At 51.4% G+C, this 57,671-nt stretch carries 47 protein-coding genes and 1 other annotated feature (1 of these 48 only partly in view); of the genes, 32 read left to right on the top strand and 15 right to left on the bottom strand.

Translation table 11 applies throughout. From position 1 onward, the window contains the following. Positions 1 to 313, top strand: partial view of a hypothetical protein gene (locus CFI03_RS09195; RefSeq protein ID WP_248757152.1) — the 3' portion only. It extends 920 nt beyond the left edge of the window; only the last 313 of its 1,233 coding nucleotides appear in the window; its start codon lies beyond the left edge, outside the window; the stop codon is at positions 311 to 313. A 2-nt stretch (positions 314 to 315) separates the two neighbouring features. Next, positions 316 to 1,032, top strand: a complete 717-nt coding sequence (locus CFI03_RS09190; RefSeq protein WP_248757151.1) for an ATP-binding cassette domain-containing protein — start codon at positions 316 to 318, stop codon at positions 1,030 to 1,032. A gap of 37 nt (positions 1,033 to 1,069) precedes the next feature. Here the strand turns inward: CFI03_RS09190 and CFI03_RS09185 are convergent, their stop codons facing one another. Next, complete coding sequence (locus tag CFI03_RS09185) at positions 1,070 to 1,501, bottom strand: Lrp/AsnC family transcriptional regulator (RefSeq protein ID WP_248757150.1); 432 nt, start codon at positions 1,499 to 1,501, stop codon at positions 1,070 to 1,072. Positions 1,502 to 1,623: 122 nt separating this feature from the next. On the opposite strand from CFI03_RS09185, the gene CFI03_RS09180 reads away from it, so the two are divergent. Then, positions 1,624 to 2,382, top strand: coding sequence for an MBL fold metallo-hydrolase (locus CFI03_RS09180; RefSeq protein WP_248757149.1), 759 nt, complete (start codon positions 1,624 to 1,626; stop codon positions 2,380 to 2,382). On the opposite strand, the gene CFI03_RS09175 is transcribed toward CFI03_RS09180, so the two are convergent. Continuing rightward, a complete protein-coding gene (locus CFI03_RS09175; protein ID WP_248757148.1) occupies positions 2,334 to 3,161 on the bottom strand; it encodes an alpha/beta fold hydrolase in 828 nt (275 codons plus the stop codon). The two genes, CFI03_RS09180 and CFI03_RS09175, sit on opposite strands and share 49 nt — an antisense overlap. Positions 3,162 to 3,264: 103 nt before the next feature. Here CFI03_RS09175 and CFI03_RS09170 point away from each other — a divergent pair, with 103 nt between their 5' ends. Continuing rightward, the gene (locus CFI03_RS09170) at positions 3,265 to 4,002 is read left to right on the top strand and encodes an MBL fold metallo-hydrolase (RefSeq protein ID WP_248757147.1); all 738 of its coding nucleotides are present in this window, start codon (positions 3,265 to 3,267) and stop codon (positions 4,000 to 4,002) included. Between the two features lie 119 nt (positions 4,003 to 4,121). Here CFI03_RS09170 and CFI03_RS09165 read toward each other — a convergent pair whose 3' ends face one another. Further along, positions 4,122 to 7,388, bottom strand: a complete 3,267-nt coding sequence (locus CFI03_RS09165; protein ID WP_248757146.1) for a DEAD/DEAH box helicase — start codon at positions 7,386 to 7,388, stop codon at positions 4,122 to 4,124. Between the two features lie 19 nt (positions 7,389 to 7,407). After that, on the bottom strand, positions 7,408 to 7,851 hold the full coding sequence (locus tag CFI03_RS09160; RefSeq protein WP_248757145.1) for a MarR family winged helix-turn-helix transcriptional regulator: 444 nt from the start codon (positions 7,849 to 7,851) through the stop codon (positions 7,408 to 7,410). 139 nt (positions 7,852 to 7,990) lie between these two features. On the opposite strand from CFI03_RS09160, the gene CFI03_RS09155 reads away from it, so the two are divergent. Both CFI03_RS09155 and CFI03_RS09150 read left to right on the top strand, forming a co-directional pair. Continuing rightward, positions 7,991 to 8,917 (top strand): NADP-dependent oxidoreductase, encoded by a 927-nt coding sequence (locus tag CFI03_RS09155; RefSeq protein ID WP_248757144.1) that lies wholly within the window; start codon positions 7,991 to 7,993, stop codon positions 8,915 to 8,917. Positions 8,918 to 9,101: 184 nt separating this feature from the next. Continuing rightward, entirely contained in the window at positions 9,102 to 10,076 is a 975-nt protein-coding gene (locus CFI03_RS09150; protein ID WP_174806608.1) for a glycoside hydrolase family 43 protein, read from the top strand. A 40-nt stretch (positions 10,077 to 10,116) separates the two neighbouring features. Here CFI03_RS09150 and CFI03_RS09145 read toward each other — a convergent pair whose 3' ends face one another. After that, positions 10,117 to 12,858 carry an exosporium glycoprotein BclB-related protein gene (locus CFI03_RS09145; protein ID WP_283094468.1) on the bottom strand — a complete coding sequence of 914 codons (2,742 nt, stop codon included), beginning with the start codon at positions 12,856 to 12,858 and terminating at the stop codon, positions 10,117 to 10,119. 228 nt (positions 12,859 to 13,086) lie between these two features. On the opposite strand from CFI03_RS09145, the gene CFI03_RS09135 reads away from it, so the two are divergent. Beyond that, positions 13,087 to 14,208: a tetratricopeptide repeat-containing glycosyltransferase family 2 protein gene (locus CFI03_RS09135; protein ID WP_248757143.1), complete on the top strand. Its 1,122-nt coding sequence runs from the start codon at positions 13,087 to 13,089 to the stop codon at positions 14,206 to 14,208. Here the strand turns inward: CFI03_RS09135 and CFI03_RS09130 are convergent. After that, positions 14,182 to 14,967 carry an AraC family transcriptional regulator gene (locus tag CFI03_RS09130; protein ID WP_248757142.1) on the bottom strand — a complete coding sequence of 262 codons (786 nt, stop codon included), beginning with the start codon at positions 14,965 to 14,967 and terminating at the stop codon, positions 14,182 to 14,184. The genes CFI03_RS09135 and CFI03_RS09130 overlap by 27 nt on opposite strands. 150 nt (positions 14,968 to 15,117) lie before the next feature. Here CFI03_RS09130 and CFI03_RS09125 point away from each other — a divergent pair, with 150 nt between their 5' ends. From CFI03_RS09125 to CFI03_RS09110, 4 genes are all read left to right on the top strand, one after another. Next, complete coding sequence (locus tag CFI03_RS09125) at positions 15,118 to 15,861, top strand: phytanoyl-CoA dioxygenase family protein (RefSeq protein WP_248757141.1); 744 nt, start codon at positions 15,118 to 15,120, stop codon at positions 15,859 to 15,861. Positions 15,862 to 15,958: 97 nt separating this feature from the next. Further along, positions 15,959 to 16,384, top strand: a complete 426-nt coding sequence (locus CFI03_RS09120; protein WP_248757140.1) for a MarR family winged helix-turn-helix transcriptional regulator — start codon at positions 15,959 to 15,961, stop codon at positions 16,382 to 16,384. Positions 16,385 to 16,412: 28 nt separating this feature from the next. Further along, positions 16,413 to 18,236, top strand: coding sequence for an ABC transporter ATP-binding protein (locus CFI03_RS09115; protein ID WP_248757139.1), 1,824 nt, complete (start codon positions 16,413 to 16,415; stop codon positions 18,234 to 18,236). Between the two features lie 3 nt (positions 18,237 to 18,239). Next, on the top strand, positions 18,240 to 18,815 hold the full coding sequence (locus CFI03_RS09110) for a DUF1697 domain-containing protein (protein ID WP_248757138.1): 576 nt from the start codon (positions 18,240 to 18,242) through the stop codon (positions 18,813 to 18,815). Here the strand turns inward: CFI03_RS09110 and CFI03_RS09105 are convergent. Next, positions 18,799 to 19,698: an SDR family oxidoreductase gene (locus CFI03_RS09105; RefSeq protein WP_248757137.1), complete on the bottom strand. Its 900-nt coding sequence runs from the start codon at positions 19,696 to 19,698 to the stop codon at positions 18,799 to 18,801. The genes CFI03_RS09110 and CFI03_RS09105 overlap by 17 nt on opposite strands. 696 nt (positions 19,699 to 20,394) lie before the next feature. Between CFI03_RS09105 and CFI03_RS09100 the strand changes: the two genes are divergently transcribed. Further along, positions 20,395 to 22,842, top strand: a complete 2,448-nt coding sequence (locus tag CFI03_RS09100) for an S-layer homology domain-containing protein (protein ID WP_248757136.1) — start codon at positions 20,395 to 20,397, stop codon at positions 22,840 to 22,842. Positions 22,843 to 22,896: 54 nt separating this feature from the next. Here CFI03_RS09100 and cidR read toward each other — a convergent pair whose 3' ends face one another. After that, positions 22,897 to 23,787, bottom strand: a complete 891-nt coding sequence (gene cidR, locus CFI03_RS09095) for a cidABC operon transcriptional activator CidR (RefSeq protein WP_248757135.1) — start codon at positions 23,785 to 23,787, stop codon at positions 22,897 to 22,899. 109 nt (positions 23,788 to 23,896) lie between these two features. Here cidR and CFI03_RS09090 point away from each other — a divergent pair, with 109 nt between their 5' ends. Genes CFI03_RS09090 through CFI03_RS09080 form a run of 3 tightly spaced genes read left to right on the top strand, consistent with a single transcriptional unit; the run spans position 23,897 to position 25,862 of the window. After that, positions 23,897 to 24,268: a CidA/LrgA family protein gene (locus CFI03_RS09090; RefSeq protein WP_248757134.1), complete on the top strand. Its 372-nt coding sequence runs from the start codon at positions 23,897 to 23,899 to the stop codon at positions 24,266 to 24,268. Continuing rightward, a complete protein-coding gene (locus CFI03_RS09085; RefSeq protein ID WP_248757133.1) occupies positions 24,265 to 24,939 on the top strand; it encodes an LrgB family protein in 675 nt (224 codons plus the stop codon). The genes CFI03_RS09090 and CFI03_RS09085 overlap by 4 nt, the downstream gene beginning before the upstream one ends. A gap of 26 nt (positions 24,940 to 24,965) precedes the next feature. After that, positions 24,966 to 25,862 carry a DMT family transporter gene (locus CFI03_RS09080; RefSeq protein ID WP_248757132.1) on the top strand — a complete coding sequence of 299 codons (897 nt, stop codon included), beginning with the start codon at positions 24,966 to 24,968 and terminating at the stop codon, positions 25,860 to 25,862. 31 nt (positions 25,863 to 25,893) lie between these two features. Here CFI03_RS09080 and CFI03_RS09075 read toward each other — a convergent pair whose 3' ends face one another. Continuing rightward, positions 25,894 to 26,586: a helix-turn-helix domain-containing protein gene (locus tag CFI03_RS09075; RefSeq protein ID WP_127498266.1), complete on the bottom strand. Its 693-nt coding sequence runs from the start codon at positions 26,584 to 26,586 to the stop codon at positions 25,894 to 25,896. 123 nt (positions 26,587 to 26,709) lie between these two features. On the opposite strand from CFI03_RS09075, the gene CFI03_RS09070 reads away from it, so the two are divergent. The 3 genes from CFI03_RS09070 to CFI03_RS09060 all read left to right on the top strand — a co-directional run bounded on the left by CFI03_RS09070 (position 26,710) and on the right by CFI03_RS09060 (position 29,862). Further along, the gene (locus CFI03_RS09070) at positions 26,710 to 27,606 is read left to right on the top strand and encodes an alpha/beta fold hydrolase (protein WP_248757131.1); all 897 of its coding nucleotides are present in this window, start codon (positions 26,710 to 26,712) and stop codon (positions 27,604 to 27,606) included. Between the two features lie 63 nt (positions 27,607 to 27,669). Next, positions 27,670 to 28,503 carry a nucleotidyltransferase domain-containing protein gene (locus tag CFI03_RS09065; RefSeq protein ID WP_248757130.1) on the top strand — a complete coding sequence of 278 codons (834 nt, stop codon included), beginning with the start codon at positions 27,670 to 27,672 and terminating at the stop codon, positions 28,501 to 28,503. Between the two features lie 55 nt (positions 28,504 to 28,558). Beyond that, positions 28,559 to 28,816, top strand: a binding site (T-box leader). 50 nt (positions 28,817 to 28,866) lie between these two features. After that, entirely contained in the window at positions 28,867 to 29,862 is a 996-nt protein-coding gene (locus CFI03_RS09060) for a tryptophan--tRNA ligase (RefSeq protein ID WP_248757128.1), read from the top strand. A gap of 55 nt (positions 29,863 to 29,917) precedes the next feature. Here the strand turns inward: CFI03_RS09060 and CFI03_RS09055 are convergent, their stop codons facing one another. The 3 genes from CFI03_RS09055 to CFI03_RS09045 form a co-directional block, all read right to left on the bottom strand. Then, positions 29,918 to 30,511, bottom strand: a complete 594-nt coding sequence (locus CFI03_RS09055; RefSeq protein ID WP_248757126.1) for a YdeI/OmpD-associated family protein — start codon at positions 30,509 to 30,511, stop codon at positions 29,918 to 29,920. Positions 30,512 to 30,531: 20 nt separating this feature from the next. Beyond that, positions 30,532 to 31,164: a pyridoxamine 5'-phosphate oxidase family protein gene (locus tag CFI03_RS09050; protein ID WP_248757294.1), complete on the bottom strand. Its 633-nt coding sequence runs from the start codon at positions 31,162 to 31,164 to the stop codon at positions 30,532 to 30,534. A 415-nt stretch (positions 31,165 to 31,579) separates the two neighbouring features. Beyond that, positions 31,580 to 32,464, bottom strand: a complete 885-nt coding sequence (locus CFI03_RS09045) for a helix-turn-helix transcriptional regulator (protein ID WP_248757125.1) — start codon at positions 32,462 to 32,464, stop codon at positions 31,580 to 31,582. Positions 32,465 to 32,789: 325 nt separating this feature from the next. On the opposite strand from CFI03_RS09045, the gene yicI reads away from it, so the two are divergent. Beyond that, positions 32,790 to 35,105, top strand: a complete 2,316-nt coding sequence (gene yicI, locus CFI03_RS09040) for an alpha-xylosidase (protein ID WP_248757123.1) — start codon at positions 32,790 to 32,792, stop codon at positions 35,103 to 35,105. Positions 35,106 to 35,246: 141 nt separating this feature from the next. Here the strand turns inward: yicI and CFI03_RS09035 are convergent, their stop codons facing one another. Further along, on the bottom strand, positions 35,247 to 38,069 hold the full coding sequence (locus CFI03_RS09035) for a glycoside hydrolase family 3 protein (RefSeq protein ID WP_248757122.1): 2,823 nt from the start codon (positions 38,067 to 38,069) through the stop codon (positions 35,247 to 35,249). A gap of 168 nt (positions 38,070 to 38,237) precedes the next feature. Here CFI03_RS09035 and CFI03_RS09030 point away from each other — a divergent pair, with 168 nt between their 5' ends. The 13 genes from CFI03_RS09030 to CFI03_RS08970 all read left to right on the top strand — a co-directional run bounded on the left by CFI03_RS09030 (position 38,238) and on the right by CFI03_RS08970 (position 56,666). After that, positions 38,238 to 40,025, top strand: coding sequence for a sensor histidine kinase (locus CFI03_RS09030; protein WP_248757120.1), 1,788 nt, complete (start codon positions 38,238 to 38,240; stop codon positions 40,023 to 40,025). Then, positions 40,018 to 41,541: a response regulator transcription factor gene (locus CFI03_RS09025; RefSeq protein WP_248757118.1), complete on the top strand. Its 1,524-nt coding sequence runs from the start codon at positions 40,018 to 40,020 to the stop codon at positions 41,539 to 41,541. Before CFI03_RS09030 ends, CFI03_RS09025 begins: the two co-directional genes overlap by 8 nt. Before the next feature lie 160 nt (positions 41,542 to 41,701). Further along, positions 41,702 to 42,658 (top strand): ABC transporter permease, encoded by a 957-nt coding sequence (locus CFI03_RS09020; RefSeq protein ID WP_201004529.1) that lies wholly within the window; start codon positions 41,702 to 41,704, stop codon positions 42,656 to 42,658. 15 nt (positions 42,659 to 42,673) lie between these two features. Further along, complete coding sequence (locus tag CFI03_RS09015) at positions 42,674 to 43,582, top strand: carbohydrate ABC transporter permease (RefSeq protein WP_248757117.1); 909 nt, start codon at positions 42,674 to 42,676, stop codon at positions 43,580 to 43,582. Between the two features lie 79 nt (positions 43,583 to 43,661). Continuing rightward, positions 43,662 to 45,386 (top strand): ABC transporter substrate-binding protein, encoded by a 1,725-nt coding sequence (locus CFI03_RS09010; protein WP_248757116.1) that lies wholly within the window; start codon positions 43,662 to 43,664, stop codon positions 45,384 to 45,386. A gap of 70 nt (positions 45,387 to 45,456) precedes the next feature. Beyond that, complete coding sequence (locus CFI03_RS09005) at positions 45,457 to 47,808, top strand: glycoside hydrolase family 95 protein (protein WP_248757115.1); 2,352 nt, start codon at positions 45,457 to 45,459, stop codon at positions 47,806 to 47,808. A gap of 94 nt (positions 47,809 to 47,902) precedes the next feature. Then, complete coding sequence (locus CFI03_RS09000; protein ID WP_248757114.1) at positions 47,903 to 48,454, top strand: hypothetical protein; 552 nt, start codon at positions 47,903 to 47,905, stop codon at positions 48,452 to 48,454. A 122-nt stretch (positions 48,455 to 48,576) separates the two neighbouring features. Next, positions 48,577 to 50,388 (top strand): cache domain-containing sensor histidine kinase, encoded by a 1,812-nt coding sequence (locus tag CFI03_RS08995; protein ID WP_248757113.1) that lies wholly within the window; start codon positions 48,577 to 48,579, stop codon positions 50,386 to 50,388. Next, the gene (locus CFI03_RS08990) at positions 50,366 to 51,133 is read left to right on the top strand and encodes a response regulator transcription factor (protein ID WP_248757112.1); all 768 of its coding nucleotides are present in this window, start codon (positions 50,366 to 50,368) and stop codon (positions 51,131 to 51,133) included. The genes CFI03_RS08995 and CFI03_RS08990 overlap by 23 nt, the downstream gene beginning before the upstream one ends. Positions 51,134 to 51,227: 94 nt before the next feature. After that, the gene (locus CFI03_RS08985; protein ID WP_248757111.1) at positions 51,228 to 52,559 is read left to right on the top strand and encodes an ABC transporter substrate-binding protein; all 1,332 of its coding nucleotides are present in this window, start codon (positions 51,228 to 51,230) and stop codon (positions 52,557 to 52,559) included. A gap of 109 nt (positions 52,560 to 52,668) precedes the next feature. Continuing rightward, positions 52,669 to 53,553 (top strand): carbohydrate ABC transporter permease, encoded by an 885-nt coding sequence (locus CFI03_RS08980; protein ID WP_127498227.1) that lies wholly within the window; start codon positions 52,669 to 52,671, stop codon positions 53,551 to 53,553. A gap of 16 nt (positions 53,554 to 53,569) precedes the next feature. Further along, positions 53,570 to 54,397 (top strand): carbohydrate ABC transporter permease, encoded by an 828-nt coding sequence (locus CFI03_RS08975; RefSeq protein WP_015843545.1) that lies wholly within the window; start codon positions 53,570 to 53,572, stop codon positions 54,395 to 54,397. A 1-nt stretch (position 54,398) separates the two neighbouring features. Then, positions 54,399 to 56,666 (top strand): FAD-dependent oxidoreductase, encoded by a 2,268-nt coding sequence (locus tag CFI03_RS08970; protein ID WP_349292463.1) that lies wholly within the window; start codon positions 54,399 to 54,401, stop codon positions 56,664 to 56,666. 97 nt (positions 56,667 to 56,763) lie between these two features. On the opposite strand, the gene CFI03_RS08965 is transcribed toward CFI03_RS08970, so the two are convergent. Continuing rightward, positions 56,764 to 57,219, bottom strand: coding sequence for a hypothetical protein (locus tag CFI03_RS08965; RefSeq protein ID WP_248757107.1), 456 nt, complete (start codon positions 57,217 to 57,219; stop codon positions 56,764 to 56,766). Positions 57,220 to 57,244: 25 nt separating this feature from the next. After that, positions 57,245 to 57,595, bottom strand: a complete 351-nt coding sequence (locus CFI03_RS08960; protein WP_248757105.1) for a VOC family protein — start codon at positions 57,593 to 57,595, stop codon at positions 57,245 to 57,247. Positions 57,596 to 57,671: the final 76 nt, after the last annotated feature.

Here is a 57,671-nt window from a genome sequence, read left to right as displayed (position 1 = left end):
GGACTATGCAAGCACCTGGAAGGATTATTATCGCAGCCGAATGAACATGCAATACCTGGACGGAAGGCTGTATTTGGTTTATACGTTTACGGAAGCTAGACCAAAGGATCGGTTTGAAGGGTACCTGCCTATTCATTTAATGATAAGAGCGTATAAGGCGAATCAGCTTCTTTACGAAGGCGAGCTGGTATCGGATTTGAACGATGACCTGGTTAATACCTTTAACTGGCCGGAAGGAGAGTCTTATGATCTCCAACTCTACGACTATCGTTTATTCGACCATCTGAAGCTTGAGCGGGGAAAGGGGGAATAGTTATGCTTGAATTAAAGTACGTGGAGAAAACGTTCGGCGATGCCAGACCTATCCTGCATATTCGGGATTTGACCATTCCAAGCGGCGAAATTGTTGGCGTATTGGGCGAGAACGGAAGCGGGAAAACGACGCTGCTCAAAGCGATTATGGGGCTGGGCGAGGTCCAGCATCGGGATATTTTGCTGAACGGCCGTCCTGTAGAAGAGCAGTATGAGCAGCTTGCGTATATAACCGAAGAGGGAAGCTACATTCCGAAGCTGACACCGGTTCAATATGCGGAATTTCTCTCCGCCTTTTACCCGCAATTTGATCTTGCGTATTATCATAAGCTGCTGAAATTTTACGAGCTGGAGCCCCATAAGCGCATTCGCACCTTCTCGAGAGGCCAGAAATCCAAGCTGGAGATCAGTGCGGGGATGGCGAAAGGCGCCAAATACTTTCTGATGGATGAGCCTTTCCTCGGCAAAGATATGTTTACGCGGCGGGACTTCCTGAAGCTGATGATCGGCAATCTGAAGGGGGATGAGACGATTCTGATCGTTACCCATCATCTTGACGAGATCGAGACGGTTATCGACCGTGCGCTCATTATGTCCAGAGGCCGTATTGAAGCGGATCTGTACATGGATGACCTGCGGGAGCAAGGCAAGGAGCTTGCCGCTATCATGGCGGAAAAAGCAGGCTATCGGCCGGACCGTTACAAAAGCGTACTGGAATAAAGATAAGGAGCCGCGTAACGATACGCGGCTCCTTTGTTTACTTCATCTGCCCAATAGACAAGCTTACCTTATAATTGCCGTAGCCAAGCAGCTCGTCGAGAAAGCTCGTCAGCTCCAGCTGCGAGCCGACGCGCACGCGCATCCAATAGCAGCCTTCGCCGCTGACGCGGTGAATTTCGACAACCTGACTGCTTCTGCCCGCGAATTGCTGGAACGCCTGATGCGCCGTATTGGATGCCAAAAAGACGGTGACAAAGGCATGGACGGTCAAGCCGATTTTCTCGGGATTCCAATTGACCGTTGTGCCTTCAATAATGCCGAGGTCCTGAAGCTTGCGGACGCGGGCGCCTACGGCCTGCCCGGTCATATGCACCTGCTCTCCAATGGACTTGTGGGACTGGCTGGCATCCGCAATCAGGCAGCTTAATATTTGTCTGTCGATATCGTCAATTCCGTATGAGCTTAGCATGTCGGAAGAAATCCTTTCATTATGAAAATAAAAGCGTCTATATCGTTTCACGAGGTTATTCGTGCTCGATGCAGCTTATTTTATAATTGTATCAGACACGATTAGAAATGAGGGATAGAAATATGAACATTCAGCTTATCAGGCATGCCACGTTGTGGCTCAACTATGCGGGAGTACAGTTTCTCGTTGATCCGATGTTTAGCGATGCCGGCGTAAATCCGCCGATTATGAATGCAACGAACGACCGGCGGAATCCGCTTGTTCCGCTGCCTTTTCCCATGGAAAAACTGCTGCAGCCCGATGTTATTCTCGTCAGCCACCTCCATCCCGACCATTGGGATGCCGCCGCAATAGAGGCGTTGCCGAAGTCGACTCCGTTGTTCTGCCAACCGGGGGACTTCGCGGCGATCACGGGACAGCATTTTTCTAACGTAACGGAAATCGGCCAGTCCGCCATCTATAAGGGCATTACGATCTCAAGAACAAGCGGCCGGCATGGGACGGGAGAGATCGGCCAAAAAATGGGGCAGGTGTCCGGTTTTGTTCTTCAAGCGGAAGGCGAGCCGACTCTTTATATCGCGGGCGATACGATCTGGTGTGACGAAGTGAAGCATGCATTGGATGCTTTCAATCCGGATGTCGCGGTCGTGAACGCGGGCGGGGCGCAATTTGCCGTTGGCGATCCCATTACGATGAATGCGCAGGATGTCATCCTTGTATGCCGTTACGCATCGTCTGCGAAGGTGGTTGCCGTTCATATGGATACGATCAATCATTGTCTGGTGACAAGAGAAATTCTCGCGGAAGCGTTAAGCGCGGAAGTATTGCTTGGTCAGGTTCTGATTCCTGCCGACGGGCAGCGGTTAACGTTAGACAAATAATGCCGGACGATCCGGTTAAAAGCTTCCGGCTCATCCGCATTGGCGCAATGACCCGCAGCCGGAAGGGTCACAAGCTGTGATTGCGGCTCCAACCGATGAAGTTCCTCCGCGGCATCGTGGGCCAGCTTCCGGTCATGCTCTCCGATTATGAGCAGCATCGGATAAGTCATGGGTTCGGTTTTCTCCGTGTAAAAGGAGCCCATGCCGCTCATCGCCTGAAAGGATTGGCGCCGGAAGTGCCGGATCCCCTGGTCAAACAAGATGCGCCCTTGCTCGGTAGCGCAAGAGGCGTTCAAGACATGCTGCTTGAATTTGGGCATGGAGAATAGCAGATATCTAATCCATCTGAGTCCTTCGGCCTGCTGTTCTTTGCGGACGCGCTTATTCGCTTTATGAATGGAGTAACCTCCAACGATGATGACGGACCGTGCCTGCCCGGGATATCTCTCCGCAAAAGCCTGCGCGACCAGCGAGCCAAGCGAGACGCCAAGCAGATGGCAGGAAGCGATCCGGTTGTCCGCGAGAATGCGGCTGATGATGTCCGGCATGTCTGGCATGGTAAGCTTGGATTTCGTTCCAGCGCTAATACCGTGTCCAGGCATGTCGAGAGTGATCAGCCGGTAATGCCCGATCAGTTCAGGGATTTGCTCCTGGAACAAGGTGTGGTCAGCAAAAGCGGCATGCAGCATGACAATCGTTCCCTTGTTCTCGTTGCCGCTTATGTAATAGTTAAACTCCTGATCTCTTAGCCTGCCAACCTTTTGGTCTAAAGAAATCATTGAAATTTCCCCCTTTAGTCGGAATTGACAATAAAATCCAGATCCTATTATGATATTGGCGGAACCTTCGGGTACCCATTAAAAAATAAAGGATGATGCGTTTATGTTTCTTCAAAAGCTGCCATGGGCGGGTATTCGCGTATTAAGCGGCGAAACATCGATTGCCATTGACCCGATGTATCATTTTCCCGCCAAGTTTGGTTCATCCCATGAAGAACTGTTTCCATTGGACGAATTCGGCCACGCGGATGCCGTTTTCGTTACGCATCATCATGAGGATCACTTTGATCCAAGAGCTATCGCCGCTTACTACGGCGCATCTATTCCGGTCTACGTTCCGCTGGAATCCGTACGGCATATGACCGATACGCCATTGACCAATATTCAAGGCGTAAGCTTAGGGCAGCAGATAGAAGTTGGCGAATTAACGATTACGGCTGGCTTTTCCGTAGACGGTTTTGGCGATCCGCAAGTTTCCTGGATTGTGGAGGGTGGAGGGAAGAAGCTGATTCATAGCGGCGACACGTTATGGCATGGCTACTGGTGGAAGCTCAGCAAAGCGTATGGACCGTTCGATGCTGCTTGCCTGCCGGTAAATGGAGCCGTTGTGGAATTTCCGGGTATGATCCCAAGCGGCCAGCCTATTACGCTAACTCCGGAGCAGGCGGTAGCTGCGGCTGTTGTTCTGCAGGCTCATGTTCTTGTGCCGATTCATTTCCGCGCGGTTCATCATCCTCCGGTCTACCGGGAGACGCCAGATATTGCGGAACGGCTGCAGCAAAGCGCACAGAACCGGATCAAGCTGGCGATTCTTCAATCAAAAGAAATTTTGCCGTTATAACGGCTTTTTAAACTTACGCGGCATTTAAGGTAGTCATGTCGGAATATAAAAAACGGCTGTGCTTAGGCTGGGTCTGACCCCATTTGCACAGTCGCTTTTTTTGTCTATTGCATTTCCTCTTACAAATCCCGCTCATCGGCGCCAATCGCCAATATCTCGCGGATATCCGCATCGGTAAGCGAAGACAGCTGCTCTTCGCCGGGCCGGATAATGTCGTCGATCATATTTTTCTTCCGTTCCTGCAGCGCGTACATCTTATCTTCAACCGTGCCGTGGGCGGCCAGCCGGATAACCTGAACCACCTTGGTCTGGCCAATCCGGTGCGCCCGGTCGGCTGCTTGCTGCTCTACGGCAGGGTTCCACCACAAATCATACAAAATTACGGTATCGGCACCGGTCAAGTTAAGTCCTGTTCCGCCCGCTTTAAGCGATGCGAGGAAGATGTCCTTCTCCCCGTCGTTGAACCGGTTGCACAGCTCTACCCGTTCCGCGGCTTTGGTACTGCCGTCGAGGTAGAAATAAGAGATGCCCTGGCGGACCAGTTCTTTGCTGATGAGACCCAGCATCTCGGTGAACTGCGAGAAGATCAGCATCCGTTTGCCGGTGCTGCGGCATTCCTCCACGATTTCGAACAGCTGCTCGAACTTGGCGGAGCTTCCTTCGTAATCGGTAATAAATAGCGCCGGATGGCAGCAGATTTGACGCAGCCGGGTCAGGCCGGCCAGAATTTTGATCCGGTTCTGCTGAAAGCTCCGGTCATTATCCAGATGCTTGACGGTTTCCGTACGCAGCTTGGCCAAATACGAGACGTACAGCTTCTTCTGCTCCGGCAGCAGACTGGTGGCCTGTAGGGTCTCGATTTTGTCCGGCAGCTCCTTCAGCACGTCGGATTTCAAGCGGCGAAGCAGGAAAGGGCGCGCGCGGCGCGCGATGTTTTCCCTCGGCAGGTCGGAGAAAACCTTGCGGGCAGGGAACAGCTGGGGGAACACGGCGCCAAAAATGGACCATAGCTCCTCGACTCTGTTCTCAAGCGGAGTACCGGTTAACCCGAACCGGTTCTTGGCTTGCAAGGCTTTTACGGCCTGCGCGGTTTGAGTCGCATGATTTTTGAATGCCTGCGCTTCGTCCAAGATAACCGTATGATAGAAGCGTTGTACGTACAGCTCGACATCCCTGCGGAGCAGCGGGTACGACGTGATAACGACGTCGATTTCTTTCAGAGACCTGAGCTTGGCCGCTCTTTCCGGTCTTGTTCCGTCCGCGATGACGACTCGGATCTCCGGAGCAAACTTCTTCAGCTCGCTTAGCCAGTTGTACATGAGGGATGCCGGCGTAACGATAATGGCAGGCTGCTCCATTTCCCGGATCTCCGGAAGACAGGAGAGAAGGAACGCGATGCTTTGAATCGTTTTGCCAAGTCCCATATCGTCCGCCAGAATTCCTCCGAACCGGTAATGGGCCAGCGTCTTCATCCATTGGAAGCCGTAGGACTGATAATCCCTCAGCACATGCCGCAGGGTAGCCGGTACTTCAAATTCCAGGTGATCCGGGTTGCGGATATGAGCGAGAAGCTTGCGCAGCGATTTGCCGAGCTGAATCGTTCTTCCTTCATTCTCGAAATCCCCGAGATGGAGTCCGCGCGCCACGGGGATACGGAAGACGGATTGATTCAGGTCCGTACGGAGGAAGCCCGTCTCGTTAATAATTCTCGTAATGGCTTCGTATTCCTTGCCTTCGAGCGGCAGCAGCGCGCCTTCCTGGAGCCGGTGGTATCGGCGCTTCTCCACGATAGAGCGAAGCACGCTTCGGATCTCGTCGTCGGAAATGCCGGTCAGCTCGAACTTGAATTCCAGCCAGTTGGTCCTCTCGTCCACTTCAACCTTCAGCAATGGCGGAGTATTGGGGACAACGATCCGCGTCTTAACGGCCGAGGTAGCATGAACCTGCAGCAGTTTTTCCAGCTTCGGAATGGTATGCCTTAGAAACTCGTATTCGCTTTCCTCATCCTGCATGTAGTAGCCAAGCTCCGTTGTAATAAAGCCGCTCTGCTCCATCATATCGAGGATCTGATTTTCCTTGTCTCCATCCCGGAGAAGAATCCGGTCCTCGGTCTTATAGTCCGTATGGGCCGCCAGCGGGTTAATCTTGATATCCCCGTATTGAAACTCCAGCTCGGCGAGCAGCCGTTCCCGAATCCGGTCCAGATAGAGTCTTGCCTGCAGGGGAGTTTGCACGATTTTTTCCGAGACGCTTCGGGTTACCTGAACCTTTCCAAGCTTCATCAGCTCGGGGACAACCTTCTCCATAAAAGGCTCGATCTGTTCCGGCGAGATGACGACATGCTGCCGGTGCGAGGCGTCCAGCATATTTTTGAAATCGGCCAGCTGTTTGCACGAAGCCTCGGGAAGCTGCTTCATCCGGCCTTCGCTTAATACCATGTTGTAGGCGGTTAAAACGGTAATCTTGTCCAAGCCTTCAACACTTAGCTGAAAGCCGCTCTCGTCCTGTTCGCCGAATTCGAATCGGACGGGGGAGGCCTCCTCGTCTATTTGCAGGCCGGCGGTAACGGTACCCTCCTGATCAATCAGCACGGAAGGACAGGAAGTAAGCAAAGGCAGCACGGTTGGCCAATCCGCAGGAGGGATCATCAGCATCCGGTTGTTTTGCTTTCCGCGCGCCTTCCCGCCAGAAGGCGCGGCCTCTTCCTGATACAGCGCTTCGTTTCTGCTGATGCGGGCCAATTCGCCCAGCAAAGCGTAATCCTCGTTACGGAAACGGTGTTCAGCGGGATGAAACGTAAACTGCTTGGAGAAGGTGCGAGTGACGTTCAAAGCGATTCCTTCGATAAATGCGCGGATATCCGGCACCACGTACAGTCTTCCAAGTCCCGTGCGCAGCTCGATTCCGATCCGGTAGTTCCGGTAACCGCTCGAGAAGATCACGCAGGTGAACTGAACTTCAACGGGGATGCGGGTGTCTCTTACATAACGCGTACTGCCAAGAAGCGTTGACTGTCCCCGTTCGCGGCTGCCGAATAAGTCCAATATGCTGGACGACAGCAGCTGGTCGCTTGCCGAGATGCGGGCCAGGTTGAGGGCTTCTTCGGGCAGCTCCAACAGACGCAGCAGCATGGCTGCGACATGTTCGCAATATTTATCTTCGGGATCAAAGTCCGGGCAGGTGCAGGTTGCCACGATCTCGCCGCGGATGCGGGTAGCCGTCACGATCAGATCGCGGTTCGTCCGGACATTGGCTTCGCAGTACGGCTTGTCCGGGTCATACCGCAATATCGTCACTCCGCCCGCCTGCCAGATGGATTCCCCTTCCTCGAAGGCGAACCGGCCGCATAATACCCGGACATCATCATCGGTATATTGAAAGCTCATAAGCTGTAATCCTTTCCGGTTATTCGCTCAGTTGCCGCAGCAAACGCAGCAGCTCGCCGCGGTCCTCCGGCGATATCGAAGCGAGAACCATGTCTGCCGACTCGCTCATCGCAAGCCGCGCTTGTTGGATAAGGGGAGGCGCTATTTCGGACAATTGGATAAAAGTAGCCCGGCGATCTTCCGGATCAGGCAGTCGGACGATCAGCCTCTCCTGCTCAAGCGCATCCACGAATTGCGTAACGGTGCGCGGCTTGATGCCAAGCTTTGCGGCGATATCGCTCATCCGGATTTGTCCGGCTTCGGCGACGGAGACGAGGAAGCGCAGCCTTGGTCCGGACAAATATTCCGGAACCTCGAAGGCTGATAACTGGGCTTCGAACCGGAGATGCAGACGGTGGGTTGTCCGGAGCAGCGTTTCCAGCAGGTGGCCGGCTGATGGTATTGTTGTTTCGGATGCTGCCATAGTTCCTCCTTGACTTTTGACGCATGAATTCCTATAGTCTACTTATCGAATAATTAGTGAGTATACTCAATATGTGTTCATTCCGTATTTTGATTTTACACGATTCCGCATGACATTCCAATAAGGAGGGCTTATTCCCATGGCTCAAACGATGCAAGCCATCCGTTATTATCGATTCGGGGGACCCGAGGTGCTGCTGCTGGAGGAAGCTCCAAAGCCGGTTCCGCAGGAAGGGGAGGTGCTGATCCGCATTGCGGCTGCCGGAGTGCTTCCCGTGGATTGGAAAATCCGCAAAGGGTTGTTCCCGATGCCTGTTAAATTCCCGCTCATACCGGGGACGGCTTTTGCCGGCGTAATCGAAAGCGCGGGTCCGGGAGTGACCGGACTTATAGCCGGGCAGGAGGTATTCGGAAGGAGCACAAACGGGACCTACGCGGAATATACCACCGTCGCGGCGGATTCGGTTGCGCTTAAGCCTTCTTCCATCGGCTTTGCCGAAGCGGCAACCATCTCCGGAGGAGCAACAACCGCCTGGCGCGCGATCAACAACGCGGGCATTAAGGCCGGGGACCGCGTATTTATCCATGGCGCGGGCGGCGGAGTAGGCTTGTTTGCCGTCCAGTTCGCCAAATGGAAAGGAGCCTATGTTATCGGAACAGCAGGTCCTTCGAATATGGATTTTATCCGATCCATTGGCGTGGATCATGCCATTGATTATACGGCCGGTCCGTTTGAAGCGGGGCTGGAGCGGGAGGCGGATTTTGTGCTGGATACGATTGGCGGAGCTACGCTCGAACGTTCTTGGCCGCTGATCAAGCAGGGAGGAGCTTTGCTTACTATAACGGGTCAGCCTCCAATCGAGCGGGGACAGCAGGAAGGCGTGCGCGTGCTCCGCTCAGCGCTGGCCACCAAGCAGGATTTAGCGGATATTGCGGAGCTGATCGGCACGGGTGTGGTTCGCGCGCAAGTTCAGGCCGTATTTCCTTTGAGAGAGGCACGCGAAGCTCATACCCGGTCGGAAGCGGGACATGGCCGCGGGCGTATCGTTCTTGCCGTTGGAGAATGATAGTTGTATAGAAAATGGCAAAAAACCTGTGTAATCCGCCGATTGCACGGTTTTTTTGCGCTGAAATCTTAATTTTACAAACAATGTTCTTTAATTTATGTAGTTTAACGTCGGCCGAATAAAGTTAGAATAAAAAAGGTGTATTAGCATGGTATCAGTTATGCGCGAAAAGGAGATTAAGCACATGTCCAAACCAAATGAACCAATCGTAACGCATATTTTTACGGCAGATCCTTCTGCGCATGTTTTCGAAGGCAAAATTTATATTTATCCTTCCCATGACCTCGATCATGACGGACCGACTAACGATAACGGTGACCAATATCAGATGGAGGATTATCACATTTTATCCATGGATGACGCCAATTCACCGTGTGTCGATCACGGCGAAGCTCTTCATGTGAAGGATGTGCCTTGGGCTTCCAAGCAAATGTGGGCACCGGATGCCGCATTCAAGAACAATACTTATTACTTGTATTTCCCGGCCAGAGATAAAGAAGGAGTATTCCGTATCGGCGTAGCAACCAGCGCAGCTCCGGCGGGGCCTTTCAAGGCAGAAGAAAACTATATTCCCGGCAGCTTCAGCATCGATCCTGCCGTTCTCGTGGATGAAGATAACAGAGCTTATATGTACTTCGGCGGTTTGTGGGGCGGACAGCTGGAGAAATGGACAACCGGCGAATTTGTTGCCGATGCCGCTGATCCGGATGTAAACGGACCTGCTCTTGGTCCACGCGTCGCGGAACTGAGCGACGACATGCTGACCTTCAAATCCGAGGCGAAAGAGATTTCCATCGTGGACGAGGAAGGCAATCCGCTGCTTGCCGGCGACGAAGACCGCCGTTATTTCGAAGGACCGTGGGTTCACAAATACAATGGCAAGTACTATCTGTCGTATTCGACGGGCTCGACTCATAAGCTTGTGTATGCCATTGGCGACAACCCGCAAGGACCTTTTGTCTTCAAGGGTACTATTCTGACGCCGGTAATCGGCTGGACAACCCACCACTCCATCGTGGAATTCCAGGACAAGTGGTATTTGTTCTACCATGATGCATCCCTTTCCGGAGGCGTCGACCATAAGCGCAGCGTGAAGTTTACCGAGCTTAAGTATAACGAAGACGGCACGATTCAAACCATTGATCCTTACAATAACTAATAAGAAAGCACGGAGCCATGGCTCCGTGCTTTTTTCATTGCTATACGATGGTTAATCCCGCGCTTGCATAGCCGGCAACGGTAGTTGCGACATCCACCCCCGCCGTTACGGAAGCAGAGAAGACAAGGAGCAGGCGAGTACCGGCCGTGACGGGAATGGAGAGTCCGGTAGTCAGGCCGGAAGAAATTGTACCAAGAGCTAGAGTTCCGGTTAGAGCCGGACTTAAGGTTACCAGAGCGCCAGGGACTGCCGTAAAGGTGTTGTTTGGCGTTGCGGATTCGAAGAGCTGGGCTGTAATAGTGACCGTCGAGCCTACCAGTGTTAAGGCTGCAGTTGTACTGAAGTAAGCGGCTAAAGAGGTGATTGTTCCGGTACGCGGCGCGGAGAATGCCATGTTCAAGAGTAGCCCGGCGGCACCGGTCAAGTCAATCGTGCCGCCTGTAACGGTAACTCCCGCAGCGTTGGTTCCAAAGGAAGTTAGCGTAGAGGTGTTCAGTAATCCTCCAAGTACTGTAGTTAGGACTGCAGGTGTTCCGGAAGCAAAAGGAATAATAGCGCCGGAGCCGGCCGAACCTGTTGCACCTGTTGCACCGGTGGCACCAGTGTCGCCGGTAGCGCCAGTGTCGCCTGTTGCGCCGGTAGCTCCGGTAACTCCTGTAGCGCCCGTCGCGCCGGTAGCACCAGTGTCGCCCGTCGCACCAGTAGCTCCCGTGACGCCCGTCGCACCCGTCGTACCCGTCGCACCAGTTACGCCAGTGTCGCCCGTCGTGCCAGTGTCGCCTGTTGCGCCGGTAGCTCCGGTAGCTCCGGTAGCTCCGGTAACTCCGGTAGCGCCCGTCGCACCAGTTGCGCCAGTATCACCTGTCGCGCCAGTGTCGCCAGTAGCGCCAGTAGCGCCCGTCGCGCCGGTGTCCCCGGTAGCGCCAGTGGCCCCAGTGTCGCCAGTCACGCCAGTGTCGCCTGTAGCGCCCGTCGCACCAGTTGCGCCAGTATCACCGGTCGCGCCAGTAGCGCCAGTATCACCAGTCGCACCCGTAGCGCCTGTAGCTCCAGTGTTACCAGTGTCCCCGGTAGTGCCCGTAGCACCTGTGGCTCCGGTAGCACCAGTGTCGCCCGTTGCGCCGGTCGCGCCAGTGTCGCCCGTCGCGCCAGTAGCTCCCGTAACGCCCGTCGCGCCTGTTGCGCCAGTGTCGCCCGTCGCGCCAGTAGCTCCCGTAACGCCCGTCGCACCCGTCGCGCCTGTTGCTCCAGTGTCGCCCGTCACACCCGTCGCGCCTGTTGCTCCAGTGTCGCCCGTCGCACCCGTCGCGCCTGTTGTGCCAGTGACGCCCGTCGCACCAGTCGCGCCTGTTGCGCCAGTGTCGCCCGTCGCACCAGTCGCACCGGTAGCGCCAGTGTCGCCCGTCGCGCCCGTCGCACCCGTCGCACCGATCGCGCCAGTGTCACCCGTCGCGCCAGTGTCGCCCGTCGCGCCCGTCGCGCCCGTCGCACCGGTAGCGCCGGTATCCCCGATAGCCCCAGTGACGCCCGTCGCACCAGTCGCGCCCGTTGCTCCCGTAGCGCCAGTGTCGCCAGTCGCGCCAGTAGCGCCGGTGTCCCCGGTAGCGCCCGTAACGCCAGTGTCCCCGGTAGCGCCCGTTGCGCCCGTCGCGCCCGTCGCGCCCGTCGCGCCCGTCGCACCGGTAGCGCCAATGTCGCCTGTTGCACCGATCGCGCCAGTGGCGCCGGTATCCCCGGTAGCGCCAGTGACGCCCGTTGCGCCCGTCACCCCGGTGTCACCCGTCGCGCCAGTGACGCCCGTTGCGCCAGTGTCGCCTGTTGCCCCGGTAGCGCCGGTGTCCCCGGTAGCGCCCGTTGCCCCGGTAGCGCCAGTGTCACCCGTCGCGCCAGTGGCGCCGGTATCCCCGGTAGCGCCAGTGACGCCCGTGGCCCCAGTTGCACCCGTCGCCCCGGTAGCACCTGTGTCCCCGGTAGCGCCTGTTGCCCCGGTGTCCCCGGTCGCGCCGGTAACGCCGGTCGCATCTCCTGAAAGATATAAATAATCAGGAGAAGAACCCGGTTCGCCAGACGGACTTGCTACCAGGACGAGATAAGTATTGCCATCGTATTCTACAAGCTGGCCAAAAGGATAGAAAGACGAATTCAGTGGGTTGTACACGGTAATGCCAGTCAGACCAGCCCCCGTGGCCCCAGTAGGGCCGGTCGCGCCAATAGCGCCATCTGCTCCTGCCGGACCCGCTGCGCCCACAGCTCCGGTAGGCCCAACAGGCCCAACAGGCCCGGCGGGTCCCGCGGCTCCGGCAGGTCCGGCAGGTCCGGCTGGACCCGCAACCCCGGCAGGACCTTGAGGACCAACTGGGCCTTGAGTTCCGGTTGACGGACTGATGACGGGGAGGATCATGGCAAGCTGACGGGATACGGTACGGATCTGACCGATGAGGGAGTCCTTGGAGGCCGGAGGAATATCGAATAATAAGGCATCCGCTCCAAGTATATTGATAAGAGATTCCGTTAAAATAACCGTTCCAATCGGAGAGAACGGTACCGTTTCGACAAGGGTAATTTGATTTTCAAGAAGGGAAAGCAGCGCGGACTGTTCATTCGCATCAAAATCAATGCTTAATACGAGAGATCGAAGCTCATTTAATATGGTATTCAGTTGAGACACGCGGCTGGATGTCGGGTTCTCCAGAACATTTGGCAGCAGATTGGACAAATCGGTTAATACATTTTGCAAGGAAGCTAATTGTGATGCCGTAATTGGAATTGGACCTGTGGCCATCCTTTATCACTCCTCTAGATGCATGTTTGGCTTTTGACATTGCTTAGGCTTGCGGCAAGCTATCTCCCTTCTTTGTTCACCTCATCGCACACGCCGGGAAATTGGAATATTGAAAAATATGTTCCATAAATTAGTAATATTCTTTATGGCTAAACGAAAACGAAGACTTGTCTATCGAGAACTGTCGGAACTCGGCGGAAAAGTTCGAATAAGGGAGGGTTCTGGGCGATGATTAGTATCAGCCTTTGTCTCATTGTGAGGAATGAGGAGGATGTTCTGGCACGATGCCTGGATTCGGTGAAAGGAATTGCGGACGAAATTATTGTCGTGGATACGGGATCCTTGGACAGGACCAAAGAAATTGCTTCCGATTACACGCCAAAGATCTACGATTTCGAGTGGATTGATCATTTTGCCGCGGCAAGGAACTTCGCTTTCGGGAAGGCAACCTGCGAATACATATTGTGGCTGGATGCGGATGATATTTTGAAAGAAGAGGATCAGGTAAAGCTGCTCGAGCTCAAGTCGTCCCTGTCAACGGAAGTGGACACCGTATCGATGTTCTACAATTTGACGGAGGACGAGACCGGGCAGGTAATTAACAGGCTGCGTCGCAACCGGTTGGTGAAGCGTTCGCGCAATTTTCGCTGGATTGGCGCCGTTCATGAATATTTGGAGGTGTACGGGGTCGCTAGCGCTTCGGATATTGCGGTTACTCATGCCAGCACGAGACATGACAGTGACCGGAATCTGCGGATCTACGAGCAGCGGCTTGCCAAGGGCGAAGAATTAAGTCCAAGAGATTTGTACTATTACGCCAATGAATTAAAGGATCATAGCCTTAATGAAAGAGCGGTCCATTTTTACGGCCTGTTTCTTCAATCCAATAAGGGATGGGTGGAGGACAATATAGCGGCTTGCGGCAAGCTTGCGGATTGCTATGCGGCACTCGGCAATCAGGAGCTGGCGCTCGAATCCGCACTCCGTTCCTTCAGCTATGGAAGTCCAAAAGCAGACAATTGCTGCCGTATCGGTTATTACCATCTGCAAAAAGGTTCGTATGAAACGGCCGCTTTCTGGTATGAATCCGCTTTGCGGGCGCCAAGGCAGGATGAGGCATGGTCGATGCAAAATACTTCCTGTTCAACCTGGCTGCCTCATCTGCAGCTCTGCGTCTGTTATGACAAGCTTGGAGAATGGCTGAAAGCCTACGAGCATAATGAAATCGCACGCGCCTACCGCCCGGATCACCCGTCTGTCCAACATAATAAAACCTACCTTGAAGGGCTGCTTTTACCAGCGCAAGCGTTGGAAGCATCCGATTTAAGCCTTTCGCAGACCGCTCCATGATAATTGCCGGAGCTCGGAGGCGGTATGGCCGGTAGCTTGCTTAAGCTGCCTGGCAAAATGATGGGAGGTCTTAAAGCCGCAGCGCTGGGCAATCTCCGTGACGGTAAGACCTGTATTGTTGAGCAGTTCCACTGCTTTCTGGAGACGGTAGCTCCATAGGTATTGGAAGGGCGTAGTCTGCTCATATTGCTTAAACAGTCTTACCAGATGCTCGGGAGAGACGTTTGCGGCAGCTGCCATTTCTTTTAAAACCACCTCTTCGGCATAATGTTCGCGAATCCAGGCTAACGCCGCATAAATCGCAGGATGCTTCTCCTTCTGCTCCAAGGACCGCTTGGATTCAATGGGATACAAATGCAAAGCGGCTAGTCCAAGCTGCTGCATGACGGGGTCGGTTGGCGAGGCATCCCGCTGAAGACGGAGCAGGAGATCCGTAAGCCGATTCATTTCTTCGGTGAGCGGCAGGCATTCCGGCAGCAGCCGGAACGATTCCCGGGTCTGTTCCGCCAGCTCCGGCACATGTACCGCAATCCAGCGGTGCCAGGTATCCTCGGTTCTTGAAAAGACGAACTGCTCTTCACGTCCGGGCAAAAGCAGAACGACATGTCCGGGCTGGACGCGGAGCTCACGGCCGTCGATCGTGACGGACATCTCTCCGGTATATAACATAACAAGCTGAAAATCCTGTTGGATACGAGGGCCGAATTTTCCTCCAGGGGGATAAACGACGGAGCCGGCTACGGCTGATGCCACATGCATACAATCACCTCAGAACAATTGTATATCCTATGAATACGAAATATCAATCACAGATACGAATGTGTAATTCGCAGCCATTGTCCGGATTAGGTTAGGGGAGTACGATGAGTGTATCGCTCGAGCAAAATGATTCATAAAGGAGAATGATTAGTGAATACGACTTATACGGCTCCGCTTACTCCCCTTACGGATGAACAGATTGCCTTTTTCAGAGAAAACGGATATTTGTTATGGAAGAAAGGCATGTCCGGCGATTTGATTGATGCCTTTAACGGACACATTTACGATATCAGGAACCAGCCGCAGGTGCCGGAGTGGGCGGCTTGCGAGGAGTTGAAAAAATATTCGCTGCGTCTCTTTAACCCCCATAAGCATGACAGCATGTCCAGACAGCTGATGAAGCATGCGCTGGTCCGCGGAGCGCTGGCGCAGCTGATGGGCAAAGAAGCGGTATGCGTGCAAAGCATGTATTTCTACAAAGAACCAGGTTCGCCGGGACAGGCTGCACATCAGGATTACTACTATATCAAGAATGATCCGATGACGATGATTGCGGCATGGACGGCGATGGAGGAGCTGATCGATGTCGAGAACGGCTGCTTGTGGGTAATGCCGGGCACCCATAGACTGGGGCTGCTGCCGCATGGCTCGGTCAAAAACATCGAAGAGCATGAGCCCTGGACCGAAGAGACGGAAGGCGTGGATACAAGCAAGCAGATTCCCGTTGTGATGGAGAAGGGAGACATCTTGTTTTTCAGCGAGCTTCTCATCCATTCGTCAGGTAAAAACAGGAGCAACAATCGCTGGCGCCGCTCCTATGTCTGCCATTATATCCGCGAGGATTCCCATGTGCTTCACCGGGAGGATTTGCGTCAGAAATATCCATTATATTAGGTTCACAAGCAGAGGGCTGGAAGGCTCTCTTCTTTTTGCGTATAATTAGTTTACAACCGTAACGGTTTACAAAGATAACTAAGAAGGGGTTTAAAAGATGGCAGCAGATGCAATGGATATTTACCAATCTTTTTTCCGGATTACGCGCCAACTGAAGAAGCTGGCTTTTCACAGTGCGGCTAATCTCGGCTTAACCGTGCATCAGATCAATATTTTGGAGTCAGTCCGGCTGAATCCGGGGCAGAAGCAGAAGGAGCTGACGGAGAAGCTGGTATTCGCCAAAAGCCGGGTCAGCGTTCATATTGACCAGCTTGTAGAGAAAGGGCTTGTCGTACGGGAGCCTTCCGAGCAGGACCGGAGAGAGATCCAGCTGTTTATTACGCCAGACGGCGAGGAGCTGTGCGAGCTGTACAATCAGGAAGCGGCTTCTTATAAAGCCTTGAGCAGCGCGCTCGAGAAATTGTCTCCGGATGATGTCGATAAGCTGCATGAGCTTCATCAACAGATCCTGAGCCATCTCTAAGCGGACGTTTAAGAAAGAAGGGGTTCCGATGTCCAGAATGTACGGAGGTCCAGGGGGAATGGGCTTTAACAAGATGAAGTTTGATGACGGAGCGAAGCCGAATATTACGAAAGCGATGCTCGCCCGCATCTCCGCTTATTTTGTCCCTTACTGGAAACAAACCGTTGTTGTATTGTTTATTTTGCTTCTATCCTCGGGATTGGGGCTGCTGCCTCCGATTTTTATTCAGCACATCGTGGACGATGCGCTTCCGAATAAAGATATGAGGCTGCTCTTGGAGCTGGTGCTTATATCGCTTGCCGCAACCGTTGCGTCCGGTCTGCTTGGCGTGCTGCAGAGCTATCTCAATTCCTATATTTCGCAAAATATCGTATACGATATGAAAAACCAGATGTACCGGCATCTGCAAAAGATGCCCATGCAGTTCTATTCCAACGTGAAGCAGGGCGAAGTCATTACGAGAATGACAAGCGATATTTCCGGCATTCAAGGGGTGTTCAACAGCACCGTCGTCAATTTTGCGAGCAACCTGTTTATTCTTGCGACAACGCTTGGAACGCTGTTCGTCATGAACTGGAAGCTGGCTATACTTGGGATGGTTGTTGTTCCCCTGTTTCTTTTTCCAACTCGCAAAATGGGCCGTGTCCGCTGGAAAATCGCCAAAGAGACGCAGGAGAAGATGTCCGAGCAGAACCATATCATTCAGGAAACGCTTAGCATCAGCGGTTATCTGCTCATGAAGCTGTTCACGAAGGAACGGAAGGAATACGAAGGCTTCAAGGCTGTGAACGCAGAATCCACCCGTCTGCAGATCAGGGAGTCAATGGCCGGCCGCTGGTTTATGATGCTGCTGTCCACGTTTACAACGATTGGACCGATGCTCATTTATTTGTATGGCGGATACTTGTATATTCAAGGCGAGATATCGGTAGGGGAAATTATCAGCTTTGTTGCTTTGCTTGGGCGGATATACGGACCTTTCGGCCAAATGACGAATCTGTACGTCGATATCAACCGCTCGATTGCTTTGTTTGAACGGATTTTCGACTATTTCGATATGGAGCCGGTTATCGTCAATAAGCCGGAGGCGCTGCCTGCGGATATTTCCGGGAAAAATATTGAGTTTGAGGATGTAAGCTTTGCTTATCAGAAAGACAAACCAGCTCTGAGGAAAATCTCGTTTACGGCCGAATCGGGGACAATGACTGCTCTTGTTGGTCCAAGCGGGGCGGGGAAGACGACGATTACGAACTTGCTGCCGCGGCTCTATGAGCGAAGCTCGGGCCGTATCCGCATAGGCGGAACGGATATCAAGGATATGACGCTGGAGTCGCTGCGGTCGCAGATTGGCCTGGTCACTCAGGACAGTTACTTATTTAATGGGACGATTCGGGAAAATCTGATGTATGCCAATGATGAAGCCTCGGAAGAGGAAATGCGGGAGGCATGCAAAGCGGCTTATATCCATGATTTCATTATGGAGCTGCCGGACGGCTACGACACGGTAGTAGGCAACCGGGGGATGAAGCTGTCGGGCGGGGAAAAGCAGCGGATTTCCATTGCGAGGGTTCTGCTCAAAGATCCGGCCATTATTATTCTGGATGAAGCGACCTCCTCTCTCGATACGGTATCGGAGTACTATATTCAGAAGGCAATGAGCGTCCTGCTGCAGAATAAGACAAGTATCGTCATTGCGCACCGGTTGTCCACCATTATGGCAGCCGATCAAATCCTGGTCGTGCAGGATGGAACGATTGTGGAAAAAGGCAGGCATGAAGAGCTTCTTCAGCAAGAGGGGGTTTACAAAGACTTGCATGCGAAGCAATTTGAGAGGATGAAGGAGGAGCAATGACCCATGACCGTAAATATTGCGTTGCTGCGGGGCATTAACGTCGGCGGGAAAAATAAAATCAAGATGGCCGACTTGCGCGAGGCATTAACCGCTATCGGATTACAGGATGTCCAGACGTATATTCAGAGCGGCAATATTTTATTCAAGTCGGAAGAAAATGAGGCTGTATTGCGCAGCCGGATCGAGCAGCAGATTGAAACGGTGTTTGGGCTTTCAATCAAGGTCATTATGCGGACAGCGGAGGAGATACGGGTTATCGCCGCAAGCTGTCCGTTTACGGAAGAGCAGCTTGCGGCGGCGGCAGCCACGGCGCAGGGGGAATCCCTGTATGTGTCGATGATGCTGGAAGAGCCGGCAGCCGAGCAGCTCGATAAGCTCCGGGCGTTTGAAACGGCCGAGGAGCTCTTCGTCAGCAAGGGACGGGATTTGTATTTGCTGTTCTATCAAACGGTTCGCAATTCCAAGCTTGCGGTGAAGGCGGAAAAGCTTGGGGTGCATTCCACCGTCCGAAACTGGAACACCATTAACAAGCTGGTGTCGCTCGCGGACGGGATGGAATCTTCTACGTCTCCGTCATGACTCCGCCGTTCACATGCAGAACTTGACCGGTAACAAACGAGGAATCGTCGGATGCGAGATAAATATAAGTAGGCGCAAGCTCGAACGGCTGGCCTGCCCGTTTCATCGGCGTCTCCAGGCCAAAGGTTTTGACGTATTCAGCGGAATAGCTGGATACGATAAGCGGCGTCCAGATCGGACCTGGGGCAACGGCGTTTACGCGTATGCCGCAGCCTACGAGCTGAAGAGACAAGGAACGGGTGAAGGAGACGATGGCGCCTTTGGTCGAGGAATAATCAACCAGCAGCGGTGCTCCCGCATAGGCGGTAACGGATGCCGTACTAATAATGGAGCTTCCGGCCTTCAAGTGGGGGAGGGCAGCTTTGGTCAAATAGAAATGCGGGAAGATGTTTGTCCTGTACGTATCCTCGAGCTGCTCGTTGGAAATGTCCAGAATGCATTTTTGCGGGAATTGCACGGCTTGATTCAAGACTAGGATATCCAGACAGCCATAGTGCCCGATTGTTTTTTGGACAACCTCCGCGGAAAATTCCGGCTTTCTGAGATCGCCTTCGATGAGCAGGCAGCGTCCCCCGTATTGCTCCACCATCTGCTTGGTAGCCAGCGCGTCTTCGCGTTCGTACAAATAAACGATTGCGACATCCGCGCCTTCCTTGGAAAATCCGATCGCAACGGCGCGGCCTATCCCGCTGTCACCGCCCGTAATAATCGCGACTTTGCCTTTCAGCTTGCCGCTGCCCTTGTATTCCGGGTTATCCGAGATCGGAGTCGGATTCATAAGATATTCCAGGCCGGGCTGTCGGTCCTGATGCTGCGGCGGAAAGGTCACCGGTACCTGCTTGCATTTGGTTTCCTGGCTGTAATAAGGATAATAGGGTATCATGCTGGGCCTCCAGAACAGAAAAGTTTGCTACAGGGTATTCACCTATTCCCGGGAAGGTGTGCGGTTGCCTATACCAACCCCTGGGTATTGGCATACGCTAACGCAGGCATTTAATTACTTTTCTGATAAAGGAGTAATTGCTAATGACGAAATCTAATCGGACATTTGTCCCGGGAGGCTTTCAACCAGGTGGTTTCCCTCCAGGCGGGTTTCCTCCAGGCGGGTTTCCGCCGCCGTGGGGCTGGCAGCCGCCGCGTCCCCCATGGTGGGGTTGGGGACCACCGCCACGTCCGCCGTGGTGGGGCTGGGGACCGCCTCCACGTCCGCCATGGGGCGGGCCGGGATTTGGACCGGGATTTGGACCGGGTCCGGGTGGACCGGGAGGTCCTGGCGGCCCAGGTGGCCCAGGTGGCCCAGGTGGCCCAGGTGGTCCGCCTCCGGGAGGACCGCGGGTTAGCAGAAGGTAACTGAAGATATTTAAATTTAGTTTGATAGATTAGTTGTAAATCTATAGTAAAGGCGATAGTTGCTTCCGTGAGGATGCAACTATCGCCTTTTTAAGTGTTTACTGCAATTACTAATATTTTTACAACATCCTAATTATTTGAAAATAATTATAGAACTTTAGTATCTGCTGTGATATTTTTATAGATGTGATTTTAGTAGGTAAGAATAACCAAATAGGGAGCGGGAATCATGAAAAAAGTAACAAGTCTTTTGCTGGCGATGCTGCTTGCATTTGGAGCATTGTTCGCAGGAGCTGTAAGCGCGGCAACCCCGGAAACAACGGCTGCGACTGACACCAGCCTGAGCTTCGCTGATGTGTCCGGCCACTGGGCGAAATCGGCAATCGACCGTTGGAGCTCAAGAGGGGTCATTAACGGGGTAACCTCACAGAAATTTGAACCGGAGCGTGCTATTACGCGCGGAGAATGGGCAGCACTAATTAATCGTCTTTTTCAATACCGTCAAGCAGCGGAGATTCATTTCAAGGATGTAGCTGCTGCTGATTGGTTTGCTAATGATGTAGCCATTGCTTATGAGACAGGCTATATGAAAGGTTATACGGACGGTACATTCCGCCCCGGTGCCAATATTTCGCGAGAGGAAGCAGCGTTAACAATAGCAAAACTGCTTTCACTTCCGGCAGCTGCTGCGAATGCATCTTTCCATGATGGCGGCAAGATCTCGGGCTGGGCGTCGCAGGGAGTTGCTTCCGCTGCGCAAGCAGGTATTATCACAGGATACACGGATGGAGAGTTCAAGCCTGCCAAGCAAGTTACGCGCGCTGAAGCGGCCAGCATCCTAGACCGTGCTTTTAATACATACGGTGTCTGGGCGGAAGCGGGAGTAAATGGTCCTGCCGAAGGCGTGCAGAAACAATCTGGCAGCGTTATCGTAAATTCGGCCGGCACTACGCTCCAAAACATGGATATTGCTGGTGATCTGATTATTGGCGAAAATGTAGGCAATGGCGATGTTTATTTGAAAAACGTTACGGTTCATGGAAAAACCTTCGTGTATGGCGGAGGCGAGAACAGCATTCACCTTGAAGATTCCGTGATTCTTACCGTAATCGTTAATAAAGCAGAGGGTACAGTGCGTATTGTCGCGCAAGGTAAAACGACCGTTCAGGAAATCACCGTTCAAACGGGCGCCAAATTGGAAGCGGCAGATGGCGTAGATATTAGTAAAGTAACCCTTTCGAATCAATTGCCGAATAACTCCCGCGTTGTCTTGACCGGACATTTTGATACCGTCAATGTTGAAGCGGAAAGCATTATTGTTCAGATTCCAAAAGGATCTATTGATCAAATGGTTGTGGCGGATTCGGCTGGCGGAACCAGCGTGCAAGCAGACAAGGATGCGACCATTGTGAATGCGGTACTAAACGCAGCTGTCAAAATGCTCGGCGAAGGTACGGTCGAGAAAGCGGTTGTCAACTCAACGGGCGTATCCATGGAAAAGGCTCCGAAAAAAATGGAGACAGGCAGTGACGTTCCCTCTGATATCAAAGTAAACGTTGGCGGAAAAGAGCAGCCTGCAGGTACGGATAGTCAAGGCAGCATTGGCGGCGGTGAGCTTGGTGGAGGTAACTCTGGAGGCGGGAGCACAGGAGGCGGCAATACTGGCGGTGGCGACACAGGAGGCGGCAATACCGGTGGAAACACGGGTGGGGGCAATACCGGTGGCGGAGATACAGGCGGCAGCAATCCTGGAAACATTTATTTTGAGATAGATCTTGCCAAGGATCGAGTCATCAGCGGCGAACCCGTAACTGTGACAAGTACTCGAGACGGGATAGCTTACTTCACGGATGAATATTTTGAAAATATTGAAATGCTGAATGCTTTGGTAGATGCCGGTAAAGCCAAGAAAATGGAAGTGAAAAAGGATGTTCCGGCGAACTTTGATACTAGCGATTTAACCTTCAACAACTGGATGTACGTGGTTGTCATTGATTCAGAGGGTAAGTCTTCCTATCATCGAATGGTTACAATCTTGGATAAGGCCGGAACTCCGCTCGCTTCATCGGGCGGCGGTGCCGAGACCAACTTTGAGTGGGAGAAGTTCAGAATTGAGTACAACCGTGATGTTAAGCTGGTTGAAGGTAAAAATCTCCGCGATGCCATAACAATAGCCACAAAAGACAGTAACGGTGAGTTTCTGCCTCTAAGTGCCTCAGATGCCGTGGAAATTAACGGAAACGAAATTCTGTATACGCCAGAGAAAAAGTTTAAGCTGCGAGAGGTACGGTTTAAAATTGCGGCAGGAACTTTAGAAACCTTGAATGGCGATGATCAGAACGATGAAACGATATCGTATCAGCATGATTCATATATGTTGATTTATGTAGATGGCGAAAGAAAAAGCAGCATGACAATCCCGGTAGGAACGGTTATCCATTTTAAAGTTACTCACGGCGGGACGGTTTACTTTGTTCTTGACGACACACCGGGCGGTAACTACGAATATGAGCAGGAAGTTAACAATAACTTCGGTGGCAAAGTGGTTATTCCCGATGAGGCAGCAGATCAAGAATATACATTCGATACGACCGGTTTCCAGCCAGGCGAAGATTATATGCTTGTTACGGAATGGGGCTGGAGAGTTACTATTCATTTGACGGAGTCAGCAAAATAATAGAGTCTAAAAAGAACACGGCTTTCTAAAACATAGAGGCCGTGTTCTTTTTGTTCAAGGCGCTTGCTGAAGAGCCTCCCGCGCAAAAGAAATCCATTCGCGCGTAGCGAATGACTGGTAGCTGTCGCGGCGCCAGATCATGGCCAGATGCCAGGGAATACTTGGCGAAGTCAGCGGGATGATGCGAAGCCGTTCCAGATCGAGCTCCCGGCATATCGCCTCGGGCAGCAGCGCGATTCCCAGCTTTGCGGCTACCATCTCGCTGATGAAATCCCATTGGGTGCTCTTGAAGACGACATCCGGCTGGAATCCCAGCTTCTCGCATTCGGCAATGATCCGGTCATGCAGCGTAAATTCCTCATGGAAGAATAGAAACGGCTCTTCCTTAAGCTCAATAAGCGGCACTTCGCTCCGGCTGGCGAGCTTATGCGAAGGAGGGACAACCAGCATCAGGTCCTGCCGCAGGAAGCAGAAGGATTCGAACTTCTCCTCATTCGTCGGCAGCAGAATAACCCCGATATCCAGCGAGCCCGAGCCTACATCGGCCTCGACCTTTTTAGCACCGTGCTCAAACAGCTGCATCGTAATTTTGGGATACTTCTCGCGAAACTTTCCGATGATACGGGGGAAAAAGGTGACCCCTACCATAGGAGGCAGGCCGATGCGGATATGTCCGACCTTTAGCTCCATAAGCTCGGACAGCCGCGAATTCATGTTGCCGAACGATTGGACCATTTGCTGAGCTTGCTCGAGCAGAATCGAACCGGCATCGGTTATTACGATTTTTTTGCCGACCCGTTCGAATAGGACAACTCCCAGCTCTTCTTCAAGATTTTTGATCATTTTGCTGATGGTCGGCTGGGTAATATAAAGGGATTGCGCGGCTTTGGTGAAGCTTTGGAAGCGGGCGGCTTCCACAAAATATTGCAAGTGTCTTATATCCAAGCGCAAGCTTCTCCTTATCCATAGATAATTGGAATGAAAACCATTCTGTAAATGTATTTTACCTATGAAAAAGGCTGCTGTACACTTCCATTAAAGGGAGTTGGCCGTTATGCGTTACGCAGTTAAATTAATCATTCAGGTTTTATTCTTTATCGTATTCTCGTGGCTGATGAACCACATGGTTGAATGGCTTCATTTGCCTGTTCCCGGCAGCATTTTGGGTATGCTAATCTTGTTTATCCTGCTGCAGGCGAAAATTATTCCTCGCAAATTCGTGGAATCCGGCTCCGATTGGCTTATTGCGACTATGCTGCTTTTTTTTATTCCGCCAGCGGTTGGCATTATTGGCTACAAGCAGCTTATTATGAGCGCCGGCGTTCAAATCGCGCTTGTCATTACGCTTGGCACCGTTATCGTTATGTTGTGCAGCGGACTGGTGGCGCAGCGGGTAGCTAAACGCAAGGAGGAATCGCGCATATGATGATGGCAGCCGTAAGTCTGCTAATTACCGTTCTCGTATATATAATGGCCCAAAAAATTTACCGTTATAAACCGATTATGTTTTTATCCCCGCTAATTGTTACGCCTGTGGTGCTGATTGTGCTGCTGGCCTTGACGCGAACCAGTTACGCCGACTACAACACAGGCGCGCATTGGCTGTCCGATATGCTGGGACCGGCAACGATTGCTTTCGCTATTCCGTTGTCCAGACATTTTGAGCTTATCAAAAAGCATGGTGCGCAAATCATAATCAGCGTATTAACCGGCTCGGCTGCTGCCGTTGCTTCGTCATTATGGCTGGCGAAAGGCCTTGGCCTTAATGACAAAATCATTTACAGCCTTATTCCGCACTCCGCGACAACCCCAATCGCCATGAATGTGTCCCAATCCATTGGCGGCATTCCGACCATTACGGCCGTTGCCGTCATGGTGACCGGAATTTTCGGGTCTTTGGTTGGGCCGCCCATTATCCGTCTGTTCCGGATCCGCAACGAGGTTGCACGCGGCGTTCTGCTTGGAACAAGCGCGCATGGGGCAGGGACGTCCAAAGCGTTTGAGCTTGGCAGCATCTCCGGCACCGTATCCAGCGTGTCGATGATATTGACGGCTATTATTACGTTATTTCTGACACCGCTCCTGCTGGGACATTAAAGCAATATCAGAGAGGATCAATCATCATGCAAAGCTTATCGAAGCGGCAAACCGTATTACTCATCACTTTCCTGGTGCTGGTGTGGGGGATCAACTGGCCGCTTTCCAAATACGCGCTTCATTATATGCCGCCCATCTTGTTCTCGGGGGTCAGAACGTTGCTAGGAGGCGTGCTTCTCCTTGCGGCCGCGCTCCCAAGGTACCGCCAGCTTCAAATCCGGCAGACCTGGCCGATTTATCTCCTGTCCGCAGTCGTTAACGTAGTGCTGTATTACGGGCTTCAGACGATTGGCATACAGTATCTTCCTGCCGGTTTGTTCTCGGCGATTGTTTTTCTTCAGCCTGTACTGGTTGGGCTTTTCTCATGGTTATGGCTTGGCGAGCTGATGAACGGGCTAAAAGTCATCGGCTTGGTTCTGGGTTTCGCAGGCGTAGGGGTTATATCGAGCGGGGCGAGCGGCGCTTCCGGGCATATTTCCGCGGCAGGTATATTGCTTGCGCTTGGCTCAGCGTTAAGCTGGGCACTGGGTACGATCTATGTGAAAAAGTCAAGCGGCAAGGTCGATAATATCTGGCTTGTTACGATGCAGCTCATAATCGGCGGCGTGTTTATGACCGGGCTTGGTTCCGTCACCGAAAGCTGGTCGGACGTGGTATGGAGCGGCCGATTTATTCTCAGCCTGTTATTCATCTCCATCTTTGTTATCGCGCTTGGCTGGCTTGTCTTCTATAAGCTGATGGATTCGGGCGAGGCGAGCAAGGTCGCGTCCTTCACCTTCCTGATTCCGCTGGTTGCGATCCTGATCGGCACCATGTTCCTGCATGAGCCGTTTACCTATTCGTTATTAGCAGGACTTGTTCTGGTGCTTGGCAGCATCTATCTGGTGAACCGGCCTAGGCGCGTAAGCGTTGTCCATTCCTAATGAAAAAACCGCCTGAGAAGGCGGTTTTTTGTTAGTTTGTCCGGATAAAAGGATGATCGTGGATATCGAAAGTTTCGTAAGCCTTGCCGACCATATCCCTGTCTTTGTCGAACAGATGGGACGCTTTATCGAAAATGCCGCTTGCTTTCGCTACATGGTTGAGTTGCTCGACCATAAACTCCGAATTGCAAAGCACGAGCACTTTTTTGCTGTAGGAAGTCAGCTCTTGTTGGAATTGTACGGCTCTTTCCGCAACTTCGGGGGAATAAACGACGGGCTCACCGTCGGAAGTGACCATGCCGCGATGATCCACCAGAACGTCCAGCTCGTCTTTCCCGTATGCGGAGCAAATGCCAAGCACAATATTGGACATGTATTCTACGTCCTGCTTACCCGATGCCAATCCGTTTACCTGGAACGACAACAGTTTTTTATCCGGATCCAGCGTGTAATGCACCCGGTCCTTGAAAGGAACGATGAAGTCTTTCGGCTGGTAGGCTTGCTTGGGAGAGAAGCGCTCGCCAGAGAATAGATAGGCAACGCCGATTTGCAGGGCAGAGGCAATCTTCTCGATATTGATAATGCTGACATTCCGTTCCCCGCGCTCAACACCGCTTATGTAACTCCGGTCAAGACCGGCCCGATAGGCCAAATGCTCCTGTGACATTCCGCTCCGGGCACGCAGCTCTTTGATTCTCTGTCCAAATTCGATGCGAATATCCACGTTAGTCCGCCCCCAGAATCTAGTATTCTCCTTTGAGATTATCCGCAATGTGACTTAAAGTCAACAGACGGATGGACGTAATGGCGATATGATAGATGCAGTTCATTGTCGTAGGAGGATTCTATGCCATTTATCCAATTACGGGATATTCCGGTCAACTATCAGATATATAACGCGGAATCCGCTTCGGAAACGATTGTTTTGATACATGGATTGGGACTTAACCTGGAAATATGGGAGCCTATTCTTCCCTTTATCAAGGAGCATTACCGGGTTGTTCTGCTGGATCTGCGGGGACATGGCCTGACGGAGAGAGGCGACGTTCCCTTAAGCTGGGAGTTATTTACCGAAGATTTGCTTATGCTGCTGACCGAGCTCGAGCTTGGTCCCGTTCACCTGCTCGGACATGGCTTTGGCGCAAGCCTAGCCGTAAAGTTCAGTATAGAGCATGCTGAGCTGGTGAAAAGCCTTGTTCTGTTGTCGACGCCTGCCTTTTTGCCGAGAAAAACGGTAGCGTCCATTATCCAAGGCCGCAGGCAGCTCATTAGTAAAGGAAACATGCTGAATCTTGCGGAAAGCTTGGTTAGCGGAATTTTCAAGCTGACGGAGGAACACGCATTATACCGTAAAATCATTGCAGGCTATATGGCCGTATCGCCGGAGACTTATTTCGATACATTCGAATTGTATGGGGAAACGCCGGTTAACGAGGATTTCGCTCGGTTGGACCATCCTACGCTGACGCTGATTGGCTCCGAGGATTCGATCTCCCTGACATCCAATGCGCTGTCCTCACAGCTGCTTATGCATTCATCCGTCGTTGTGGTTCCTAGCGCAACCAATACGTTATTCATTGATCAGCCGCAATTTACGTTTGAACGGATTCGCGAGTTTATTAAGGATCCATCGCAGGTGGCAACGGATTACGCCTCCTTCGAATGTCATGTCGCGAAATACGTGATGCAGTATTTCAACGAAGCTTTTGAACAGGTGCTGAACAAAAAAGCGGTACAGGCTTAGAGCCTGTATCGCTTTTTTTTGGTTTATAATAGAACATTATCGCTAATAGGATTGGTGAGGATCATGGACATAAATTACACGATTCCGAATATTGTTGACCGCCTGAAACAAGTAGGAGGCGTAACGGCAATTGTTCTTGGCGGTTCAAGGGCTAGAGGGACGGAGAGCCCCGAATCGGATATCGATATTGGGATTTACTATGACTCCGAGGCAGGTCTCGATATAACCGGGCTTCGTAAAGCTGCTGCCGGAATGGACGACGAGCATAGAGATGACGTAGTGACCGAAACAGGCGAGTGGGGACCCTGGATAAATGGCGGGGGCTGGCTTAAAATCAATCAAATTCCCGTCGATTTCATCTACCGGGATCAAAACAAAGTGTCGCAAGTAATCGAACAATGCATCAGCGGGAATATCGCCATGGATTATCAGCCCGGCCATCCCCATGGATTCGTGAACTCGATTTATTTGGCGGAGATTGCGCTATGCCAAGTGTTATGGGATCCTTCGGGAATCGTAGGTAAGCTGAAAAGCAAAACAATTCCGTATCCGGCTGCATTAAAAAAAGCGATTATACAAAGGTTTTTCTGGGAGGCGGGCTTTTCTCTCGAGAATGGATATAAAGGTATTTATAAAAACGATTTAGCTTATATTGCGGGCTGCTGCTTCCGCTCTGTGGCGTGCTTGAATCAGGTGCTTTTTACGGTAAATGAAACCTATTTCATGAATGAAAAAGGGGCTGCCGCTATCGTCGATTCTTTTGCCGTCGCACCAAGCCATTACTCCCGTAGAGTGAATGAAATTTTCACTATCATTACGGAAGATCCGGATCGCTTGAAGAGCGCCGTGAACCTGCTGCGGGAGCTCATTGAGGAAACGGAACAACTTATGAAGTAAGTATATTTGACAAATCTATGCGTTCTGTTGTAAAAATGGAATAACAAAATCATACCAACTTGCGATGATGAAGAGAGTACGCATAACGAATACTCCAGAGAGCTGATGGATGGTGGGAATCAGTGTAGGGATTATGCCGAAGTGGGCTTCTGAGCATCCAAACCGAAAAGATTTTGAGTAGGCTTTGGCGAAAGTCTCGTCGTTACAAGAGACGCGTATTCCAGCATCCAGCATGCGTCGATACGTCAAAGCGAGTCCGATTTGCGCAAATCGGGCTAATGAAGGTGGTACCACGGGGTTTCTCGTCCTTTCCAAGGATGAGGGCCCCTTTTTTATTTCTATGTTGAAGAAGGGAGCAAACACATGAGCACGGTATTGACGGGCATCAAGCCAACAGGAAGAGTGCATATCGGCAATTACATCGCGGCTATTAAGCCGGCGCTGGAAATTGCAAAAAATCGGGATAACACGGCGTTGTATTTTATCGCGGATTATCACGGTTTAACGTTTATTCAAAATCGGGATGAGTTTAACGACTTATCTTACGGGATTGCCGCAACCTGGCTGGCTTTGGGGCTTGATCCGGAGCAGGTTGTATTTTACCGCCAATCCGACGTGCCGGAAATTTTCGAGCTAAGCTGGATTCTGGCTTGCATGGCGCCAAAGGGTCTTATGAATCGTGCTCATGCGTATAAGGCGATCGCGGATAAAAACGAGCAGCTTGGCGTGGACACCGATACCGGTGTGAACATAGGCTTGTTTACGTACCCGATCCTGATGGCGGCGGATATCTTGCTTTTTCAAACGGATCAGGTTCCCGTCGGCAAAGATCAAATTCAGCATGTCGAGATTGCAAGGGATCTGGCGGAAGCTTTTAATCGCATCTATGGCGATACCTTTAAGCTGCCTAATTACATTGTGGATGAGCAAACGGCCGTAATACCGGGTCTGGATGGACGGAAAATGAGCAAAAGCTACAATAATACGATTCCGTTGTTCGAAACGGCCGACAGCTTGAAGAAGCTGGTAAGCAAAATCAAGACCGATTCTACCCCGCCGAACGAGCCGAAAGATCCCGAGGCTTCGAATGTTTTTCTGCTCTATAAAGAGTTTGCCGCGGATGCGCAGATTGAGGTTATGCGAGAAAGGTATCGGAGCGGTATCAGCTGGGGAGAAGCCAAGCAGGAGCTTTATCAGGTTATGAACGCATTCTTGGAGGGACCGCGGGATAAGTATAATCGATACATGGCGGACAGAGATCAAATTGATGATATTTTGAGAGATGGCGCAAGGAAAGCAAGAGCGGTAGCTCAACCCCTGCTGGAGCAGGTGAAATACAGGTTGGGGCGATACAGGTAGACAATAAGAGCAAAACTCTACGCCCTCTTAAAATGAGGGGGTAGAGTTTTCTGGTTTAATCATTTAATCCTTTGCCGTCAAGAATTTGCTGATAGTATTTCTCAATTCTGGCTTCGCGCGTTTTGGATTGCTTGGCGGCGGAGAAATGAAGCAGGTAGGCTCTTTGCCTGCCTGGCGTTAAAGCTTCAAACGCTTCTTTAAAAGCAGGCTGGTCATCGAATCTGGTTTGTAGCTCTTCAGGGACTGCATACTCGTCATGCTTTTTATAAGGAATTTCCTGACCGGACTTCTCTACCTCAATGGCCTCATTTATATAAGCCTTCAGGATATCTTCCATTTCTATGATTTGCTCCACATTCGTGAACCGGATTTGGCGAGCAGCCTGCACGTTTTCGGTCTGCTGGATGAGAATGCCGCTTGGGTCCTTGAGCAGAGCGCCTTTCTGAAACAGAATGGCACAATACTCTTTAAAGCCGTGGATGATTAGAATGTTTTTGCCCTCAAACGTGTAGCAGGGATGCATCCACTTGAAATCTTCGGTCAGTTCGCATTCAAGAACGATCTCTCTCAGCTTGATATATTCTTCCTTCCACTTCTTGGACTTGTTTATAAAGCCGTCAACTTTGCGGTTTAAAGTACTGTTTGTCATCGAAAAACCTCACATTAAGATTAATACAACCGATTCTTATAGCCATCCTCAAGCCGGGCGGCAATGACCTCCGGGGTTGAGCCAGCCAGGTTGGCATGCTCGGAAATGATTTTGGCAGGGGAGGGCAGCAGCTCTTTGACGAGCCACGTTTCGGGCTTCCATAGCTGTGAGCGCAGGAAAGCTTTAGCGCAATGCATATAGCATTCGTTAACCTCTACGATAATACCGATTTGAGGTGCACGGTCTTTTACGGCTAATGGCTTTAATAGATCTTCCTCTTTGGTTATGTAGGCACTGCCGTTTATTCTTAAAGTTTCTCCAAGTCCCGGAATAAAAAACTGCATGCCGATATGCGGATTCGATAAAATGTTGCGCAAGGTATCTATTCTTTTATTGCCCGGACGTTCCGGAATTATGAGATGCTTATCGTCCAAAACATGAACAAATCCCGGCGCATCGCCTCTTGGGGAGACATCGCAATTCCCGTTGGAATCCGCAGTCGATACAACGAGAAAAGGGGACTTGGCGATAAAATCGCGGCAGTTAGCATCTAATAGGGAAATAACCTTATGCTCGACAAGCTCGCTCGGATAGCCGATTAACGATCGAAGCTCGGCTTCGGAAGTAATCAACTCTCTTTGATCTATTTCTATCAAAACGCAATCACCCTCTCAAGGAGATTCCATTATTTTACCATAGGTTGGAAGGGGTTACGAGGTGCCGTGCTGACTTTTCAGGGCGGAATTTGAACGGATATATAGAAGGGACTGACCAAAACCTTTGCGGCTTACGGGTCAGTCCCTTTCTTCTGCAGCTTAACGATGTGGGACATCGTTAAGCCGTGTTATAAGTAACTTTTTAATGCTCTAAACGATACGGGACATCGTTAAGAACGCTGAAATGGCGAAAAAGCACTAATTGAAGTGAAATGCGGCTGCTTGACGATGCGGCACATCGTTAAGCTTAGGTAAAAGCTAGGTTGGTTCTCTCTTAACGATGCCGCGCATCGTTAAGGAACAATGACATAGCGCAACTAGTGCGGCGACCCTGTAATTCGCAACGTCCGACTTACGCGTTCTCCTGAAGCCGGCTCCGGTATTCCCTCGGCGTGCAGCCAAAGCGCTGGCGGAACACGGTGTTGAAGTAGCTTAAGCTGTTGAAGCCAACGTCGAGCGCAACCTCCATGATCTTGTCATCGGATTGCCGCAGACGGCTGGCAGCTTGTTGGACGCGGTAGCTGTTCATATATTCGATTGGGCTTTTTGTTGTCATCCGTTTGAAGAACCGGCAAAAATACGACTCGCTCATTCTTGCCAGCTCGGAGAGCTTCCGCAAAGGAATAGGCTCGGCATAATTTTGTTCGATATATTCGATTACGGTCTTGAGCCGCTCAATCCGGAAGCCTTCCTGTTCCGGCTTTACCCGTACGGACGGTTTTCCCAGGCTGACCAGTTTAGCGAATATGCTGAACAGCAGTCCTTTTATCGTAAGCTCCGAAGCGGTATGTTCGTGACGATGAACCTCAAACAACTGGTCGAGCATCGCAAGAAGCTCCATGCTTGGACCCGGCTCCCGGCGCAAATGGGCCGGTACTTCATATCTTCTCTCCAGAACGGGAGAAATATAACGGTCGAATAAATAATCGATGGATCCGCTGCTGAACAAGCTGGAATGGAACACAACTGCCTCGAAAGAGCATGGTTTATCTCCTACAACATACCCGGAATGAAGCTCGCCGGAATTAACGAAGATCGCTTCCCCCGCCTGCAGCTCGTAATCCTGCAGATCGACCCGGAATACGGCTGTTCCTTCCGTCACGAGCAGCAGTTCAAGCTCGTCATGCCAATGCAAATCGAGTAGCGGAGCATCAGCCGGACAGGTAATTTCGTACAAGCTTACCGGATAGATGGGGGTACCATGCTTGCGTGCTTCTTTCAGCAATGATTTATCCATAAACAAAACTCCTATAGAAAAATAGACAATGTCAAAATCGTGATAATAATGAGCAATATTTAGGCAGAGTTAAAGAGAATAAGACAATATTATTATAACATAACCGTTTACAAGGCACGAGAAGCTACTGAGTACCTTGTAACAACCTAGAAATCCTTGCACGGCAAGACTTTTATGACGTTTCATTAAGCAAACGCTTACGAAGCTATGATTGCTTCGCAATTATTAAGCAAATGCTTACGAAGCTATAATTACTTCGCAATTATTAAGCAAACGCTTACGAAGTATGAATTGCTTCACAATTCATTTTAGGAGGAACCCAAACATGAAATTTACCGATGGTTATTGGCAAATTCGCGAAGGCGTTCATATGCAGCATCCGGTTGACGTTCGCGAGTTGAAAGAAAAGAACGGCAAGCTGACGGCTTACATGGCAACAAAGCCCGTTGTCATCAAAGGCGATACGCTGAACGGCACGATGCTTACAGCCGAGATCAGCTCTCCAATCCCCGATGTTATTAAAGTTCGCTGGGTTCACCATGCCGGCGTGAAACAAGTTGGCCCTGAATTCGAAACTCTTGTGGATGCAAATCATAGCGTATCCGTTGAACATGACGAGCAATTCACAACCCTGACAAGCGGCGGCCTGCAGGCACGCATCCGCAAATCGCCGACTTGGGGCCTGGAATTCATCCAGAACGGCCGCAAGGTGACGGGCACGGCGCAAAAGGCTGCGGCTTACGTACAAGAGCAAGGCAAAGCATTCTTCCGCGAAATGCTGGATCTTGGCGTTGGCGAGCAAGTATACGGTCTTGGCGAGCGCTTCACTCCGTTCATTAAGAATGGCCAGGTAGTTGATTCCTGGAACGAAGACGGCGGCACAAGCTCCGAGCAAGCTTACAAAAACGTACCTTTCTATCTGTCCAGCGCAGGTTATGGCGTATTCGTCAACCATCCGGAACGCGTATCGTTCGAGATTGGCTCCGAAGTTGTATCGAAGGTTGGCTTCAGCGTACCGGGCGAGCATCTGGAGTACTTCATCGTAGGCGGCAAAACGCTCAAGGATGTACTCGACAACTACACGAAGCTGACCGGCAAACCGGCATTGCCTCCGGCATGGTCGTTTGGCCTATGGCTGACAACGTCGTTTACGACGGACTATGATGAAGCAACGGTTAACAGCTTTATTGAAGGAATGGCTGAGCGCAATATTCCGCTTCATGTCTTCCATTTCGACTGCTTCTGGATGAAAGAATACGAATGGTGCAACTTCGAATGGGATGCGGACATGTTCCCGGATCCGGAAGGCATGCTTCGCCGTCTGAAAGAACGCGGTCTTCGCATTTGCGTATGGATCAACTCCTACATCGGCCAGAAGTCGCCTCTCTTCCAGGAAGGCATGGAGAATGGCTATCTCGTTCGCAAGCCGGACGGCAGCGTATGGCAATGGGATAAATGGCAAGCGGGCATGGGCCTTGTCGACTTCACGAACCCGGATGCGGTGAAATGGTACAAAGGTCATTTGAAACGTCTGATGGATATGGGCGTCGACTGCTTCAAAACGGACTTCGGCGAGCGTATCCCTACGGATGTCGTTTACTTCGACGGTTCCGATCCGCAAAAAATGCACAATTACTATACGCAGCTGTACAACAAAGCGGTATTCGAAGTACTGGAAGAAAACCGCGGCAAAAACGAAGCGATGCTGTTCGCGCGTTCGGCTACGGCTGGCGGCCAGCAGTACCCGGTACATTGGGGCGGCGACTGCTCGGCGAACTATGATTCGATGGCGGAATCGCTCCGCGGCGGCCTGTCGCTTGGCCTGTCCGGCTTTGGCTTCTGGAGCCACGATATCAGCGGCTTCGAACGGACGGCACCGCCGGATATCTACAAGCGTTGGGTAGCTTTCGGCATGCTCAGCTCGCATAGCCGTCTTCACGGCAACGAATCGTACCGCGTGCCTTGGCTCTTCGACGAGGAGTCCGTTGACGTCCTTCGTTACTTCACGGAGCTTAAGAGTAGCCTAATGCCTTATTTGTTCAACCATGCGGTTGAAGCAACCGAAAAAGGCGTGCCGATGATGCGTGCGATGGTTCTCGAGTTCCCTGAGGATCCAACGACTCACTATTTGGATCGTCAGTACATGCTGGGCGAAAGCCTGCTTGTTGCTCCAATCTTTAATACCGAGGGTACAGCGAAATATTACGTACCGGCGGGCAAATGGACCAGCCTGATCGACGGCACGACGGTTGAAGGCGGCAAATGGGTGGAAGAGCAGCACTGCTACAGCTCGATTCCGTTGCTTGTTCGTCCGAACACGCTTCTTGCCATCGGCAGCAATAACCAAAAGCCGGACTACGATTATGCGGATAACGTAACGCTGCACCTGTTCGAGCTGGAAGACGGCGCAACGGCGAAAGCGGTTATCCATGATCTGAACGGCCAGCCGCAAGCAACAGCTACGGCTACACGTACAGGCAGCACAATCGAAATCAGCTACGAAGGCACAGGCAAGCCATGGCAGGCCGTATTGCGCGGTATTGCGCAGGCAGCGGCTGTTGAAGGCGCTGAATCGCAGCAAACATCCGAAGGCTTGAAGCTTGTTCCAGCCTCCGGTCAGAAGATTATTGTAAAACTGTAAGTTTGAAAAACGATAGGCGACCGGCCGCTTGCTCCCAAAGAGCAAGCGGCTGTTTGCCCATTCGTACGTAACAAAGATACGCACGGCAATAGAAAAAGCCCGGAAAGGGAGTTTTACTCCCCTCTCCGGGCTAACAAACAGCTATTTGCCGAAGCGGAACCAGCTCAGCTTCGTTTCGCCTTCGCCTTGAACAACCAGATACACTTGATGCTTGCCGGCTGCTCGCTCAATCGATCCGCTGACAGTCTGCCAAGCGGAGCTTGCTTGCAGCGTCAGGCCGCCAACGAGCGGACCGTCCGGAGCATCCAGGCGGATCTCCAGGGCTGCGCCTTTCGCAGACAAGGCTCTTGCTTCGAAGAAGCAGATTTCTTCGCCGATCAGGACGTCATCGTAACGGAGCCAAGCAGCGGACGATGTTGTTGCTGCGCTGTCGCCGCCTTCGGTACTGTCGCTGATGATGATATTGGAATAATCGTCATAATTCACGGCACTGGTAACTTGGGACAAATCGCGTGGCGGAATCGTCTCGCCGGCAACGTTTAAGTTTCCTTCCAGGCGGATATCGCCGGAGGATGCTCCAACGAGGAAAGCATAGCTGCCTTGCTCGACGCACATTTTGCTTCTGGTCACATCCCAGAAGGCAAGAGCGGAACGGTCCAGCTCGAAGCTTATTTCCCTTGATTCGCCGGCAGCAAGCGCAATGCGTTCGAACGATTGGAGCTGTCTGAGCGGACGCTTCACGCGGGATTCCAAGGCTCTAGTGTACAGCTGAACCACTTCTTCGCCGTCTGCTTCGCTAGTATTCGTAACCCGGAAGCTAACGGTAATCGTATCTTCAGACTGCTCAAGCGCGAGAGCATCGTACTGGAAGCGGCTGTAGGACAGACCGTGTCCGAATGGATACAAAGGCTTCCCCGCAAAATACTGGTAAGTGCGTTCGCTTTTGATAATGTCGTAATCCATAAATTCGCCAAGCTGGTCAGCCGACTCATACCAGGTCATATTGACGCGTCCAGCCGGATTGTAATCGCCGAATAGGACGTCTGCCAGGGCATGGCCAAGCTCTTGACCGGCATGCGACATATAGACGATCGCAGGTATGTTCTCCTGTACCCAAGGCATGGCGAACGGATAGCTGCCGACAACAACAACAACGGTATTGGGATTAACGGAGTAGACTTCGCGAATGAGCTTTTCTTGATAGGCTGCCAGCGTCAGGTCAGGGCGGTCAATCGTCTCTTTCCCGTTAATGAGCGGGTGGTTGCCGACAACAACAACCGCAACTTCGTTGTTACGCGCTGCAGCAATCGCTTCCTGCAGGCCGTCGGTTTCTTTTTCAACCGCAAAAGGCTCGGCAATAATCGCATCGCCATCTTGGACTTGCAAGGCTCCGGTCTCCGCATTTACGGTTACGGGACGATTGTTCCAGGTGGTAAAGGTCACGATGTTCTCGTCATGCTGCGGACGAACGTGGAATACTTCCTTGGTGAACCATTCCCAAATATGCTCGGAAGACGCGGTGATTTTCTCGTCGTCGGTTGTCAGGTAGAGCTTGTTGTTCTCCGCGATGAGCGTATGGCTGTCCCAGCCCCAGTCGGTTGTTTCGAACAGATCGGCAGAATCGGCGCCCTGGGAGCTTGCGGACAGCGAGTTTTTCTCGTCGCTTCCAAGCGTGACGTACTTGCCGTTCTTCAGCGATTTAAGCTTCACGCGATTGCTGCCCGTTGCAAGGGTTACCGCTTGATGGGCACCGTTCATTTTCTTCCGGATGCCTTCGAACGGCGAAATGGAGTATGGCATAAGACCGCTGTACCAATCGCGGTATACGATGCCGGCCAGCGGACCGATGACGGCAGCTTTGCTCAGCTTTTCCGCGGATAGCGGCAGGATACCGTCGTTTTTGAGCAGCACGATGCTTTTGCGTACGGCATCAAGGGCAAGCTCGGCATGCTCCTGTTTCATGATCACCGATTCGTCGATTGCCGCATAAGGGTTGCGGTCTGCCGGATCGAATTCGCCAAGACGGAAGCGGACGCGGAATGTGTTGCGCAGAGCGATGTCGAGATCATTTTCCGTCAGCATTCCTTCCGCCAGCGCATCGCGGATCGCCTGCTTCGAGATCGGATGATCGTCGGTGATGCTGTCTACGCCGGCCTTGATCGTCAGAGCTACCGCTTCCTTGTACGTATCGACGTAGTGATGGTCATTGACGGTGCCGAGCACGTCACCGGCGTCGCTTACGACAAAACCGTTCATGCCCCAATCCCGTTTGACGATGTTGTTCACATCCGGATTGATATTGGCGGGAACGCCGTTTACCGAATTGTAGGCGGTCATCATCGACAGCGCTCCGCCTTCCTTGAACGGAATTTCGAACGCTTTCAGGTAGTATTCGTTTTTGTTGCGAGGGTCCAGGCTGACGGAGCATTCTCCGCGATTAATCTCGTTATTGTTGCCGATAAAATGCTTGAGCGATGCGACCGCTTTCACGTAAAACGGATGGTCGCCCTGAATGCCTTGCGTCAGCGCGGCGGACAGCTTGCCAGTCAGATGCGGATCTTCGCCGTAAGCTTCCTCGGTACGGCCCCAGCGCGGATCGCGCTCCATATCGACGGTTGGCGCCCATAACGTCAGGCCGTTATGCGTCGGATTCTGGGCATAGAAGCCGCGTGCTTCGTCGCCGATGACGCTTCCGATCTTGCGGAGCAGGTCTTTGTCCCAGGTACAAGCGAGGCCAATCGGCTGAGGGAAAGTGGTCGCTTCGCCCAGCCATGCCATGCCATGCGCCGCTTCGGTGCCGTGCTTGTAAGCTTTAACGCCAAGATGGGCAATCTCGTCCTGGTACTGGCACATCAGATTGATTTTTTCTTCCAGGGTGAATCGGTTAACCAAATCATTAACGCGCTGCTCGAGCGGCAGGTCGGGGTTTTGAAATGGATATTTTGCTTCCGAATGTTGGGTCACGACAAAAGTCAGCTCCTTTAATTGTAAGGGGTTTCAAAAATTCTAACATGCTGGCGCAACCGTTCATACCCGACAAATTGGAGATAAAATCCCTGTACAATTAGCGGTTGAACCCCTAGAATGTAAACGCAATCAAATTTTTCGTAATGGTGACGGGGGGCTTGCAAGATGTTTCAGATGTTCTCGCACCTGCTCAACAACGTAAAGCTGAGAACAAAGCTCATCTTATCCTGTATCGTAGTCGCATTCATCCCAATTCTGATCGTTGGCGTGTTTCTGACAAACGAGCTGCGCAATATGGCGCTGGATAACGCGATGGAGCAGACGCATACAAACGTGCAGCGGGTCAAAGCAAGGACGACCGAGCTGATGAATGTCGCTTACGACAGCGCTTACCGTCTGGAGAACAGCCGGCTGGAGGCTGTGACGAACCGGAAATACGAATCGACCTACGAGGTCGTTAAAGCATACCGGGAATATACCGATTTCAACGAGATCCGGCAGCAGCATGACGAAGTGGCGAATATCCGGTTTTACATGGAGAATCCAACGATGCTGAACAACTGGGATTTCATTCAGCCGGACAATTCGATTAAGGAAACCGTCTGGTATACGAATGCATTAAGACCCGGCAGCGGAGTGAATTGGTATTATCTCGAGGATGAGCGGGACAAGCGTAGTTATTTGAGTCTCGTGCGCGGAATAAGCTTTTCGAGCAACAATACGAGCGGCGTCCTGGTTATTACACTAAATATGCAGGCGCTGAACAGCATCCTGAATCAGGAATCGTTCGAGACGATGATTGTTGACGACAATAACCGGATTGTTGCCGCAAACCGGATGGGCCGGGCGGGGAAAACGCTGCAGGAAATCGACTACGAGCAAAGCATCGTGGAAGAGAAGAGCGGAATGTACTCCGCGAATATAGACGGTCAAGCCTCGCGTGTCCTGATAGAGCCTTTGATACCCGAAGCCAGCGGAAATACGCTCCGCATTATTTCGGTATTTTCGGTAGACACGATTGTAGCGGATGCCAACCGGATTAACTCGCTTGCCTTAACGGTTATTTCAATCAGCTTGATTATTGCCATTTTCCTGATTATAGGCGTATCCACGATTATTACGAAGCGGATGCTCCGCTTGAGCAAGCATATTACGAAGGTTGCTACCGGCAAGCTGGACATCGTGATGGAGATTGACGGCAGGGATGAGATTGGACAGCTGTCCAGGCAGTTTAATTCCATGGTGTCGAGCATTAATAGCCTCGTGGAGGAAGTCCAGGAATCCAACAAGATGAAGAGCCTGCTTGAAGCCAAGCAGAACGAAATCAAACTGAAGATGATGGCCAGCCAGATTAATCCGCATTTCCTGTTTAACGCGCTGGAATCGATCCGGATGAAAGCTCATTTGAAAGGGGAAAAGGAGATCTCGCAGGTTGTCCGCCTGCTTGGCAAGTTAATGAGGCGCAGCATCGAGGTCAGCCAGCGGCTTACGCCTCTTGCCGATGAGATCGATATTGTCCGCTGTTATTTGGATATTCAGAAATTCAGGTATGAGGACCGTTTATCCTACGAGCTTCATGTGGATCCGATTGTGGAAAGAGTGTCGATTCCTCCGCTTATTATTCAGCCGCTTGTTGAGAATGCCGTGATTCACGGCTTCGAGAACAAGATGGAGGGCGGCATGGTAACGGTTCGGGCAGTAAGGGAAGGGGATTACGTCCGGGTTGAAGTCATCGATAACGGAGCGGGGATGTCCCGCGAGAAAATAGAAAAGCTTACCCAGCATTTGAACGAAACAGAGGATGCAGAAAACAACCGGATTGGTCTGCGCAATGTCCATTTGCGCCTGCAGCTGACGTACGGACCGGAGCACGGGCTTCAATACGAGAGTGAACCGGGTATAGGGACGAAGGTTTCCTTCACCTTGCCTTTTGGGGAGGATTTATATGTATAAAGTATTGCTTGTAGACGATGAACCGATGATCCGGGAAGGTCTCCGGACTTTGCTGGAATGGGAGAGTCTCGGTTATGAAGTGGTTGACACCGCAGCCAACGGCAAGGATGCCCTGCAGAAATGCGAACAGCATGAGCTGGATCTCATTATCGTGGACATTCGCATGCCGGAGATGAACGGGCTTGAGCTGATCCGAACGATCCGCGAAAACGGCGGCACGATGCATGTATTGATCCTAAGCGGTTACGCGGATTTCGAATATGCCAAGCAGGCAATAGTCCAGCGGATTGACGGGTATTTGCTGAAGCCCGTTGACGAGGACGAGCTGATGGACTACTTGCAATCCCTGAGGAAAGAGCTGGATCTTGAGTATGAGACGCGCCGGAAAAGCCTGTACGAACGCCAAGGCAATGCGGAGGATGACTTGAAGCGTCTGCTTGTTGAAGGAACGGCGGGCCCAAGCCTGTCTCAGCTGTCCGCTTCTCCGGATTGGAAGGAGTTCGAATTGCTGCTCGTCAAGACGCATGAACGGAATGAGGAGGAAACGGCCGGACATGCCCAGATTAAACGCAGGTTATCCGAGCGGCTGGAGCAGTCAGGTGCGGGTCTTGCTATCGCCATGGAGCCGTATTTGCTGATTCTGCTGAACAAAGGCCTGGACAATGAACGCTTCCGCCGGGAAACGCATGCGATAATCGCCGATGCCTGCGAAGGATTGGCTTCGGATTTTACCGTCGTGTCGGGAGGCAAGGCGGCGTGCAGCGCGGATATTCCGGCTGTCTATAAAAAGGCGCTTGAACGGATGAAAAACAGGTTTTTCCTGGAAAGCGGGCAGATTATCGCGGAGGATCCGCAATTGCCGGGAGGCAGCGGGGATGCCAAGCCGGACTTGACCGGAACGGCGGAGAAGCTTTACCTGGCGCTCGAGATTGTAAACAGGGAGGCAATCCGGCAGCAGATCGAGGAATCCGCGGAAGCGATGAAAGCGATGGGCTTTGGCGAAGCCGAGATGAAGGCGGCATTTGTTGAGCTTGTGTCGGCCGTCCTCGATAAGCTCGCGTCCAAGCGGCCGGAGCTTCCGGTCCGCGATTACCGGCAGCGCATACCGGAGCTGTTCCGCGAATACCGGATGAGCTCGCTGACCAGACTTGTTACGGCGATCATCGATCAGATTGCCGACGCTCTCGACAACTCGTCCGCGGACAAGCAGATCAATCGCATGATCGACCTGATTCACCGGAATTACAAGGAGAACCTGAAAATGGAGACGCTTGCCGAATTGTTTAACTATAACAGCGCTTATCTCGGCAAGCTGTTCAAGCAGGTAACCGGAGAAAACTTCAACACGTATCTGGATAAAGTACGGATGGAACAAGCGAAAATATTACTTGAGCAAGGACTTAAGGTGTACCAGGTTGCGGAGATGGTCGGCTATGCGAACGTCGATTATTTCCACAGCAAATTCCGCAAGTACGTAGGCTCTTCGCCGTCTGTTTTCCGAAAGAAAGAATCCTGACAGGACGCGTGGTTTTCTCTCCCCCGGAGAAAATCATGCGTTTTTTTGTGGTGTTGAATCCGCTTACACTAATTTTTATATGATTTTATGCCAAATCCTTTGGGTACCGAGAGCTGCCATGTATCCGTTATCATGAATGCATAAGGCAGGAGGGATAACGATGAAAGCGGTCACAACTAGCGTTCAGCAGCAGACGCGAAAAAGAGAGAGAAACTTTTGGAAAACAGCTATGCGTAATAAATACTTATACATGATGTCGCTGCCTTTCATAATCTGGGTGTTTGTATTTAGTTATTATCCGCTCTGGGGCTGGACAATGGCCTTCCAGAAATTCAAGCCGGCCAAATCGTTCTGGGAGCAGGACTGGGTAGGCTTCGATCAATTCAAAATGCTGTTCCAGGATGATACGTTTTATCTTGTTATGAGAAATACGCTGGCGATGAGCTTTATGGGAATTATCGCAGGCTTTGCGGTACCGATCATCTTCGCGGTTCTGCTTAATGAAGTCCGCAGCATGGCCTTCAAACGGTTTGCCCAAACCGTATCGTATCTGCCTCACTTTGTATCCTGGGTTGTCGTTGCGGGTATCGTATCCAAGATGCTCTCGGCCGACCACGGTACGGTAAACGAAATTCTGATGTGGCTTGGCATTATCGATACGCCGATACAGTTTCTGGCGAAGCCGCATTATTTCTGGGGCATTGTAACCATCTCCGATGTATGGAAAGAGATGGGCTGGAACACCATCATTTATCTGGCGGCTATTGCGGGCATCAGTCAAGAGATGTATGAGGCGGCGAAAGTAGACGGAGCGAACCGTATTCGCCAGATTTGGCACATTACGCTGCCGGGCATTCGTTCGACGATTGTTATCCTGCTCATTATGTCGATCGGTCACTTGATCCAGATCGGCTTCGAGAAACAGTTCCTGCTCGGGAACAATCTTGTTCGCGACTATTCTCAAGTCCTTGATTTGTATGCGCTTGAATACGGCTTGCAGATGAGCCGTTACTCGTTCGGTACGGCGGTTAATATTTTCAACTCGGTTGTTAGTATTATTCTCCTGTTTATGGCAAACGGGCTGTTTAAGAAAATTACGAAAGAAAGCATCATGTAAGGAGGAGGTTGAGCCATGACATCAAAAAAAATGCTGGGCGGCGCGCCTCTGTCAGACCGGCTTCTGAGCGTGTTCGTGTACGTATTCGTTATCTTCGTAATGATCATCACTTTGTATCCGTTCCTGAACGTGCTTGCTCTTTCGTTTAATGATTCCGTAGACAGCGTAAGGGGCGGGATTACGATTTTTCCGCGTGACTTTACGACTGAAAACTATAAAGTAATCTTCTCCTTCGGCGGCTTGATTACCGGCTTCAAAATCTCCGTATTGCGTACGGTAGCCGGCACAGTCGTAGGTTTGATCAGCGCTTCGATGCTCGCGTTTACGCTGAGCCGGCCTGACTTTCAGGGACGCAAGTTCGTATCCGTCTTCCTGGCGCTGACCATGTATGTATCGGGCGGTTTGATTCCGGTCTACTTCCTGATCCGCGACTTGCACATGATGGGAACGTTCTGGGTTTACATTCTTCCCGGTCTCGTAAGCGCGTTTAACGTATTCGTCATCCGCTCCTTTATGGACGGCATTCCCTATGCGCTGCAAGAGTCGGCCAAGCTCGACGGCGCGAATGACTTTACGATCTACTGGCGCATTATTCTTCCGATGGCAAAGCCGGCGCTTGCGACGATCGCTCTGTTCCTTGCCGTTGGTCAATGGAATTCCTGGTTTGATACTTATCTCTACAACGGCTCCAAAGAATCGCTGACTACGCTGCAATTCGAGCTGATGAAGGTACTGCAAAGTACGACTTCCGGCAATAACGTGGATATCCATAACTCGAACATGACGCAAATGATGTCGTCGGTTTCCCCGGAATCCGTAAAAATGGCGATTACGATCGTCGTAACCGTGCCAATCCTGGTTGTTTATCCTTTCTTGCAGAGATACTTCGTCAAAGGCATGACATTAGGCGCCGTAAAAGGCTGATCTGATGATTAGAAGCGGTATTCTTGGGGAAACCCGTTAATACGATATGGTTCTCATAAATATATAGGAGGGTTATTACATGAATCAAATCAGCAAATGGTCAAGCCTTGCATTGTCTACAACGTTAGTTGCCGGTTTGCTGGCGGGCTGCGGAAGCAATAACAATGATGAAAAGAATAGCAGCGGCGCAAATACTGGCGGCAATGCAACAAACTCGGAGTCAGCAGCGCCTGAAGATACTTCACCGCTTACACTGACGTATTACAGCGAAGATCCATCGCCTAACTGGGCAAATATGCAAGATGAAATCGGCAAAACCCTTACAGAGAAAACAGGCATTACCCTTGATGCGGAATTCGCGGTAGGCGATGCAGTTCAAAAGTCGTCCCTGATTGCAGCAAGCGGAGAATACCCGGACCTCATCAGCGCGAAAACAAGTATCAGCAAATTCGTAGACGCTGGCGCTGTACTTGATTTGACTGATCTGATTGATAAATACGCTCCACACTTGAAAAAACTATTTGAAGGCAATATGAGCCGTCTTCGTTACAGCGATGATGACCATGCGATCTATGTTATTCCTTCCTACAATGGTATTGGGCAGCAGTACTTCAACGCTGGCGGCGGCTTCGAGCTGCAGCACCGTGTCGTTAAAGAGCTGGGCTACCCGCAAATCCGTACGGTAGCGGATTACGAGAAAGCAATCAAAGACTATCTGGCTCTTCATCCGAAAGACGAGAACGGCAACCCGAATATTGGTCTGACCCTGAATGCTGACGACTGGCATATGTACATTTCGGTGACGAACCCTGCGTTCCTCGCAACGGGCGGTTCCGATGACGGCGAGTTCAACATTGATGTGGATACGCAAAAAGTAACGTATCACTTCCGTCGTCCGGAAGAGAAAGAATACTTCAAATGGCTTAACCATATGAACGCTGAAGGCTTGCTTGATCCGGAAAGCTTCGTTCAGAAATACGATCAATACAAAGCGAAAATCGCTTCCGGCCGCGTCCTCGGCTTGATTGACCAAGACTGGGATTATGGCGATGGCGAGAAAGCTCTGAAAGCAGCAGGCAAATTCGATCAAGGCTACGGCCACTACCCGGTTACGATGTCCGCAGATGTGAAAGAAGCATCGTTCTGGCCAACCGGCTTTATGGCTGGCAGCGGCGTAGCGATCTCCAAAGACAATCCGGATCCGGTTCGTACGATCAAATTCCTTGACTATCTGGCTTCCGATGAAGGTCAAGTGCTTGTAAACTGGGGTATCGAAGGCAAGCAATACAATGTTGTTGACGGCAAACGCGTTATTCCTGAAGATGTAAATAACCGCAAGATCAACGACGCTGTTAACTTCACGAAAGAAACGGGTATCGGCCTTTACAACCTGCTCAGCGGTCACTACGGCGACGGCGTGAAGGATCCAAGCGGTAACTACTACACAACAAGCTTCCCAGAGCAAATCGTAGCAGGCTTTAACGATGCTGAGAAAGAAACACTTAAAGCTTACGGCGCAACGACTTGGAAAGATCTGTTCCCTAAAGAAGAAGAGTTCAAAGTTAAGCCTTGGGGCGCAGCATGGAATATTCCGGTTCCTGGCGACAGCGAAGCCGTAGTTATCGAGAAGAAACTTACGGACATCACTTGGAAACGTATTCCTGAAGCGATCTTGGCTAAACCGGAAGACTTTGATAAAATTTGGGATGCCTACCAACAAGAGCTTGTAAAAGCTAATGTTGAAAAAGCAGAAAAAATCCGCGAAGATCTGGTTAAAGCTCGCGTGAAGCTGTGGAACGAATAATAAGCAATTGACGATAAGAGAGCCCGAATTTTGCGGGCTCTCTTTGGCTTAGGGAGACGGAGGATGCGCGATGGGGAAAGTACGGGATTGGAAGCTTTGGTATGAGCAGCCGGCATCGGTATGGGAAGAAGCCTTGCCAATCGGCAACGGCCGGATTGGCGGAATGGTATTCGCGGGAACGGAAACCGATCAAATATTGCTGAATGAGGATACTTTATGGGCCGGTTTTCCGCGGGACCCGATTAATTATGAAGCCCAGCGTTATCTTGCCAAGGCTCGGCAGCTTATATTTTCCGGGAAATACGCGGAAGCCGAGCGGCTGATTGAATCCACCATGCAAGGTCAGGATGTCGAGCCTTACTTGCCGCTTGGCGGTCTTTCGATCGTGCGCAGAGAAGACCGGGAATCCGCCGTATCGCAATACAAACGGGAGCTGCATCTGAATGAAGGGATTGCCGCAGCCAGCTACCGCGATGGCGCCCTTACGGTAAGCTCCCAATATTTCGCGAGCGTACCGGACCAAACGCTTGTCGTCCGTTATGAAGCTGCAGGCGGAACTTTAAACCGCGATATCGTTGTGGATTCCTTGCTGCGGTACCGGTTAGAGGAAACGGCGGAAGGACAGCTTCATTTGATTGGACAAGCACCAAGCCATGTGGCCGGCAATTATCATAAAGATCATCCTATGGATGTCCTCTATGAGGAGGGGCTTGGCCTGCCGTTCGAGATCCGGGTGAAGGTGGAGACCGATGGAACGGTGAAGAACGGAGAGAAGGGGCTTGAGGTCCGGAATGCGGCTTACCTTCATATTTATTTGACTGCCGAAACGGGCTTTGCCGGGTACGGACGGTTGCCGGATCATGAAGCTTGCTCGGCACGCTGCTCCAATCGCTTGGAAAAGGCTGCGGCTCTCGGATTCGAAGCGCTGCGCAGCCGTCATGCCGAAGATCACCGGCTGTTGTTCGACCGCGTTACCTTCTCTTTGGCGGATGACACGGACGGTTCCGACAAGCCAACCGACCGCAGGCTTGCGGACTATCAAACGGCCAAGCAGGACTCTCATTTGGAGGCGCTCTATTTCCATTTCGGACGTTACCTTCTGATGGGAAGCTCGAGACCGGGTACCCAGCCCGCGAATCTTCAGGGAATCTGGAATCATCACGTGTCGCCGCCTTGGCATAGCGATTACACGATTAACATCAATACGCAGATGAATTACTGGCCAGCGGAAGTATGCAACCTCAGCGAATGCCACGAGCCGCTCTTCACCATGCTTAAGGAAATGAGCGAGGCCGGTTCGCGTACAGCGAGAATTCATTACGGCAGCCGAGGCTGGACCGCCCATCATAATGTGGACATCTGGCGGATGACGACGCCAACCGGCGGGAGCGCCAGCTGGGCATTCTGGCCGCTTGGCGGCGCATGGCTTGTCCGTCAGGTATGGGAGAGCTACTTGTATAACCTGGATAAGGATTTTCTTGGCGAGAAAGCTTATCCACTGCTCAAAGGAGCGGCTTTATTCTGCCTGGATTGGCTGATCGAAGGACCAAACGGCGATTTGGTTACGAATCCGTCCACCTCGCCGGAGAACAAGTTCCTGACGAGCGACGGAGAACCTTGCAGCGTTTCGTATGGTTCGACCATGGATATGGCCATCATTCGTGATCTATTCCGGAACTGTCTGGAAGCTATTGACGTACTAGGTGTGGAAGAAACGGAGTTCCGTGATGAACTCCTTGCGTCTCTGGATCGTCTTCCTGCTTATAAGATTGGCCGTCATGGCCAGCTTCAGGAGTGGTATGAGGATTTCGAAGAAAGCGAGCCGGGGCATCGCCATGTTTCGCATCTGTACGGGGTTTATCCGGGCAAAGAAATTAACGAAAATACGCCGGAGCTGCTGGAAGCGGTTGTCGCGACGCTTGATCGCAGGCTGGCGAACGGCGGCGGGCATACCGGCTGGAGCTGCGCTTGGCTGCTGAATCTGTTTGCCCGCTTGAAGGATGAGAAGCAGGCCTACGATGCCGTACAGACCTTGCTTGCGCGATCCACTTACCCGAATCTGCTTGACGCCCATCCGCCATTCCAGATTGACGGCAATTTTGGCGGAAGCGCGGGCATTGCCGAGCTTCTGCTCCAAACGCATCTGGGTACGATTGACTTGCTGCCTGCGCTGCCCGCATCGTGGACGAAAGGCCAGATCAGCGGCTTGAAGGCAAGAGGCGGATATGTTGTTGATGTGGAATGGGCGAATGGAACGCTGAAGAGGGCCGCCATTGAAGCAAGAATAAGCGGCGTTTGCAAGCTTCGCTATGCCGGCTCTATCCGCGTGGAGGATGAGAAAGGGACGGCTGTTGCTCTTAGCGACGGCGGTTTTCAAGCGGAGCAAGGCTGTACGTATTACGTTTATTCGGACGCAGAATAGAAAAAAAGTTGTCCCGCGTGGTTGAATGCGGTAACCGTCTCCTCTCTCTAAAAATAGGATACTAGTAATCGTCATAGGAGAGAGGAGATTCATCATGTCAAACGGAAAGAAGGCAAGAATCAGTTTATCTCCGCCGGAATTTACGTATTTTAACGAGATCAAATATTCGGTTGGCAAAGACCCGCTTGTAAGGGTTGGCTCGCTGGAGGATCATGGGGACGGTCAATTCGAGGTTAAGCTGTTTGTAAAAGGGTTCAAAAAAGCGAAAGCGCTGGCGACCCTAATCGCTTCGGACAAAGTGATCGGCGACATCGGCATTCGCGTTAAAGTCATCAGCGGCGGGAAAGCCATTAGCCCGATAGCGCGTACCTTGACGGCGAGGGAGATCGCGGGACTGTACCGGATTGCATTTCGCACAAACCGGATCTTCCAGTTTGTCGCCCTTCGATCGATATTCGGCAGCACCTACGTTTATCCGGTATTCCGGATTAAGGTCGTCCAGTTCTATAATGATGACCTTTCCGACTTTTACGGGAACTATAATAACGTAGCGGCCTTTGTGTTCCGCAATGTTCTCATGAGCGAAATCGACGGAGTCCACATCCAATTCTCAACGGCTAAAAAGAGAAGAAGCAGGAAGAAATAAGTTACTGTCCGAAGCGGCTGTGCGGGAAACCGTGCACAGCCGCTTTTGTTTTTTTTCTTGCGGACGGGCGTATCCGTCAAGTAAATTGAGAGGTATACATCCAAGTGAAGGACTGAGCGCCAATGTTCACCCGATTATTCCGCTTGCTAACGCCGGCTACGTTTAAAAACCGGATCTTGCTGTCCCTCCTGATCTTCCTTCTTGTTCCTATCGCGCTGCTATTCCTATACAATTTCCGGGAGACGGAAGAGCTGCTCCAGCGGAACGCATCCGACAAAAACATCGAGCAGCTGGAAGGGCTTAAGACCGATCTTGTTGACCTGATGAGCCTTGTCATGAAGACGGGTATGCTGCTCGAGCAGGATTCCGTTCTTCGTCAGGTCATGCAAAAGCCGGAGCAATACGATGCCATCAACCGCAAAAAAATCGTTGAAAATAAGTTTGCGGGTATCGAAAACAGCTTTTTCTTAACCGGTGCTACGGTTTACTACACCTTGATCGACTTAAAAGGAAACGCTTACACCTCCTATACGCCGGAGAATTCCTTAAATTACGAGGAGATCAGCTCGGAGGCCTGGGTTCGGGAGCTGAAGCGGGAAGGCGGTCAGCGGTATATTTGGCGCACGAATGATCAATCCACCGAAATACGGGAGGTTAAGGGCAACCGGATGCTCAGCCTTTTTGAAGTGCTCAGGGACGACGGGCTAAAGCCTTTTGCTTACGGGCGGTTCAGTATTGATTACGAAGCATGGTTTGCGGAGAAAACGCAAGGCAGCAGCGGGGAAGGGGCTTATTTCCTGCTGGATGCCGGCGGGAATACCATCCTTCAATCCTCTCCTGAAGAAAGCGTGCCGCCAGCCGTTGCCGCGTCCATCGCGTCAGCCGGCTTGAACGGGGAGAATGATGCTTCCTCTACCTCAATCTTGAATAACCAGATGATGTATACGTATAACCATGTTCAAGAGCTGAACGGTTATCTGGTTAAGAAGGTTCCTCTATCGCTGCTGTTTAACGAGGTAGACAAGCAGAAGAAACGTTCCTTTGCCCTCTATATCGCCATTCTGATCTTGTTTATGCTGATGATTTACTTGATCTCCTCCACGGTTACGGGACCGCTTAAGCTGCTTCAGCGAAAGATGGAAACAACGGTCAAATCCAATCTGAAGGCCAAGCTGCCGGAGCAGGGAAGGGGAGAGATTCTGGCCTTAACCCGAAGCTTCAACTCGATGATCGCCGACATTAACGGTCTTTTGGAAAGATTAAAGCTGGAGGAACGGCAGAAGCAGTTTGTCCGGTTCCAGGTGCTGCTGGGGCAGATGAATCCCCATTTTCTGCTGAATACGCTCAATACGATCAAAAGCATAGCCTTGGATAAGGACGAAGACGATATTTACGATATTTGCGTAGCGCTTGGAAAGATACTGGAAACCACTCTAAATACGGAGGCCGACCTTATTCTTCTCAAAGAAGAGATCATCCTTATTGAATCTTATATGGACATTCAGCGAAAGCGGTTTGGACATGGCATTGAGGTTCAATACGAGGTAGAGGGCGAGCTTGAATTCGCTCTAATTCCGAAGTTCAGTCTGCAGCCGCTTGTTGAAAATTCGCTGCTGCACGGATTTGGACAATCCCAGCTGGAAGGGCGCATCATTATAAGGGCAGCTAGCCGGGGCAAGCAGCTTATTCTGGAAGTGATCGATAACGGAGTTGGGATCGAGAAGGCAAAGAATAGGCAATCCGCGCGGAAACGGAAAAGCATCGGTATCCAGAACCTGCGGGAAAGTCTGGAGCTTTTGTTCAAAAATCAGCCTTCGGGACTCCAGTTGGAATCGTCCGAAGAAGGAACGCGGGTGACGATGAATTGCCCGCTGCTGTTATCCAAACCTTATGCGGAGGAGGGACTTACCCATGTGGCGGACATTAATCGTTGAGGATGAGCAGCATGCAAGAGCAAGCTTGCGCAAGTTATTCGCGAAGGCGGATATTCCGTTTGAGATTGTTGGTGAAGCGGCAGATGGCGAAGAAGGGCTGCGGATGATCCGGGAGCTTCAGCCCGATGTCGTGATATCCGATATTTTTATGCCGGTGATGGACGGCATACGGCTCTTGCAGCTTGCCAGGGAGGAAGGGTTCGAATGCCGGTTCGTTATGCTTACGGCCGTCAGCGAATTCGAATATGCCCGTCAGGCCGTAGAATATGGAGCTTCGGGGTACTTGATGAAGCTGTCTTTGGATTTGGCAGGCTTAAGGCAGGCGATGGAGAAGGTAGCCGCCGAGCTTGCGAGAATGGAGAAGCTGCGCAAGGCAGACAAGTGGTTTCCGGAGAAGACGGCGCAGGAGCCAACCGATCATCCGGAGATGAACCGCATTATTGCCTATATTGAAGAGCATTTCGCCGAGGATATCACCTTGAAGAGCCTCGCTGATTTGATCCGCATGGATGCAAGCTACGTCAGCGATTTGTTCAAGAAGAAGACGGGCTCCACCTTAACGCATTATATCCAGAATCGCCGCGTTGCGGCAGCGAAAATGCTGCTTGCAGAGACCGAACGGACTGTCAGCGATATCGGCCGAACCGTAGGCTTCGAGAATGACAACTACTTCATCAAAATTTTCAAACGCTGGTGCGGCGTCACTCCAAACGAATACCGTAAAGAACAAAAATTCGTTCTATGATTCCCCAAACGCTGTTCATCCCCCAATAGCCGGGCAGGTGATAAAGTTAAAGACGTAGCAAACAGGCTGGACATCTTCAGAAGGGGGAAAACGAATGAAAAGAAAAGGCTGGTTAAAAACAGTACTGATTACGACCTTGGCTGCCACGATTCTTGGGGCATGCGGAAGCAACGGCGGCAATAACGGAAATACCGGTGCAAGCCCCGGAACGGCAAGCGAATCTCCGGTAGGCAAACCCGGTGAAAAAGTAAAGCTTACCCTATGGGGAGCCGTTCCCGCGGAAGCGGGCCCCCAAGCCGTCATTGACAACTGGAATAAGGAAAATCCGGATATTCAGGTTGAATATATCCGCTACGTCAACGATGATCCGGGCAATCTGAAGCTTGACACGGCGCTTATGACCGGACAGGATGCAGACCTCTACATCAACTACACGCTCACCCGCTTGCAGAAGCGCGTTGACGCCGGCGTAGCCTTGGATCTTAGCAGTAAAACCGACTATAACATCGATGACCAAATGGGTCCGGATGCCGCTCAATGGAAAATCGGAGACAAATATTACGGCATTCCAACAAAGAAAAATATGGCGTTTATCTGGCTGAACAAAGATATGCTGGACGCAGCCGGACTGCCAATCCCTGCTGTGGACTGGACTTGGGATGATTTGAGAGAGTACGCGAACAAATTGAAAACAGACAAGGTATACGGACTTCTTCAGCATGATGCCGCCTTTACCGCTACAATCGACGGAACGATTGCCGGACTTGGCGTAACGAAGCCGGACGGGACTTCCAACTTCGATAACGATCTGTGGAAAAAGCAGCTGCAAACGGTTCATGACATGATGTTCGTAGACAAATCGACGCCGGAATACGGCGAGCAGGTAACGAGCAAGATGCCGGTAGACACGATGTTCCTGAAAGGCGAGGCAGCGATGCTGTCAGCAGGCGAATTTATTTTCCGTAACGCGAATGACCTGACCAATTTCCCGCATGACTTCAAAATCGCTTTCGCTACGATTCCGAAAGTAACGGCGGACCAGAAGGATTACAAATATCCGGGCGGTCTAGGCGACGTGCTTTCCGTAAACGCGAAATCCAAGCACCAGGACGCTGCCTGGAAGTTTGCGAAATGGTATGCGGACGGCGGCATGCTGCCGATGGCAAGCGGCGGACGAATCCCGTCCTCGAAGAGCGTGGACAACAAACAAGCGATGGATCTGCTGCTAAAAGGCGTAGAAGACAAGTACGATACCGAATCGATGAACAAAGTCGTATTCGGCCAGTTCCCTTCGTTCCAGCTCAGCGTACCGCAGCAGGCTCTGGATGCGCGGAAGGAAGAGTACGAGAAATTCTTCCTGAACGAGCAGGATCTTGATACCACGCTCAAAAATATGGCTAAACGACATCAGGAATATATCAAGTAACCGAATATAGCTTTTCAGCCCCCAAGAGAGAAGAAGGATTCCCCGCTTCCTTCTTCTCTCTTTGCTATTTTCAGACAGCTCTATACGATCAAGAAAGGCGGCGTTTTCTGTGAAAAGGAAAAGCTGGATTCAGAAGCAAGGCTGGATTGGTTACGCGTTTGTTTTACCGAATATGCTGGGCATTGTGGCCTTCTTTATTTTGCCAGCCCTATATTCATTCTTCATGATGTTTACGGATTATCAATTCGCTAATCCCAACTGGAAGTTCACCGGCATGGACAATATCAACCGTTTGTTCGGCGATGATCAGTTCTATGCCTCGCTTAAGCATACCGCCATCTTCCTGTTCTCCGTTCCCGTCTCGCTGGGGCTGGCGTTCCTCGTTGCGCTGGTGCTCAACCGCAGCGTGTACTTGAAGGGACTGCTCAGGGGGATGTTCTTCCTGCCGTATATTTCAAGCGGCGTAGCGGTTGCGTTTGTCTGGATGCTGCTGTTCCAGCCGTCCCAAGGACCAATCAATGAAGTGCTTCGCTTTATCGGCATCGTATCGCCTCCGGGCTGGTTCGCGGATACAAGCTCGGCGATGTATGCGATCGACGTTATCCAAATCTGGTTTATGCTTGGCTACAACATGATTATTTACTTGGCAGCCCTTCAGGAAATCTCGACCGAGCAGCTGGAAGCCGCGCGGATCGACGGAGCGGGTTCGGCAACGATTACCTGGCGGATCGTATGGCCGCTTGTCAGTCCAACGACATTTATGCTTCTTATTACCGGTCTGATTATGACCGTTAAGTCCTTCTCTCTTATTCAGGCTATAACGGGCGGCGGTCCAAGCGGCAGCACGACCATTTTGTCGCTGTTCGTCTACAAAACAGCCTTCAGTTACTATGAGATGGGTTATGCGTCAACGATATCGTGGTTCCTGTTCGCTTTTATTCTTATCATTACGATCATCCAGTGGGTTGGCCAAAAACGCTGGGTCCATTACTAAGAGAGGAGCAAGCCTGATGATTGAAACCAATAAGAACCTACCGGTTAAGCTTTCCGTTACGATCTTGATGCTGATCGCAGGGTTGTTTATGATTGTCCCTTTCTTATGGATGATCAGCACATCCTTCCAGACTCCAAGCGAAGTATTCCGCCAATGGCTTCCTTCGAAGCTCGACTTAAGCAGTCATAAGCGGATATGGTCGGGAAGCTATAACTTTTTGCCTTATTATTTGAACTCTCTGAAAATATCGGTGATAGGCACGGCCGGCGCCGTCTTTATGTCGGCACTTGCCGCTTACGGCTTTGCCCGCACGGAATTTAAAGGGCGGAACACCCTTTTTATGGTATATTTATCCATGATGATGATCCCTCCTCAAGTTATCTTTGTTCCGAAATTTATCATGTTTAACTGGCTTCATATTTATAACACGCACTGGGCGCTGATCTTGCCTGCCATGTTCTCGATCTTTGGCGTATTTATGCTCCGGCAGTTTTTCCTGGGCATTCCGAAGGAGATTACGGAATCGGCCTTTCTAGACGGGGCGGGACATTTCCGGATATTCTTCCGGCTTGTGCTGCCGCTGGCTAAGCCGGCCTTGGCGACGTTTGCGATAATCGATTTTTCCTGGCAATGGAACGATTACGAGAATGCGCTTGTCTTCCTGCAAAGCCCCAAGCTGTATACGATTCCTCTAGGCCTCCAGAATTTCGTTCTGGAAAACAACGTTGACTACAACGGTATGATGGCAGCCTCTTCGGCGGCAATCGTTCCTATGATTCTAATTTTCCTGCTTGGCCAGAAGTACATTATACAAGGTATTTCCAGTTCGGCCGTGAAAGGCTAAATTGAAGGAGGCTTATGACATGAGACACGAGACGGTAAAATCCGATGTGACGGTTATTGGCGGAGGTCTGGCAGGCATCAGCGCGGCGATTGCCGCGGCAAGATTGGGGCAAAAGGTGGCGCTTGTCCATAACCGGCCGGTGCTTGGCGGCAATTCCAGCTCCGAAGTGCGGGTATGGGTATGCGGCGCTACCGGGCATGGCGTTAACCGGTATGCCCGGGAAACGGGTATCATGGGAGAACTTTTTATTCAGAACCAGTACCGCAATCCGGAAGGTAATCCTTACCTGTGGGATGTGACGCTGCTGGAAGCGGTAAGAGCGGAGCCTAATCTTACCTTGTATATGAATACGGATGTCCGTGAAGTGGAGGCAGATGGAGAACTTGATGACAGGACTATCCGCAACGTAACGGGCTGGATGATGGGCTCGGAGCGGGAAATAACGTTCGAGAGCGACGTGTTCCTTGACTGTACGGGAGACGGATTGGTTGGCTTCCTCGCGGGGGCGGCATACCGCATCGGCCGGGAGGCCCGTCAGGAGTACGGGGAGGATTGGGCACCGGAGGCTGCCGACGATATTACGCTTGGCAGTACCTTATTGTTCTACACGAAGGATACCGGCAAGCCGGTCCGGTTTGTTGCTCCATCGTTTGCGAAAGATATTACGACGACCTCGATTCCGCTCAAGCGCGTCATCCGCAGCGGCGATTCCGGCTGCCATTACTGGTGGATCGAATGGGGCGGCGAGCTGGATACGGTTCACGAGAACGAACGGATCCGGGATGAATTATGGTCCGTAATATACGGCATTTGGGATTATATTAAAAACTCCGGCAAATTCGAAGCCGAGAATATGACGCTGGAATGGGTTGGCTCCATTCCTGGCAAGCGGGAGTACCGTCGCTTTCTGGGCGATACCATCCTGACGCAAAACGACGTGATCTCCCAGCGTCCGTTCGAGGACCGCATCGCCTTTGGCGGCTGGTCGATTGACCTGCATCCGCCGCAAGGCATGTACGCAACCGAAAGCGGCTCCAAGCATCTCCATGCCGACGGCATCTACCATATTCCGTTCGGCTCCTTGTACTCCCGGAATGTCGGCAATCTGCTGTTCGCGGGACGCAATGTCAGCGCTTCTCATGTTGCCTTCGGGACAACCCGAGTGATGGCAACCTGCGCGGTAATGGGGGAAGCGGCCGGTGTTGGCGCCGCGCTGTCGGCCAGCAAAGGCATTACGCCTCGCGAGCTGCGCGAGCGGCATTTAACCGAGCTTCAACAAACGATGCTGCGCATGGATGCTTCTATTATTGGTCTTCGCAATGAAGATCCGGCGGAGTTGGCGAGAACGGGAACGGTGACGGCATCCAGCACGATGACGCAAATTCGGCTTGACCGTCCGGCTGAAGAATACCGGCTTGCTTCGGATGTGGGATTTACGTTTCCTGTGGACGGCGGCTTTGAAGGATTACGGATTCTGGTGTCCGCATCCGAAGCAACCAGCTTGACGGTTGAGCTCTGGGATACGGGTCGTCCGGAGAATTATGTGCCCGCCGGCTTTAAGCAAGCCTTAACTATCCCGGTTGCAGCGGGAGTGAACCAATGGGTGGATGTACCCGCAGACCGTGAGCTCTTTGGTGATGAGTCTTGCAATGCGTTTGTTATTGTCCGGGCAAACGAAGCGGCAAGCCTCCATACGTCATCCGTTCCGGTTACCGGCGTGCTAGCGTTCGAGAGAGGCGTTAAGCCGATTGTAAGCTCCGATCTGGAGGATCATCAGCCGGATCAGCCGGTAATTGAGTGGTCCATGAAACGATTGGTCCGCAAACCGTTCTGCTTTGCGGTTGGGACAAATGCTTTTGCCCCGGACAAAGTCATTGACGGTTATGTGCGTCCGTATGGTGGCCCGCATTTGTGGGTGTCCCAGCCGCTGGCGGACAACCGGGAGGAATGGGTGGAGATTGCGCTTGAAGAGCCGGCCGATGTAAGGGAAGTTCATATCACCTTTAACGATGACGTGAACGAGGATCTGATTAACCTTCATCACCATGAGACGCCGTTCCTTGTTATTCCGGAGGTTGCTAAATCGTATGAGCTGCAGGCATGGGCAAGCGGCGAATGGATCACTGTCGCAAGCGACCGCATGAACCGCACCCGCAAAAAAATCCACACGCTGGGTAAACCGGTACGGACGGATCGGGTCCGGGTCGTGGTAAAGGAAACCAATGGAGGCGAACATGCCGAAGTGATTGAAATCCGCATTTATGAATAAGGTTATAGAACAAGCGCACAGGGGGGAATCGGCTGATTCTACCCTGTTTTTAATTCGTTATGTAACGAGCAAGTAATCACATCTTTCAAGAAAGATTTTAATCCCAAAAGTTAAAGATGACATCTCCAACTGTCTTTGGTTTCCAATATAAGATTTGGTCCAATTCAGCCTTATTTAGGTTGTTTTCACTTAACAAGGCATGAGTTTTCTTATCAATAACTAATCGTTCACTAAGTGTGCTTACAGTTAACACCTTGAATCCACTACTCAAAGCATCTATAACACTAGAAAGCGAGTCGTCGGCAAATGCAATATCGAAGTATTGAACTGAAGAAGCAAAAGCAACGAAAGGATAAGAACTGTTTAACAGGATAAAAGTACGTCTGTTCTCCATATCAATCTCCGCTTTGTAAAAGTTCCGCGATATATGTGGTTCTTCAAAGGACAATAGTTTTCCATTGGAATAATCCGCTGCCGCGTGGCAAAGTCTTTTGAAATTAATTGAATTGACTTTTGGCAATTCATCGGCAAGGAATCCCGACACACCTCGCATAAGATACACTGTTATCACCTACCATTTATTCATGAGCAAGAATGTTAATAAGCTTCCCGAACGGATCGCGGACATAGAATCGCCGAACGCCCCAAGGCTCATGAACAGGACCATATTCTATAGGGAATCCAGCCCTCTTCATGCCATCCAATGCAGCATCAAGATCATCGACTTCAATCGATAGATCCGGCGTTGGCGTTTCCGAGCCGCCCTGCGAAGCGAAACTAATCTGAATGTTCATCTCCTCATGTAAACCATAGGTTCTAATCCAACCATGATCCATCAATAAATCAAGACCAAGCACATCCTGGTAAAAGCATTTTGCCGCTGCGGCATCCTTTGCATGGATATTGGCGACGATTCGTTTGACCTTCATTTCAGACCTCCCGGATATAAGCATCAATATAAAATACATTCGACATCTGTCCGTTCATTCTTCCTTGATCAGAACA

The sequence above is a fragment of the Paenibacillus sp. ATY16 genome (assembly GCF_003399985.2).
In the GTDB taxonomy this organism is placed as follows: domain Bacteria; phylum Bacillota; class Bacilli; order Paenibacillales; family Paenibacillaceae; genus Pristimantibacillus; species Pristimantibacillus glycanilyticus.
This window is presented reverse-complemented; position numbering and strand designations above follow the sequence as displayed.

Excerpts from the sequence above, each read along its gene's own strand:
- CFI03_RS09055 (WP_248757126.1), bottom strand. The coding sequence starts at position 30,511 with ATGACAAACAGTACTTTAAACCGCAAAGTTGACGGCTTTATAAACAAG.
- CFI03_RS09150 (WP_174806608.1), top strand. The coding sequence starts at position 9,102 with ATGTCCAAACCAAATGAACCAATCGTAACGCATATTTTTACGGCAGAT.
- CFI03_RS08960 (WP_248757105.1), bottom strand. The coding sequence starts at position 57,595 with ATGAAGGTCAAACGAATCGTCGCCAATATCCATGCAAAGGATGCCGCA.
- CFI03_RS09030 (WP_248757120.1), top strand. The coding sequence starts at position 38,238 with ATGTTTCAGATGTTCTCGCACCTGCTCAACAACGTAAAGCTGAGAACA.
- CFI03_RS09020 (WP_201004529.1), top strand. The coding sequence starts at position 41,702 with ATGAAAGCGGTCACAACTAGCGTTCAGCAGCAGACGCGAAAAAGAGAG.
- CFI03_RS08995 (WP_248757113.1), top strand. The coding sequence starts at position 48,577 with ATGTTCACCCGATTATTCCGCTTGCTAACGCCGGCTACGTTTAAAAAC.
- CFI03_RS09015 (WP_248757117.1), top strand. The coding sequence starts at position 42,674 with ATGACATCAAAAAAAATGCTGGGCGGCGCGCCTCTGTCAGACCGGCTT.
- CFI03_RS09105 (WP_248757137.1), bottom strand. The coding sequence starts at position 19,698 with ATGATACCCTATTATCCTTATTACAGCCAGGAAACCAAATGCAAGCAG.
- CFI03_RS09000 (WP_248757114.1), top strand. The coding sequence starts at position 47,903 with ATGTCAAACGGAAAGAAGGCAAGAATCAGTTTATCTCCGCCGGAATTT.
- yicI (WP_248757123.1), top strand. The coding sequence starts at position 32,790 with ATGAAATTTACCGATGGTTATTGGCAAATTCGCGAAGGCGTTCATATG.
- CFI03_RS08975 (WP_015843545.1), top strand. The coding sequence starts at position 53,570 with ATGATTGAAACCAATAAGAACCTACCGGTTAAGCTTTCCGTTACGATC.
- CFI03_RS09145 (WP_283094468.1), bottom strand. The coding sequence starts at position 12,858 with ATGGCCACAGGTCCAATTCCAATTACGGCATCACAATTAGCTTCCTTG.
- CFI03_RS09045 (WP_248757125.1), bottom strand. The coding sequence starts at position 32,464 with ATGGATAAATCATTGCTGAAAGAAGCACGCAAGCATGGTACCCCCATC.
- CFI03_RS08985 (WP_248757111.1), top strand. The coding sequence starts at position 51,228 with ATGAAAAGAAAAGGCTGGTTAAAAACAGTACTGATTACGACCTTGGCT.
- CFI03_RS09110 (WP_248757138.1), top strand. The coding sequence starts at position 18,240 with ATGACCGTAAATATTGCGTTGCTGCGGGGCATTAACGTCGGCGGGAAA.
- CFI03_RS09115 (WP_248757139.1), top strand. The coding sequence starts at position 16,413 with ATGTCCAGAATGTACGGAGGTCCAGGGGGAATGGGCTTTAACAAGATG.
- CFI03_RS09090 (WP_248757134.1), top strand. The coding sequence starts at position 23,897 with ATGCGTTACGCAGTTAAATTAATCATTCAGGTTTTATTCTTTATCGTA.
- CFI03_RS09160 (WP_248757145.1), bottom strand. The coding sequence starts at position 7,851 with ATGGCAGCATCCGAAACAACAATACCATCAGCCGGCCACCTGCTGGAA.
- CFI03_RS09120 (WP_248757140.1), top strand. The coding sequence starts at position 15,959 with ATGGCAGCAGATGCAATGGATATTTACCAATCTTTTTTCCGGATTACG.
- CFI03_RS09005 (WP_248757115.1), top strand. The coding sequence starts at position 45,457 with ATGGGGAAAGTACGGGATTGGAAGCTTTGGTATGAGCAGCCGGCATCG.
- CFI03_RS09180 (WP_248757149.1), top strand. The coding sequence starts at position 1,624 with ATGAACATTCAGCTTATCAGGCATGCCACGTTGTGGCTCAACTATGCG.
- CFI03_RS09025 (WP_248757118.1), top strand. The coding sequence starts at position 40,018 with ATGTATAAAGTATTGCTTGTAGACGATGAACCGATGATCCGGGAAGGT.
- CFI03_RS09165 (WP_248757146.1), bottom strand. The coding sequence starts at position 7,388 with ATGAGCTTTCAATATACCGATGATGATGTCCGGGTATTATGCGGCCGG.
- CFI03_RS09185 (WP_248757150.1), bottom strand. The coding sequence starts at position 1,501 with ATGCTAAGCTCATACGGAATTGACGATATCGACAGACAAATATTAAGC.
- CFI03_RS09060 (WP_248757128.1), top strand. The coding sequence starts at position 28,867 with ATGAGCACGGTATTGACGGGCATCAAGCCAACAGGAAGAGTGCATATC.
- CFI03_RS09135 (WP_248757143.1), top strand. The coding sequence starts at position 13,087 with ATGATTAGTATCAGCCTTTGTCTCATTGTGAGGAATGAGGAGGATGTT.
- CFI03_RS08990 (WP_248757112.1), top strand. The coding sequence starts at position 50,366 with ATGTGGCGGACATTAATCGTTGAGGATGAGCAGCATGCAAGAGCAAGC.
- CFI03_RS09085 (WP_248757133.1), top strand. The coding sequence starts at position 24,265 with ATGATGATGGCAGCCGTAAGTCTGCTAATTACCGTTCTCGTATATATA.
- CFI03_RS09010 (WP_248757116.1), top strand. The coding sequence starts at position 43,662 with ATGAATCAAATCAGCAAATGGTCAAGCCTTGCATTGTCTACAACGTTA.
- CFI03_RS08965 (WP_248757107.1), bottom strand. The coding sequence starts at position 57,219 with ATGCGAGGTGTGTCGGGATTCCTTGCCGATGAATTGCCAAAAGTCAAT.
- CFI03_RS09190 (WP_248757151.1), top strand. The coding sequence starts at position 316 with ATGCTTGAATTAAAGTACGTGGAGAAAACGTTCGGCGATGCCAGACCT.
- CFI03_RS09170 (WP_248757147.1), top strand. The coding sequence starts at position 3,265 with ATGTTTCTTCAAAAGCTGCCATGGGCGGGTATTCGCGTATTAAGCGGC.
- CFI03_RS09080 (WP_248757132.1), top strand. The coding sequence starts at position 24,966 with ATGCAAAGCTTATCGAAGCGGCAAACCGTATTACTCATCACTTTCCTG.
- CFI03_RS09065 (WP_248757130.1), top strand. The coding sequence starts at position 27,670 with ATGGACATAAATTACACGATTCCGAATATTGTTGACCGCCTGAAACAA.
- CFI03_RS09175 (WP_248757148.1), bottom strand. The coding sequence starts at position 3,161 with ATGATTTCTTTAGACCAAAAGGTTGGCAGGCTAAGAGATCAGGAGTTT.
- CFI03_RS09130 (WP_248757142.1), bottom strand. The coding sequence starts at position 14,967 with ATGCATGTGGCATCAGCCGTAGCCGGCTCCGTCGTTTATCCCCCTGGA.
- CFI03_RS09100 (WP_248757136.1), top strand. The coding sequence starts at position 20,395 with ATGAAAAAAGTAACAAGTCTTTTGCTGGCGATGCTGCTTGCATTTGGA.
- CFI03_RS09155 (WP_248757144.1), top strand. The coding sequence starts at position 7,991 with ATGGCTCAAACGATGCAAGCCATCCGTTATTATCGATTCGGGGGACCC.
- CFI03_RS09070 (WP_248757131.1), top strand. The coding sequence starts at position 26,710 with ATGCCATTTATCCAATTACGGGATATTCCGGTCAACTATCAGATATAT.